Origin of the sequence: Streptomyces sp. NPDC015127, assembly GCF_043080095.1 — a bacterium.
Taxonomy (GTDB): domain Bacteria; phylum Actinomycetota; class Actinomycetes; order Streptomycetales; family Streptomycetaceae; genus Streptomyces.
The window spans coordinates 1-54,883 of sequence record NZ_JBIBVE010000029.1; the positions used below are offsets into that span (position 1 = coordinate 1).

Genomic DNA, 54,883 nt, shown 5'->3' on the forward strand with positions numbered 1-54,883 from the left:
GGTTGATAGGCCGGATATGGAAGCCAGGTAACTGGTGGAGTTGACCGGTACTAATAGGCCGAGGGCTTGTCCTCAGTTGCTCGCGTCCACTGTGTGGTTCCCGGGTTGCGAACAGTCGCACCGGTTGAACCAGTTTCACTTATCAATTGAAGAGTGTGCTTGTTCGCTAAGTGCCGATACCCCGCTTGCGGGGTGGCCCGATAGAGTTTCGGTGGTCATAGCGTTAGGGAAACGCCCGGTTACATTCCGAACCCGGAAGCTAAGCCTTTCAGCGCCGATGGTACTGCAGGGGGGACCCTGTGGGAGAGTAGGTCACCGCCGAACAATCTTTGAAGGACCCTTGGTCCCAGCGTTCACGCTGGGACCAAGGGTCCTTTTTGTTTTGCCGATATGCCGAAGCGCGGCCGATGGCCGGCTGCGCGAGAATGACTGTGGTACCCGAAGACAGGAGTCACGCCGATGTCCACCAACTCTCCCGACGATCGTCCGGAGCGCGAGCCGCGTCGCAGGGACGGTGGTGACAGGGGAGGTTTCCGCGGCGGTCGTGACGACCGGGACCGTGGGCCTCGTCGGGACAACGACCGTGGTGAGCGCGGCGGATACCGCGGCTCTCGTGACGACCGATCCCGTGACGACCGTGGTGGCCGCCCCGCCGGTGGCGGTTTCCGTCGTGACGACCGCCCGACGGGTGGTTTCCGTCGTGACGACCGTCCGACCGGTGGTTTCCGTCGCGACGACCGCGACCGCGAACGCGACCGTGACCGTGGGCCTCGTCGCGATGACGAGCGTGGTGGGTTCCGCGGTCCCCGTGACGACCGTGGTGGCCGTCCCTCCGGTGGTGGCGGTGGCTACGGCCGTCGTGACGACCGCCCCGGCGGTGGCTTCCGCCGTGACGACGAGCGTGGTGGCGGTTTCCGCCGCGATGACCGTCGTGACGACCGGCGGGATGACCGCCGCGATGACCGGCGTGATGACCGTGGTGGGTTCCGTCGTGACGACCGGCCCCGTGACGACCGTGGTGGCCGTCCCACCGGTGGTGGCTTCCGTCGTGACGACCGTCCGACCGGTGGTTTCCGTCGCGACGACCGTGACCGTGACCGTGGGCCTCGTCGCGATGACGAGCGTGGTGGGTTCCGCGGTCCCCGTGACGACCGTGGTGGCCGTCCCTCCGGTGGTGGCGGTGGCTACGGCCGTCGTGACGACCGCCCCGGCGGTGGCTTCCGTCGCGACGACGAGCGTGGTGGCGGTTTCCGCCGCGATGACCGTCGTGACGACCGGCGTGACGACCGTGGTGGGTTCCGTCGTGACGACCGGCCCCGTGACGACCGTGGCGGACGTCCCACCGGTGGTGGCTTCCGTCGTGACGACCGTCCGACCGGTGGTTTCCGTCGCGACGACCGCGACCGCGACCGTGGGCCTCGTCGCGATGACGAGCGTGGTGGGTTCCGCGGTCCCCGCGACGACCGTGGCGGACGTCCCTCCGGTGGTGGTTTCCGCCGCGACGACCGTGACCGCGACCGCCAGGGCGGCGGCTTCCGCGGTCCCCGGCGTGACGACCGGCGGGATGACCGACGCGACGACCGTGGCGGTTACCGCGGCCGCGACGACCGTGGTGGCTACGGGCGGCGTGACGACCGGGACCGTCCGGACCGCGAGCCCATCAAGCGGCTGCCGATCCCCGAGGACGTCACGGGCGACGAGATCGACAAGGACGTGCGTCAGGAGCTCCAGAGCCTCCCGAAGGGGCTGGCCGAGGACGTCGCCAAGAACCTCGTCATGGTCGCGAACCTGATCGACGAGGACCCCGAGCGGGCCTACGCCTACGCCCGCGTGGCGCTGCGGCTCGCCTCCCGTGTGGCCGCCGTGCGCGAGGCCGCCGGCTTCGCCGCGTACGCGACGCAGAAGTACTCCGAGGCGCTGGCCGAGTTCCGGGCGGCGCGGCGGATGACCGGCACCGTGGAGCTGTGGCCCGTCATGGCCGACTGCGAGCGCGGTCTGGGCCGTCCCGAGCGGGCGCTGGCGATGGCCGGTGAGCCCGAGGTGCAGAAGCTGGACAAGGCCGGCCAGGTCGAGATGCGGCTCGTCGCCGCCGGGGCCCGCAGGGACATGGGGCAGCTGGACGCCGCCATCGTGACCCTGCAGAGCCCTGAGCTGGCCTCGAGCTCCGTGCAGCCCTGGACCGCGCGGCTGCGGTACGCGTACGCCGACGCGCTGCTGGCCGCCGGACGCGAGGGCGAGGCGCGCGAGTGGTTCGCCAAGGCGCTGGAGGCCGACAAGGACGGCGCCACCGACGCCTCCGACCGGCTCGCCGAGATCGACGGCGTCGAATTCGTCGACGTCATGGACGACCTCGGCGAGGGCCATGAGGACGAGGACCACGACGAGAACGAGCGTGGGGCCGCCTCGTCCGAGCGGACCGCGGAGCCGGGCGACACCGCCGCGCAGGCCGAGGACGAGGACAAGTCCGCCGAGTAGGCGGTAGCGGTACGGACGCGTGAGGGCGGTACCCCGGTCACCGGGGTACCGCCCTCACGCATGTACGACCTCAGTCGAGCGCCAGGCTCCGCAGCACCAGGCCCGTCGCCGGCTTAGGACCGAACGACGTCGACTTGCGCGGCATCGTGACACCTTCGCGCGCCAGGTCCCGGACGGTCTCCTCGCGTACCGGGTGCATCAATACGGCGGTACCGCCGTCCCGTTCGGCCTGGGTGACCGCCGCCAGGCTGTCGTGGATGTAGGTGATGTGCTCCGGGGTGTCCGGGATCCGCCAGAGGTGGTCGAGCATCGTCGCGTGCAGCACGGTCGCGTCCAGCGTGCGCCATGCCTCCGGGTGTCCGCCGGGGACCGTGCCGGCGAGCAGCTCCGGGGCGGGGCGGTCCGCGAGGTGGAAGCGTCCGTCACCGGCGAGCAGGAAGGCGTTGCCCTCCGCGGCCGCCTCGGCCAGGGCGTCGAGTGCCCGCTCCAGGGACAGGGAGTCGTCGAGGGTGCGGAGGCGGAACGATCCGTCGAGCGCGGACAGGGCGTCGGCTACCGGCAGCCGGCGCAGCAGCCGGTGGATCGCGCGCACCTGCAGCGGATAGCGGGCGGTGTCGATGAGCAGGACCAGGCCGTAGTCCCAGGGGCCGGGCGACGCCATGTGCTCGGTACGCAGCCGCAGGTAGGTCGCCCAGCGGTGATGTCCGTCCGCGATGAGGGCCTGATGGTGGCTCAGGTCGCGGCGGATCTCGGTCAGTTCGCCGGGATCCGTGACCGCCCACAGGCGGTGGCTGAAGCCGTCCTCGGTCGTCGTGGCGAGCACCGGCGGGCGCAGGATGGTGCGCTCGATGACGGCACTGGTCCCGGAGAGCTCGCCGCCGCTGCGGTAGGCGAGGAGCAGCGGTTCCAGGTTGGCCGCGGTGCTGCGCATCAGGGCGGCGCGGTCGGCGACGATCTCCGGCATCACGTCCTCGTGCGGCAGCACGACGCCGTCGGACGGTTCGGACAGGGCCAGCGCCCCGATGACGCCGCGCTGGAGCAGGTCGCCCTTGCGCTGCTCGTACACATACAGGGCGGGCTCGGGGTCGGCGGCCATCACACCCTCGGACAGCCAGCGGGACAGGGTCTCGGCGGCCTGGCGGGAACGATCCTCGGGGGAGGCGGCCTGCGGGAGGATCAGGCGCACGATGTTGTACGGATCCGCCGATTCGAGATGGTGCAGTCCGTCGGGCCTGACGACCACGTCGTACGGCGGCGAGGTCACGGCGGCGAGGCTGCCCACCCGCTCGGGGACGTAGCGCAGTCCGCGGAACGGGATCAGGTGCAGACCGTCACCGGCCGCAGGACCTTCGTTGTTCATCTGGGCATCGTATGTGGGCGGTGGCCATGAGCGATGATCGGGGGAGTGGACCCGAGCGAGGAGCGGATACGGATGAGTCAGCAGGGCACGAGGCGGCCGGGCGGGAGCGCGATCGCGCTGAGCGAGGCGTACGACACGGCCCTGCTCGACCTGGACGGGGTGGTGTATGCGGGCGGGGCGGCGATCGTGCACGCCGTGGAGTCGCTGACGACGGCCGGCGCCGGCGGAATGCATCTCGCGTACGTGACGAACAACGCGCTGCGCACTCCGGACGCCGTGGCCGCGCACCTCACGGAGCTGGGCATCCCGACCGCGGCCGGGGACGTGATCACCTCCGCGCAGGCCGTGGCGCGGCTGATCGCGGAGCAGGTCCCGTCCGGTTCGCCGGTGCTGGTCGTCGGCGGGGAGGGGCTGCGGGTGGCGCTCCGCGAGCGCGGGCTCGAGCCGGTGGAGTCGGCGGAGGACGGTCCGGTCGCCGTGGTGCAGGGGTACGGCGGGCCGGAGCTGCCGTGGGGGCGTTTCGCGGAGGCGTGTTATGCGATCGCTCGGGGCGTGCCGTGGTTCGCGTCCAACACCGACCTGACGATTCCCAGCGCCCGCGGCATCGCGCCCGGCAACGGTGCGGCGGTGGAGGTCGTGCGGATCGCGACCGGCGCCGAGCCGCAGATCGCGGGCAAGCCGCTGCCGCCGATGCACCGGGAGACGATTCTGCGGACGGGTGCAGAACGGCCGCTGGTGGTCGGGGACCGTCTGGACACGGACATCGAGGGCGCCTTCAACGGGGGCGTGGACTCGCTGCTCGTGCTGACGGGGGTGACGGACGCGGCGCAGTTGCTGGCGGCGGTTCCGCAGCACCGGCCGACGTACGTGGACGCCGATCTGCGCGGGATGCTGGCGCCGCAGCCCGAAGTGGCCGAGGTCGACGGGGAGTTCCGCTGCGGCGGCTGGAGCGCGGCGGTGCGCGGTGACGAGTTCGTGCTGGACGGCGAGGGGACGCCGCTGGACGGGCTGCGGGCGCTGTGCGGGGCGGCGTGGACGTACGCGGGCGAGGGCGCGTGCACGCTGGACGCCGCGAAGGTACTGGCCCGGCTGGCGCTGTAGTCGGGTGTAGTGCGGCTGGAGTTGCAGCAGCCGGGCCGGTGCCCCGGCGCGGGCCGACCCGAGGCGGCGATGAGAGGGTAGGCTAACCTAACCTCGTGTTGGTCGAAAGCCCCCCGAAACAGAGCGCGGAGCCGGCCCCCGCACCCGAGAGCCCCAGGCGTCACGCCCTGCGTGCCGTCGGACTGCTGGTGTCGGTCGTCATCCTGCTGCTGGTCTGCGTCGCGAGCATCGCCGTGGGCGCCAAGTCGATCCCGGTCGCCGACGTGTGGAACGGTCTGTTCCACAACACCGGGACGGGGAACGACGTCATTGTTCGGGACGTCCGCGTACCGCGGACGCTGCTCGGCCTGGTCGTCGGGGCCGCGCTCGGCCTGTCCGGTGCGGTCATGCAGGCCCTGACGCGCAACCCGCTCGCGGAGCCGGGCCTGTTGGGCGTCAACGCGGGAGCGGCCGCCGCGGTCGTGTCGGCCATCAGCTTCCTCGGTGTCACCTCGCTCACCGGCTACGTCTGGTTCGCGTTCGCCGGGGCCGCGGTCGTCTCCGCCGCCGTGTACATCCTCGGCGGCAGCCGCAGCGCCACCCCCGTACGGCTCGCGCTCGCCGGCACCGCCGCGACGGCCGCGCTGTACGGCTACATCAACGCCGTGCAGCTGCTCGACTCGGCGGCGCTGGACCGGCTGCGGTTCTGGACCGTCGGCTCGCTGGCGTCGGCCGAGATGGGCACCGTCACGAAGGTCGTGCCGTTCGTCGCCGCGGGCACGCTCCTGGCGCTGCTGATCGCCCGCCCGCTGAACGCCATGGAGATGGGCGACGACACCGCCCGGTCCCTGGGCGCCCATCTGAACCGCACCCGCGTCCTCGCGATGCTCGCGGTCACCCTGCTGTGCGGGGCCGCGACGGCCGCGTGCGGGCCGATCGTCTTCGTCGGGCTGATGATCCCGCACGTCGTGCGTGCCCTCACCGGCCCCGACATGCGCTGGATCCTGCCCTACGCCGCGGTCCTCGCGCCCGTCCTGCTGCTCGGCGCGGACGTCGTCGGCCGGATCGTCACGCGGCCCTCCGAACTGCAGGTCGGCATCCTCACCGCGTTGATCGGCGGGCCCGTCTTCATCCACCTCGTACGCCGCAAGAGGATGGCCCAGCTGTGAACAGCCCGGTGAAAGCGATACGCACCCCCGGAGGTCTCTCCGTCCGGATCGACCCGCGGGCAGCGGTCGTCGTCCTGGCGCTCGCCGCGGCGGCCGCGGCATCGGCCGTCGTCCTCATCGGCAGCGGTGACTTCCCCATGTCGTTCGGCGACGTCGTCGACTCGCTGCTCGGAAACGGCACCGCCGCCCAGGAGTTCATCGTCCAGGAGCTGCGGCTGCCGCGCGTGCTCGTCGCCGTCCTCGTCGGGGCGTTCCTCGCCCTCAGCGGCGCGATCTTCCAGTCGCTGTCCCGTAACCCGCTCGGCAGCCCCGATGTGATCGGTTTCGGCCAGGGGGCGACCGTCGGCGCGCTCACCGTCATCGTGCTCTTCGGCGGCGGCTCGCTCGCCGTGTCCGGCGGCGCGGTCGCCGGCGGGCTGCTCACCGGTGTCCTCGTCTACCTGCTGGCCCGGAAGCGCGGCGTGCAGGGTTTCCGGCTCGTCCTCGTCGGCATCGGCGTCGCGGCCGTGCTCACCGCGGTCATCCACTACCTGATCACCAAGGCGAACCTGGTCGACGCCACCCGCGCCACACTCTGGATGACCGGCTCCCTCGACGGGCGCGACTGGGCCCAGGTCCGGCCGCTGATGATCATGTGCGCCGTTCTGATGCCGTTGGTGCTCGCGTACGGACGGCCGCTGCGGATGCTGGAGATGGGCGACGACGCGGCGTACGCGCTGGGTGTGCCCGTCGAACGCACCCGGATCGTGCTGATGGGCGCCGGTGTGCTGTTCATCGCCGTGGCGACCGCGGCGGCGGGGCCGATCTCCTTCGTGGCCCTCAGCGCTCCCCAGCTCGCCCGCCGCCTGACCCGCTCGCCCGGCCCGAACCTCGCCGCGGCGGCCGTGATGGGCGCGGCCCTGCTGCTCGTCGCGGACTGGGTGGCCACGAACGCCTTCGCCGACCGCCAGTTGCCCGTGGGCGTGGTGACCGGTGTCCTCGGCGGCTGCTACCTGCTGTGGCTGCTCGTCACCGAACGCAGGGCCGGACGGATATGAGCCTTCCCTCCGCCGCACTCTCTCAGAAGTCCCCTCAGAACGCCGGGAGTACGACCACCATGCAGCGACTCACCGCGGAATCGGTCACCCTCGCCTACGACCAGCGGGTCATCGCCGAGAACCTCTCGGTCGAGATCCCCGACCGTTCCTTCACGGTGATCGTCGGCCCGAACGCCTGCGGCAAGTCCACCCTGCTGCGTGCCCTGTCCCGGATGCTCAGGCCCTCCCAGGGCCGGGTGCTGCTCGACGGGCAGGCCATTCACTCGATGCCCGCCAAGAAGGTCGCCAAGACGCTCGGACTGCTGCCGCAGTCGTCGATCGCGCCCGACGGCATCACGGTCGCCGACCTCGTCGGCCGCGGGCGCTACCCGCACCAGGGTCTGCTGCGGCAGTGGTCGGCGACGGACGAGCGGATCGTCCAGGAGTCGATGGCGGCGACGGGGGTCGGGGAGCTGGGCGATTGGTACGTCGACGAGCTGTCGGGCGGTCAGCGGCAGCGGGTGTGGATTGCGATGGCACTGGCGCAGCAGACACCGCTGCTGCTGCTCGACGAGCCGACGACGTTCCTGGACATCCAGCACCAACTGGAGGTGCTGGACCTGTGCGCGGAGCTGCACGAGTCGCAGGGCCGCACGCTGGTCGCCGTGCTCCACGACCTGAACCAGGCGGCCCGCTACGCCACGCACCTGATCGCCCTGCGGGACGGGAAGGTGGTCGCGGAGGGCGCGCCGACGGAGGTGGTCACGGCGGAGCTGGTGGAGGAGGTCTTCCAGGTGAAGAGCCAGGTGATCGAGGATCCGGAGTCGGGGACGCCGCTGGTGGTGCCGGTCGCACGGAGGCGCGCGGCGACGGTGGGATGACGTGAGGCGGGTGTGGGGCGGGCGGGCCGCCGCACGGTGGCCTGGCGGCGGCCACACGGTGGGGCTACAGCAACGAGCGCAGGCGGAGGAGATCGCGGAAGCCGGCTTCCAGCCTGACCCGCCCCGACGCCCACGCCTTCGCGAACCTCAGCTCGCCGTCGACCATCGCCACCAGATCGTCGCCCGTCATCGCGAGGCGGATCTGCGCCTTGTCCCGCGGCGGGCCCGGCAGCGTCTCCATCACCTCGATCCGGCCGCCCTGGAGGCGGCCGACAAAGGTGGTGCCCAGGTCCGTGATGTGGCAGCTGAGGGAGCGGTCCAGCGCCGCCGCGCTGCGTACGTCGCCGTCCGCACTCGCCAGGTTGTCCGAAAGTCTCTCGAGTGCGCCGAGGCACTCCTGCGTCGTGGCCATCGTGATCGACGGTACCGCAGGGCTTCGCGGTAGCGTCATGGGCATGAGCGACTCCATGCCCGGCCCCGACCGGCCCGTACAGGAGCCGGAGCAGGCACCCGACCCGGCCGCGCCCGCACCGCTCGGCGTGCCCCGTATGCCCACCGGCAACGCCGAGGTGGACGCCCTGCTGGAGAGGCTGGCCGATGCCGACCACCTCGCTGCCGACGGACACCTGGAGGTGTACGAGGATGTACACCGGGGACTGCGGGACGCGCTGACCGCGCTCGACGCGCGCCCCCATGACCCGTCGCACAACCACAGGAGCTGAACCCACCGTGGCAGGAGTCGCCCGCCGCCGTCTCGACGCCGAACTGGTACGCCGCAAGCTCGCGCGCTCCCGCGAGCACGCCGGCCAGCTGATCGCCGCCGGGCGGGTCAGCGTCGGCGGCAACACCGCGACCAAGTCCGCCACCCAGGTCGAGACGAGCGCGGCGATCGTCGTCACCGCCGACGACAGCGACCCGGACTACGTCTCCCGAGGCGGGCACAAGCTCGCCGGCGCGCTGGCCGCCTTCGTACCGCTCGGCCTGAAGGTCGAGGGGCGGCGCGCACTGGACGCGGGCGCGTCGACCGGCGGCTTCACCGACGTCCTGCTGCGCGCGGGCGCCGCGCACGTCGTCGCCGTGGACGTCGGCTACGGGCAGCTCGCCTGGTCCCTGCAGAGCGATGAACGCGTCACCGTCAAGGACCGTACCAACGTGCGGGAAATGACGTTGGAGACGATCGACGGAGTGCCGGTGGACCTGGTGGTGGGCGATCTGTCCTTCATTCCGCTCGGCCTCGTGCTGCCGGCCATGGTGCGCTGCACCGCGCCCGACGCGGACCTGGTCCTCATGGTCAAGCCCCAGTTCGAGGTGGGCAGGGAACGCCTCGGCAGCGGCGGTGTGGTGCGCAGCCCGGAACTGCGCGCCGAGGCCGTACGTTCTGTTGCCGAGCGGGCGGGGGAGCTCGGTCTCGGCGTACGGGGGGTCACCGCCAGCCCGCTGCCCGGCCCGTCCGGGAACGTCGAATACTTTCTGTGGCTCCGGGCCGGGGCGCCCGAGCTCGATCCGGCGGACGTCGACCGTGCAGTGGCGGAGGGACCTCGTTGACCACGACAGCAGCGACCACGACAGCAGCCAGAACCCGGGTACGTACCGTCTTCCTGCTCGCTCACACCGGCCGGCCCGCGGCCATCCGCAGCGCCGAACTCGTCGTGCAGGGTCTGCTGCGCAACGGCATCGACGTCCGGGTCCTGGAGGCCGAGGCCGCGGATCTGCCACTGCCCGCGTCCGTCGAGACCGTGCCCGACGCGACGCCCGAGGTACTCGACGGCTGTGAGCTGCTGATCGTCCTCGGCGGCGACGGGACGCTGCTGCGCGGCGCCGAGTTCGCCCGCGCCTCGGGCGTGCCGATGCTCGGCGTCAACCTGGGGCGCGTCGGCTTCCTCGCCGAGGCCGAGCGCGACGACCTCGACAAGGTGGTCGACCGCGTCGTCACCCGCGCCTACGAGGTCGAGGAGCGCATGACCCTCGACGTCGTCGTGCACAGCAACGGCGACATCGTGCACCGGGACTGGGCGCTGAACGAGGCCGCCGTCCAGAAGGTCTCGGCCGAGCGCATGCTCGAGGTCGTCCTGGAGATCGACGGCCGTCCGGTGACCGGCTTCGGCTGCGACGGCATCGTCTGCGCGACCCCGACGGGCTCGACCGCGTACGCCTTCTCGGCCGGCGGACCCGTGGTGTGGCCCGAGGTCGAGGCCCTGCTGATGGTGCCGATCAGCGCGCACGCCCTGTTCGCGAAGCCGCTGGTGACCTCGCCGGACTCGACGCTCGCCGTCGAGGTCCAGCCGCACACCCCGCACGGGGTGCTGTGGTGCGACGGGCGCCGGACAGTGGAGCTGCCCTCGGGCGCCCGTGTCGTGGTCAGGCGGGGGGCCGTTCCGGTACGGCTGGCCCGGCTGCACCACGCCTCGTTCACGGACCGGCTGGTCGCCAAGTTCGCCCTGCCGGTGTCGGGTTGGCGAGGCGCACCGCGCTGAGCGCGCTCCGCCGTTGCCCGGGAGAGTGAATGGGTGGCCGGGGTCCGTCGCGCGGCGGCCCCCGGACCTCGTAAGGTCATGTCCGTGTTGGAGGAGATGCGGATACGGTCGCTCGGAGTCATCGACGACGCGGTCGTCGAGCTGTCGCCCGGGTTCACCGCGGTGACCGGCGAGACGGGCGCGGGCAAGACGATGGTCGTCACCAGCCTCGGGCTGCTGCTCGGCGGGCGCGCCGACCCCGCCCTGGTGCGGATCGGCGCCAAGGCGGCGGTGGTGGAGGGGCGGATCAGAGTGTCCGCCGACGCCCCCGCCGCGCTGCGCGCCGAGGAGGCCGGGGCCGAGCTCGACGAGGGCACGCTGTTGATCAGCCGGACCGTTTCGGCGGAGGGGCGCTCGCGCGCCCACCTGGGCGGGCGGTCAGTGCCCGTCGGCATGCTGTCCGAGCTCGCCGACGAGCTCGTCGCCGTCCACGGCCAGACCGATCAGCAGGGTCTGCTGCGCCCCGCCCGCCAGCGCGAGGCGCTCGACCGCTACGCGGGCGACGCCGTCACCGGCCCGCACGCCAAGTACGCGGCCGCCTACCGCCGGCTGCGCGCCGTCGCGGGCGAGCTGGACGAGCTGACCACGCGGGCCCGCGAACGCGCCCAGGAAGCGGATCTGCTCCGCTTCGGCCTCGACGAGATCGCGGCCGTGGAGCCGCGCCCCGGCGAGGACGTCGAGCTGGCGGCCGAGGCGGAGCGGCTCGGGCACGCCGAGGCCCTCGCCTCCGCCGCCTCCGTCGCGCACGCCGCGCTCGCGGGCAACCCGGAGGACCCGGAGGCCGTGGACGCGACCACGCTGGTCGCCGGTGCGGGACGCGCGCTGGACGCCGTACGGGCCCACGACCCGGCGCTGGCAGCGCTCGCGGACCGGATGGGGGAGATCTCCATCCTGCTCGGCGACGTGGCCGGCGAGCTCGCCGGTTACGCGGACAATCTCGACGCCGACCCGCTGCGGCTGGCGGCGGTCGAGGAGCGGCGGGCCGCCCTGACGCAGCTGACACGCAAGTACGGCGAGGACATCGCGGCCGTGCTGGCCTGGGCCGAGCAGAGTGCGGCCCGGCTCACCGAGCTGGACGGCGACGACGACAGGATCGGCGAGCTGATGGCGGAGCGCGACGCGCTGCGTCGTGAACTGTCAGACCTGGCCCAGACGTTGACGGACGCCCGCACGGAGGCCGCGGCCCGGTTCGCCGAGGCCGTCACCGAGGAGCTCGCCTCGCTCGCCATGCCGCACGCCCGGGTCTCGTTCGCCATCCGGCAGACGGACGATCCGGAGGGCGTGGAGGTCGGCGGCCGACCGGTGGCGTACGGGCCGTACGGGGTGGACGAGGTCGAGCTGCTGCTCGCACCGCACCCGGGGGCGCCCCCGCGGCCCATCGCCAAGGGCGCGTCCGGTGGTGAGCTCTCGCGGGTGATGCTCGCCGTCGAGGTCGTCTTCGCGGGCACCGACCCCGTGCCGACGTACCTCTTCGACGAGGTCGACGCGGGCGTCGGCGGCAAGGCGGCGGTCGAGATCGGGCGTCGGCTCGCGAAGCTGGCCAAGTCGGCGCAGGTGGTCGTGGTCACGCACCTGCCGCAGGTGGCGGCGTTCGCGGACCGGCAGCTGCTCGTCGAGAAGACCAACGACGGCTCGGTGACCCGCTCCGGTGTCACTGTCCTGGAGGGCGAGGACCGGGTGCGCGAGCTGTCCCGGATGCTGGCCGGCCAGGAGGACTCGCAGACGGCGAGGGCGCACGCGGAGGAGCTGCTGGCGGCGGCCCGAGCGGACGCCTGATGGCGCTCCGGCGTCGGTGTCGATCATAGGGGCCGCATGCGCGCAGGCCAGGACACCAGGATCCCCGCCAGGACCGTCGCCCTCGTCACCGCTCTCGGCGCCACGCGGGCTGTCGCCGCGGCATTGAGGCGGCGGCGTGCGGGCGCGGGCTCCACGCGCTGGGAGCGCACCAACTACGCCGGACGCACCGTCGACCTGTTCGCCGGACCGGCAGTCGCCGTCGGGTCGATGCTCGGCGCCCTGCCCGCCCTGCCCGCCCTGCCCGCCCGTACGCGGGGCGCGGCGGCGGTCGCCGTCGGCGCGGCCGCGCTGTGCGGGGCCTACGACGACATGGCCGGCGCCGGGGACCCGCGGCGGGGCTTCCGGGCGCACCTGGGCGCCCTGCGCCACGGCGATGTCACCAGCGGGGCCGTCAAACTGTTCGGGATCGGCGCGGCCGGGCTCGTCGCCGGGGCGATGCTCAAGGAACGGCCGCTCGACAAGCTACTCGCCGGGGTGGTGATCGCCGGCTCCGCGCACGTCGTCAACCTCGTCGACGTGGGGCCGGGCCGGGCCGCCGTCGCCGTGATGGGGCTCGGCGCCCCCGGACTGCTGCGCCGAGGAGCAGCCGGCGCGCTCGCCGCCGCGCCGGTCGGCGCCGCGGCCGCCGTCGTCACCGACGACCTCGGCGAGCGCACCATGCTCGGCGACACCGGAGCACACGCGCTCGGCGCGGCACTCGGCACGGCCGTCGTGGCGGGCAACGGCCGCGCCGGACTCGCCCTGCACGCGGCGGCCCTCGTCGCGGCGACGATACGGGGAGCCGATGTCAGCAGGATGTCGGCCGGTTCACCTATGTGAGTGATCCCGGCACGGAGGACCCCGTTCCGACACAGGCACGACATCAGGACGGTGCCGGAACGTCCGTACGGACTGGCATCCTTGGCGGGTGACACAGCTGCGTACGGTCCAGGTACTGGGCGGCGGCAGTGCGGGCAGCAGCGCGCACGTCAGGTCGCTGGCCGCGGGGCTGGTGGCGCGGGGCGTGCGGGTGACGGTGTGCGCCCCCGCCGAACTCGACCATGAATACGACTACTTGGGCGTCGGCGCGCATTTCGTGCCCGTGCCGCGCCGGAGCGATCCGCTCTCCGTCGGCGCGCTGCGGGCGGCGTGCGCCGACGCGGACGTGGTGCACGCGCACGGGCTGCACGCCGCCGTACGCGTCTCCCTCGCGCTGAGCGGGCAGCGCGTGCCGCTCGTCGTCACCTGGCACACGCGGGGGCACGGTGAGGGTGCGCGGGGCCGGGTGCTGCGGCTCGTCGAGCGAAGGGCCGTGCGGACGGCCGCCGTTGTGTTCGCCACCTGCTCCGAGCTCGTCGACCGGGCCCGCGAGCGCGGCGCCCGCGACGCCCGTCTCGCGCCGCTCGCGACTCCCCGCGCCTGCGCGCCGCTCGGCCGGCCGGACAAGAAGCGCGCCGAACTGGGGGCCGTCGAGCGGCCGTTGCTGGTCGCCGTGGGCAGCCTCGACGAACACCGCGGCTACGGGGTCCTGTTGGACGCCGCCCGCCGGTGGCGGGCCCTGGACCCGGCGCCGCTCCTCCTCATCGCGGGAGAGGGTCCCCAGCGGGCCCCGCTCCAGCAGCGCATCGAGGACGAGGACCTGCCTGTGCGGCTGCTCGGCCGGCGCGACGACGTGGCCGAAGTCCTCGCGGCCGCGGACGTCGCGGTCCTGCCCAGCCGCTGGGAGGCGCGGTCGGTGCTGGCGCAGGAGGCACTGCGGCTGGGCGTCCCCCTGGTCGCGACGGCGGTCGGCGGCATGCCCGAACTGGTGGGCGACGCGGCGGTGCTGGTCCCGTACGGGGACGCGGGAGCGCTGGCATCGGCGGTCTCTCACCTGCTGTCGGACCCGGCCCGCCGCGAGGAGCTGGCGCGGGCGGGGCGGGCGCAGGCGGGAATGTGGCCGTCGGAGGACGACACGATCGCGCAGACGCTGAGTGTGTACGACGAGGTGACGGGCGGGGGGTGAGGTCTCCGCTGCGCCCGGCTCTTCCCCCACCCCGCCCCTTCCCGAACCGGGGCTCCGCCCCGGGCCCCGTACCGCGCTCCGCGCGGTGTCCCTCACCCTCCGCCCCCTACGGCCTGACGGCCGTGGGTGGGTCCTCCTGGGAGGCCAGGGGGAGTGCCCCTGGACGGCCTGGAAATGCCGCTGCGCGGCAACTAGGCCGGCACGATCAGGGATCTGGGCCAGGCCCGGCAGCGCGTCGAGCAATCTCAGCCCCGCCGGCGTTTGAGGTGCGGGGTTCGGGGCGGAGCCCCGACGGGGGCGTTGCGCGCGGCTCCGGGCCAGGTCCGACGAGCGGCATCGCGTAGGCCGGGGCGGGGCGGCAGCCCCGGTCAGGGCGCGTGGCGGCGGGCGCGGAGGGCCAGGCTCAGGGAGAGGACCGTCTCCGGGTCGTCCAGGTCCGTGCCCAGCAGCTCACCGATCCGCGCCAGCCTGTTGTACAGCGTCTGCCGGTTGAGATGCAGTTCGCGCGCCGTCTCCGCCTTGCGGCCCGCGTGCGCCAGGTACGTCTCCAGCGTCGGGAGCAGCGGCGGGCGTGACGCCGCGTCGTGCGCCCGCAGCGGGCCGATCGCGCGGTCCACGAACGCCGCCAGGTCCGGATGCTCCCGCAGGCGCCACAGCAGCAGGTCGATGTCCAGGCGACGGGCGTCGTACCAGGGACGGTCGCTCAGACCCCGCGCCGCCGTCGCGGTCTCCGCCGCGTGCCGCAGCCCCGCGCCCGCCGTGGCCCAGCCGCCCGCCACGCCCACCACGACGACCGGCGGATGCGCCGCCTTGCCGAGCCCCGCTCGTTCGACGCCCGTGCGCAGCGCGTCGGCGACCCGGCCCGCGACCGGGACCCGTTCGGATTCCGCCCGGAGGCCGACGAGGAGCGGGACGCGGCCCTCCACGGGGCGTACGCCGAGCAGGACCGGCACCCCGAGGGAGGCGAGCGCGTCGGACACGGCCCGGGCGAGCACGGCCCAGTTCCCCGTCGGCGTCAGCTCGGCGGCGAGCCGCATCACCACCGGCAGCAGCGGTCCCGACCCCGGCTTGAAGCCCAGCACGCGGGCCTGCGCCGGGGCGTCCTCGGGGGCGATGCGCCCCTCGGCGAGGTCGGTCAGGAAGTCGCCGCGGCCACGGGCCGCGAGTTCCTCCTCCTGGCGGGCCTGCATGAGGACGACGGCGAGCGACGCCGCCGCGCGTTCCGCGGCGATGCGGTGCACGGGCAGCAGCGGGGACGACACCGCCAGCAGCACCAGCCGGGCGCGCACCGCGCCCGTGCCGCGGGCGCCGCCCGGCACGTCGACCAGGACGGCGTTCGTCGGCGGCCCGTCCGTGCGGCCGCCGCGCAGCCCTTCCCAGACCTGGAGCGGGTCGGGGACGGCCGTCTCGCCGCCCGGGGTGTCCGCCGCGTACAGCAACTGCCCGTCGGGCGTCTCCAGGAAGACCGGGTCGCCGGTGAAGGAGGCGAGGATGCCGAGCACCTGGGGGACCCCGCCGCCGCCCAGCAGCGCCTCGGTGCAGCGCCGGTTCACCTCTTCGGCCTGGCGCAGCAGCGCGTAGTGGTGGTTGACGATCTCGGTGTGGATCTCCTCCGTCACCGTCACGAACGGCACCTCGCGGTGCAGCTGCACCAGCGGCAGCCCGGCCGCGCGGGCCGTCTCGACGATCGTGGCGGGCAGGCGCGTGAACCGCGGTCCCAGTTCGACGACCAGCGCGGCGATCCCGCGTTCGGCGAGCCGGTGCACGAAGGCGCGCTGCTCGGCCGGCCTGGTGCCGAGGCCCAGACCGGTCGTGAGCAGCAGTTCGCCGCCCTTGAGGAGAGAGGCGATGTTGGGCACCTCACCGGCGTGCACCCAGCGGACCGTGCGATCGAGCCGGTCCGCACCGGCCAGGACCTCCGGCAGCCCACTGCGGAGTCCCGGCAGCTCCAGCGCCCGCTGCACGGTGATGCCGCCCTGCGTTTCCATGGCTGCGGACGCTACAGGGACGCCACAACCAGGGACAACACGGATCAGCCTCCGTACGCTCCCGAAGCCGTCAGCCGCAGGGCGGTGTCGATCAGCGGAACGTGACTGAACGCCTGCGGGAAGTTGCCCACCTGCCGCTGGAGCCGCGGGTCCCACTCCTCGGCGAGCAGCCCGAGGTCGTTGCGCAGGTCCAGCAGCTTCTCGAACAGCTTGCGCGCCTCGTCGACCCGGCCGATCATCGCCAGGTCGTCGGCCATCCAGAACGAGCACGCGAGGAACGCGCCCTCGTCGCCCGGCAGGCCGTCCACGCCCTCGTCCGCGCCCTCGGTCGGGTAGCGCAGGATGAAGCCGTCCGACGTCGACAGCTCGCGCTGGATCGCCTCGATCGTGCCGATGACGCGCTTGTCGTCGGGCGGCAGGAAGCCCATCTGCGGGATCAGCAGCAGGGACGCGTCCAGTTCCTGCGAGCCGTAGGACTGGGTGAACGTGTTGCGCTCCTTGTCGTAGCCCTTCTCGCAGACGTCCCGGTGGATCTCCTCGCGCAGTTCGCGCCAGCGGTCCAGCGGTCCGTCGGCGTCGCCGGACTCGATGAGCTTGATGGTGCGGTCGACGGCGACCCAGGCCATCACCTTGGAGTGCACGAAGTGCCGGCGCGGGCCGCGGACCTCCCAGATGCCCTCGTCGGGCTGGTCCCAGTGCTTCTCCAGGTACTGGATCAGCTTGAGCTGGAGCAGCGAGGCGTAGTCGTTGCGCGCCAGGCCGGTCATGTGCGCGAGGTGCAGGGCCTCGGTGACCTCGCCGTAGACGTCCAGCTGGAGCTGGTGCGCGGCGCCGTTGCCGACCCGGACCGGGCTGGAGTTCTCGTAGCCGGGCAGCCAGTCCAACTCGGCCTCGCCCAGCTCCCGTTCGCCCGCGATGCCGTACATGATCTGCAGGTTCTCGGGGTCGCCGGCGACCGCGCGCAGCAGCCACTCGCGCCAGGCGCGGGCCTCCTCGCGGTAGCCGGTGCGCAGCAGCGACGACAGGGTGATCGCCGCGTCGCGCAGCCAGGTGTAGCGGTAGTCCCAGTTCCGCACGCCGCCGATGTCCTCGGGGAGCGAGGTCGTCGGCGCGGCGACGATCCCGCCGGTCGGGGCGTACGTCAGCGCCTTCAGCGTGATCAGGGAGCGGACGACGGCCTCGCGGTAGGGGCCGTGGTACGTGCAGTGGTCGACCCATTCGCGCCAGAAGTCGGCGGTCGTCGTCAGCGCGCCCTCGGGGTCCGGGAGCGCCGGCTGCTCCTTGTGCGAGGGCTGCCAGCTGATCGTGAAGGCGATCCGGTCACCGGGGGCGACCGTGAAGTCGGAGTACGTGGTCAGGTCCTTGCCGTACGTGTCGACCTCGGTGTCCAGCCAGACGGAGTCCGGGCCGGCCACGGCGACCGTACGGGTGTCGACCTTGTGCACCCACGGCGTCACACGCCCGTAGCTGAACCGCATGCGCAGCTCGGAGCGCATCGGCACCCGGCCGCTGACGCCCTCCACGATCCGGATCAGCTGGGGCGCGCCGTCACGGGGCGGCATGAAATCGGTCACCCGGACCGTGCCGCGCGGCGTGTCGAACTCGGACTCGAGGATCAGCGAGTCGCCGCGGTAACGGCGGCGGTCGGCGGCCGGCGGTGCGTCGTTCACGCTGTACGCCGGTCCGAGCCGCCAGAATCCGTGTTCCTCGGTGCCGAGGATCCCGGCGAAGATGGCATGCGAGTCGAAGCGGGGCAGGCACAGCCAGTCGACTGTTCCGTCCCGGCAGACCAGTGCTGCGGTCTGCATGTCTCCGATGAGTGCGTAATCCTCGATGCGCCCGGCCACGTGCATCTCCAGTCGAACGGCCACGTCCGCCCCGTGGGGCGCTTACTGCGGTCAGGGGTCGTTGGCGAGCCGCGGGTACCCCACACACCACAGTGGCACCGTCGCCACCCGCATGGTGTGGGGGGCGCCGGATTTTCCGGGTGACGGGGCTCGGTGGTACGGGTCGACCGGCCCGGCTCGGCAGCGAGTGTCCGTGCAGGATACGACGCACGCAAGTGATGCGTGCAGGTGTCCGGACAACGTGACTGCGCCGAACGGGCGAGCGGCAGGTGAGGTGCGGTGAACGGTCCGCGCCGGTATCGGGCGCGTCGCCGCGTACGGCCGGAAGCGGCCGTGCCCTGTCGCTGATACCCTGGTACCCCGTGGACCGGTGGCCGTCCCGATACGAGATGGCCCCGAAACCGCAGCGACGGCACCCCCGAATCCGGGTCGGACGCCGGTACGCACCCCACCACGCGACCACGGGAGCCCCCTCTTGGCGATGCCGGCACGAGCCACGACATCCGCGACGACCAAGCACATCTTCGTCACCGGGGGTGTCGCCTCCTCCCTCGGCAAGGGCCTCACGGCCTCCAGCCTGGGCGCGCTGCTCAAGGCGCGGGGCCTGCGGGTCACCATGCAGAAGCTCGACCCGTACCTGAACGTCGACCCGGGCACCATGAACCCGTTCCAGCACGGTGAGGTGTTCGTCACCAACGACGGCGCCGAGACCGACCTGGACATCGGCCACTACGAGCGCTTCCTCGACGTCGACCTCGACGGCTCGGCGAACGTCACCACCGGCCAGGTGTACTCGCAGGTCATCGCCAAGGAGCGGCGCGGCGAGTACCTCGGTGACACCGTGCAGGTCATCCCGCACATCACCAACGAGATCAAGTCGCGTATCCGCCGCATGGCCACCGACGACGTCGACGTGGTGATCACCGAGGTCGGCGGCACGGTCGGCGACATCGAGTCGCTGCCGTTCCTGGAGACCGTCCGCCAGGTCCGCCACGAGGTCGGCCGGGACAACGTCTTCGTGGTGCACATCTCGCTGCTGCCCTACATCGGCCCGTCCGGTGAGCTCAAGACCAAGCCGACGCAGCACTCGGTCGCCGCGCTGCGCAACATCGGCATCCAGCCGGACGCGATCGTGCTGCGCGCCGACCGTGACGTGCCGACCGCGATCAAGCGCAAGATCTCGCTGATGTGCGACGTCGACGAGGCCGCGGTCGTCGCCGCCATCGACGCCAAGTCGATCTACGACATCCCGAAGGTGCTGCACACCGAGGGCCTGGACGCGTACGTCGTGCGCAAGCTGGACCTGCCCTTCCGCGACGTCGACTGGACCACGTGGGACGACCTGCTGGACCGCGTCCACAACCCCGACCACGAGGTCACCGTCGCGCTGGTCGGCAAGTACATCGACCTGCCCGACGCGTACCTTTCCGTGACCGAGGCGATGCGCGCCGGCGGCTTCGCGAACAAGGCCCGCGTCAAGGTCAAGTGGGTCACCTCCGACGACTGCAAGACGCAGGCGGGCGCGCAGAAGCAGCTCGGCGACGTGGACGCGATCGTCATCCCCGGCGGCTTCGGCGAGCGGGGTGTCGACGGCAAGGTCGGCGCCATCCGCTGGGCCCGCGAGCACAAGGTCCCGCTGCTGGGCCTGTGCCTGGGCCTGCAGTGCATCGTGATCGAGGCCGCGCGCAACCTGGCCGAGATCCCGGACGCCAACTCCACCGAGTTCGACGCCGCCACCGCGCACCCGGTGATCTCCACCATGGAGGAGCAGCTGGCGTACGTGGAGGGCGCGGGCGACCTGGGCGGCACCATGCGGCTCGGCCTGTACCCGGCGAAGCTCGCCGACGGCTCGATCGTGCGCGAGGTCTACGCGGACCAGCCGTACGTCGAGGAGCGCCACCGCCACCGCTACGAGGTGAACAACGCCTACCGCGCGGAGCTGGAGAAGAAGGCGGGCATCCTCTTCTCGGGCACGTCCCCCGACAACAAGCTCGTCGAGTACGTCGAGTACCCGCGCGAGGTGCACCCCTACCTGGTCGCCACCCAGGCACACCCGGAGCTGCGCTCGCGCCCGACCCGTCCGCACCCGCTGTTCGCCGGTCTGGTGAAGGCAGCCGTCGAACGACAGCGGGGTGCGCAGCAGCAGGCCGCGCGCACGTCGGGCGAGTGAACCGCAGGCGTTACGGTTGACCGGGGTACGGACCTTGCGGGGTCCGTGCCCCGGTTTCCGTTTGTGCGTGGTGGAAGGACGCTTTCGATGACCATCAAGGACACGCCCGAGGAGTGGCGGGTCACCGCGACCGAGACGCCGTTCCGGGGCAACAAGACGAGCGTCCGCACCGACGACGTGGTCATGCCGGACGGCTCGGTCGTCAAGCGGGACTACCAGGTCCACCCGGGATCGGTCGCCGTCCTCGCTCTCGACGAGGAGGGGCGGGTGCTGGTGCTGCGCCAGTACCGGCACCCCGTACGCCACAAGCTGTGGGAGATCCCGGCCGGCCTGCTGGACGTGCCCGGCGAGAACCCGCTGCACGCGGCGCAGCGGGAGCTGTACGAGGAGGCGCACGTCAAGGCCGAGGACTGGCGGGTGCTGACCGACGTCTACACCACTCCCGGCGGCTGCGACGAGGCCGTGCGGATCTTCCTGGCGCGCGACCTGTCGGCGGCGGACGGCGAGCGCTTCGAGGTCGCCGAGGAGGAGGCGGACATGGAGCTGGCCCGGGTGCCGCTGGAGGAGCTGGTCTCCGGGGTGCTCGCCGGGGACCTGCACAACACCTGCCTGGTCGTCGGTGTCCTGTCGGCGGTGGCGGCGCGCGCGGGCGAGGGCTTCGACGCGCTGCGCGAGGCCGAGGCCCCGTGGCCGGCCCGCCCGTTCGAGGCGTGACGCGGCTTCCCTTTCCGCGGTCACGGTTGGCTGACAGACAGTCAAGCCCATCAGTATGAAGATCCGTTGATCCGATCGAGCGATCGCGACGTCGTCCCCGGCCCGCTCCGCACGGTGCGTCGCAGAGCGTGAACTACGCTCGAACCGCCCGTGCGGAGCCCCGACGGGCTCGGCTCGTAGCTCGGACGGACTGGAGCGTGACCCGTGACGGATCAGGCGCTGGACAGGGGCGGCTCCGACCGGGCGGATGCCGTCCGCCCCGGCTCCGGTGACCGGTTCTTCGGCCGGCAGCGGGAACTGAAGTCACTGCACGCCGACATCGAACGCGCCGGACTCGACACCCTCGCCGGCCGCAAGGCCGCCCGAGCCCGCGTCCTCCTCATCGCCGGACGGCCCGGTTCCGGGCGCACCGCACTCGCCGAGGAGCTCGCCCGCCGGCTCGCCGACCGCTACCCCGACGGGATCCTGCGGGTCCGGCTGGCCGAGTCCGGCGGCCGGCCCGTACCGCTCGAGGAAGCCGCCCGGCGCCTGCTCGCGGACCTCGGCGTCGCCTCGCCCCCCGGGGCCGGTGACGAGGAACTGACCGAGATGGTCCGCGAGGCCCTCGCCGTACGCAGGGCGCTGCTGCTCGTCGACGAGGCCCATGACGCCGAGCACCTCGACCTGTTGCTGCCCGACAATCCCGACTGCCTGGTGGTCGCCGTCTCCGACGGCCCCCTCACCGGCATCCCCGGCGTACGCCCCTGCACCCTCGGCGGCATGGACGCGAAGTCCGCCATCGAACTGCTCACCGCCTTCACCGGCGAGGTACGCATCACCGTCGACCCGCAGGCCGCCGAGACGGTCGCGGAGGAGTGCGGCGGCCAGCCCGCCGCACTGATCCTCGTCGGCGGCTGGCTGGCCGCCCGGCCCGGGGCGTCGGTCGCCGACGCCGCCAAGCAGCTGCGTGCCCTGCCCGACGACGGCGAGCAGCCGCGCGGCGTACGGCCGCTGGCCCGCGCCTTCAAGCTGGTCTACGAGTCCCTGCCGCAGCCCGCCGCGCGGATACTGCGCCTGCTCGCCCTGGCTCCTGCCGGTTTCGCCGACGCCCACACCGCATCCGCCCTGGCCGGCTGTTCCGTGGCCGCCGCCCGGACCACCCTCGACGGTTTCGCCGAGCTCGGCCTGCTGCACCCGGCCGGGGACGGCTTCGAGGTGCCCGGCTGCCTCGCGCCCCTGCTGCGCGCGCTGTGCGAGGTGAGCGACCGGCCGGCCGAGGTGCAGCTCGCCAGGGCCCGCATGCTGGAGCGGACCGTACGGCGCCTCCAGGCGTGCCGCGCGATCACCGAGCCCGAGGGGTCCCCGGCCCGCAGGAAGCTCGCGGGCCTTCCCCGGGCGCTGCGTTTCACCTCCGTGCGCGAGGCGGGCGCGTGGCTGCGGGGGAACCGGCCCGCGCTGCTGGCCTCCGCGCGGCTCGCGGTCGACGACGGAGAGCTGGACACCCTGGCCCGCCGACTGGTCGCGTCCCTGGTCAGAGCACTCGCCGCGCACCAGGGAACGGAGGCAGCGGCGCCCGACCTGTACGGGCTCCACCAGCTCGTGCTGGACGTCGCCGAGCGGCGCGGCCTGCACCGGGAGCAGGCCGCGGCGCTGCTGAACCTCGGCGACCTGGACGCCAGGACCGGCCGCACCGAGGACGCACTCGCCCGCTACCGGGCCGCGCTGGAGGCCGGCCGCGCCGCGAACGACGCGTATGCGACCGGCCGCGCGATGGAATCCGTCGGCGGCGCCTACCAGGAGCTGGGGGACTGGCAGCGTGCGGCCGACTGGTACGGCCGGGCGCTCGCGCAGCGCCAGGCGCGCGGTGAGCAGGCCGACGAGGCCCGCCTGTACGGACGCCTCGGCACCGCGCACACCTACGCGGGCCGCTACGGAGAAGCGCTGCGCAGCTGGCGGGCGGCGGCCGCCGGATACCGCAGGCTCGGCGACGTCCCGGCCCAGGCACGGGCGCTCAGCGAGGCGGCCCGGGTGCAGGGGTACGCGGGTCGGCCGGAGGAGTCGCTGCACACCTGCCGCGAGGCCGTGGAACGGGCGCGGCGGGCCGGGGACGTACGCCTGCAGGCCGCGCTGCAGCTGAGGTTGGCCGACACACTCGACCGCCTGGGCGATCCGGCCGCGGCCCAGCTGCACCGCCTCGCTTCGGAAAGACTGCTTGGAACCGAGGGTTCCACCTACGAAATCCGTAGTGGGTTCGAAGAAGATTAATGCTTTGCAAGGCTAGACAGCGAGAAATCCTTCATTAGACTGGCTGCACCACGTCATCTCGTGGTGTGTCCCGGTGCGCCCTGTGCGGCTGGGTATCTATGGCATTGACCGAAACATCCCCTGAGCCAAGGACCGTGATCGACGTGAAGGTCGGTATCCCCCGCGAGGTCAAGAACAACGAGTTCCGGGTGGCCATCACCCCTGCCGGCGTGCACGAGCTCGTGCGCAACGGCCACCAGGTGTTCGTCGAGCAGAACGCCGGTGTCGGCTCCTCGATCACGGACGACGAGTACGTCGCCGCCGGTGCGCAGATCCTGCCCACCGCCGACGAGGTCTGGGCGACCGCCGATCTGCTGCTGAAGGTCAAGGAGCCCATCGCGGAGGAGTACCACCGCCTCCGCAAGGACCAGACCCTCTTCACGTACCTGCACCTGGCCGCCTCCAAGGAGTGCACGGACGCGCTGCTGGAGTCCGGCACCACCGCCATCGCCTACGAGACGGTGGAGACCGCGAACCGCGCCCTGCCGCTGCTCGCCCCGATGTCCGAGGTCGCGGGCCGGCTGGCCCCGCAGGTCGGCGCCTACCACCTGATGCGCTCGGTCGGCGGCCGTGGTGTGCTCCCCGGCGGTGTCCCCGGCACCCACGCCGGTGAGTGCGTCGTCATCGGCGGCGGCGTCTCCGGCTGGAACGCCACCCAGATCGCCGTCGGCATGGGCTTCCACGTGACCCTGCTCGATCGGGACATCAACAAGCTCCGCGAGGCCGACAAGATCTTCGGCACCAAGGTGAAGACGATCGTCTCCAACGCCTACGAGCTGGAGAAGGCCGTCATCGAGGCCGACCTCGTCATCGGCGCCGTCCTCATCCCGGGCGCCAAGGCCCCGAAGCTGGTCACCAACGAGCTCGTCGCCAAGATGAAGCCCGGAAGTGTCCTTGTCGACATTGCAATCGACCAGGGCGGCTGCTTCGAGGACTCGCGTCCGACCACCCACGCCGAGCCGACGTTCGCCGTCCACAACTCGGTCTTCTACTGCGTCGCCAACATGCCCGGCGCGGTGCCCAACACCTCCACGTACGCGCTGACCAACGCCACGCTTCCGTACATCGTGTCACTGGCCAACAACGGCTGGGTCGAGGCGCTCCGCCGCGACGCCGCCCTCGCCAAGGGTCTCAACACCCATGACGGCAAGGTGGTTTACAAGGAGGTCGCCGAGGCGCACGGCCTCGAGAGCATCGAGCTGAGCGAGCTGCTCGGCTGACGAGTCAACCGACGTCGTCAACATCACGCGCCCGGCCGGACCTTGCCCGCAAGGTCCGGCCGGACGCGTGTCCGGGACCGGATCGCGACGCTCGCTCAACTCGCCTCGAACGTAACCCTTTAACCGTTTCGCCCACCCCTGAAACCAGCGCTCGGGAGCATGCGGAAAGGGCTCTGCGCCCTTGACAGCGGGGTGTTCGATTGCCGACACATCGGGCCGGGTCCGGCGGATTGTGTTGCTGCGGACCGGTGACACGCCATAGAGTCGCCAACCGTCGGCATGGTGCCACGCTGACCTATCGATAAGTTTCCTGGTCACGTCCAAGGAGGTAAGACGACTTGTGAATGAGTCGACATTTACTCCCGGGGGTGGTCAACCAGGAACGGCTGCGGCGGGCCCGGGCCCGTCGTCCGGTCTCGAGGCTGTCGGCTCCGTCGCTGTCCGCCCCTTCGCGACGCACGCGACGCACCAGCACACGACGCACATGACGACACCCCACACGATGAAGATGATGGACGGCCAACACGTGAACGCCATGGCCGGCAACGAGAGTGGCCGAGAGTCCACCCACTTCGCCGCCTACGAGGAAGTCCCCGAAGGGCACTTCTACGACCCCGACGCCGAGTACGAGCCCGATCCCGAATACGCGGCCACCCTCGCGCCCGACGCTGCCCGCCAGCGCCGCGAGCGGATCGGCCCCACCGGGCGCCCCCTGCCGTACTTCCCGATCCCGGGCCCGCTGACCGATCACGGTCCCGCGAAGATCATCGCGATGTGCAACCAGAAGGGCGGCGTCGGCAAGACCACGTCGACCATCAACCTGGGCGCGGCACTCGCGGAGTACGGACGGCGGGTGCTCCTCGTCGACTTCGACCCGCAGGGCGCGCTGTCCGTGGGGCTCGGGGTCAACCCCATGGAACTGGACCTGACGGTCTACAACCTCCTCATGGAGCGCGGCATGTCCGCGGACGAGGTGCTGCTCAAGACGGCCGTGCCCAACATGGACCTGCTGCCGAGCAACATCGATCTCTCCGCCGCGGAAGTGCAGTTGGTGAGCGAGGTCGCACGCGAGTCGACGCTGCAGCGTGCGCTGAAGCCGCTGATGTCCGACTACGACTACATCGTGATCGACTGTCAGCCCTCGCTCGGCCTGCTGACCGTCAACGCGCTGACGGCGGCTCACAAGGTGATCGTCCCGCTCGAGTGCGAGTTCTTCGCGCTGCGCGGTGTCGCGCTGCTGACCGAGACCATCGAGAAGGTCCAGGAGCGGCTCAACCCCGAGCTGGAGCTCGACGGCATCCTCGCCACGATGTACGACTCCCGCACCGTGCACAGCCGCGAGGTGCTGGCGCGGGTCGTCGAGGCCTTCGACGACCACGTCTACCACACGGTGATCGGCCGGACCGTGCGCTTCCCGGAGACCACGGTCGCCGGTGAGCCGATCACCACCTACGCGTCCAACTCCGTCGGCGCCGCCGCCTACCGCCAGCTCGCCAGGGAGGTGCTCGCCCGGTGTCACGCCGAGTGAGTCTGCCCGGGGCCGACGAGCTGTTCCGTACGACCGGGGGCACGGCGCTGCAGGCGTCGACCCCGCGCAGGCAGACGAACGGTGAGCCGCGGGTGCCGGCGCCGGCGGGGGAGAGCGACCCGGCGGCGGACGGCACGCCGGCGTCCCGTTCGCAGGAGCACTCTGCCGCGGCCGAGACCGATGCTCCGGGGGAGGAACGCAGCCGGGGCGCCCAGGCCGCGGAGGCGGCGCCCGCCGCGAAGGGGCGCCGGGCGCCGGCGGCCGACCCGGAGGCCGCGGGCGCCACGCGCAGACGCGGGCGCGGCGCCAACCGCAGGCCCAGCGGCCGTGAACGGCACGACGAGAAGATCACGGTCTACGTGTCCGCCGAGGAACTGATGGACCTGGAGCACGCGCGGCTGGTGCTGCGCGGCGAGCACGGCCTCGCCGTCGACCGCGGGCGCATCGTCCGCGAGGCGGTGGCGGTGGTGCTGGCGGACCTGGAGCAGCGCGGCGACGCGAGCATCCTGGTGCGGCGCCTGCGCGGTCGCTGACGCGGTAGCCTGCGGGCCTGCCCGCCTGCGCCGCTGCCTGTTCCTGGACCACGATGCCCCCGACCGACGAAACGTCCCGCCCGTCCCGCCGCCGCGCGCTGGGCCGGGGCCCGGGCACGGGACCGGCGGCGGGTACGGCGGTTTCCCCCACCCCGCCCCTTCCCGAAAGGGGGGGCATGCCCCCGGCCCCCGCTGCGAGCGACGGACCGGGCGAGGCCCCGGGCCCGGCGGCGCGTGCGCTGCACGGCGATGCGGGGGAGGCCGAGGCGCCGGAGGCGGTTGTTTCCCCCACCCCGCCCCTTCCCGAAACCGGGGGCACGCCCCCGGGCTCCGCGGCGCGTGCGCTGCGCGGCGATGCGGGGGAGGCCGCGGCCTCCGAGGCGGACACGCCGCGCGAGGTGGCGCCGGGTCTGCGCGCGGGCGAGCTCGCGCCGCGCGAGGCGACGGCGGTTGTTTCCCCGGCCCCGCCCCTTCCCGAAACGGGGGAGTCCGCGGTGGCGGGGGCGGCTCCCGCCCCGGCCGGAGCGGATGGCGCCGGCGTCAGCGCGTCCCCCGCGCGTGCGCCGCGCGGCACCGGTGAGCCCGGAGGCCACGACGGGGGCGCGGCGCCGGGCTCGCGCGACGGTGCCGGTGAGGACACCGCCTCCGGCGGTGACGGGCGGTTCACCGTGCGGCTCGCCAACTTCGAAGGGCCCTTCGACCTTCTCCTCCAGCTCATTGCCAAGCACAAGCTCGACGTCACCGAGGTCGCCCTCTCCAAGGTCACCGACGAGTTCATGTCGCACATCCGCGCCATGGGCGCCGACTGGGATCTCGATCAGACCACCGAGTTCCTCGTCGTCGCCGCCACGCTCCTCGATCTCAAGGCCGCCCGGCTGCTGCCCGCCGCCGAGGTGGAGGACGAGGCAGACCTCGCGCTGCTCGAAGCGCGGGACCTGCTCTTCGCGCGGCTGCTCCAGTACCGCGCGTACAAGCAGATCGCCGAGATCTTCGACCGCAGGCTCGACGACGAGGCCCGGCGCTTCCCGCGGACCGTCGGGCTCGAACCGCAGCACGCCGAGCTGCTGCCCGACGTCGTCATCAGCATCGGCGCCGAGGGCTTCGCGAAGCTCGCCGTCAAGGCCATGCAGCCGAAGCCCAGGCCGCAGGTGTACGTGGACCACATCCACGCGCCCCTCGTCAGCGTCCGCGAGCAGGCCGAGCTGGTCATCGGCATGCTGCGGGAGCGCGGCAGGGCCACCTTCCGCGAGCTGACCGAGGGCGTCGACGACACCCTGACCGTCGTCGCGCGCTTCCTGGCCCTGCTGGAGCTGTACCGCGAGAAGGCCCTCGTCCTCGACCAGGAGGAGGCGCTCGGGGAACTGACCGTCACCTGGGCGGCCGGGGACCAGGCCGCGGCGGTGACTGTCACGGACGAGTTCGACCAGGTTGTGGAGGAGAAGCAGTGAGCGAGCTCAAGCCCGCGCTGGAGGCCGTCCTCATGGTCGTGGACGAGCCCGCCACCGAGGAGCACCTCGCCAAGGTGCTGGAGCAGCCCCGCAGGGCCGTGGCCGACGCCCTGCGGGAGCTCGCGGACGAGTACACCGTGCAGGGGCGCGGATTCGAGCTGCGGCTCGTCGCGGGCGGCTGGCGGTTCTACAGCCGCCCCGAGCACGCCGCGGCCGTCGAGCGCTTCGTCCTCGACGGCCAGCACGCCCGGCTCACGCAGGCCGCCCTGGAGACGCTCGCGGTCGTCGCGTACCGCCAGCCGGTCAGCCGTTCACGCGTCTCCGCGGTGCGCGGAGTGAACTGCGACGGCGTCATGCGCACCCTCCTCCAGCGGGGTCTGGTCGAGGAGGCGGGCACGGAACCCGAAACAGGTGCGATCCTGTACAGGACGACGAACTACTTCCTGGAGCGGATGGGCCTGCGCGGCCTGGACGAGCTCCCGGAGCTCGCGCCCTTCCTCCCCGAGGCGGACGCGATCGAGGCGGAGACGCAGGAAGGGCTCCCGTCGTTCGATCCGGATGCACCGGATCGTGAGGACGCAGACGACAAGACGGAAATTTGATGCGAAGCAGCAGCGGCAGGAACAGCAGCGGAAACAACGGCGGGAGCCGTGGTGGCAACAGCGGCAGCCGCGGCAGCAGCGGTGGCGGCGGACGCGGCAACTACCGGGGTGCCGGCAACAACCGCGACGACAAGCAGGGCAGGCCCCGCAAGCCCCGTCCCGAGGAGCGCCGCTACGACGTGGGCACGCCCTCCGACGGCCCGAAGAAGGGCCGCGGCGGCGCGGCACGCGGCGGTGCCAAGGGCGGCCCGAAGCAGTCCCCCCAGCGTGGCGGCGGCCGCACCGCGCCCGCCCGCTCGCGCGAGTACGAGGCCCGTGCCGAGCAGCGCAACCGCGAGCGGTACGAGAACAGGCCGGAGATCAAGACCCCCAAGACCTTCGGGGACCAGGAGGGCGAGCGGCTCCAGAAGGTGCTCGCGCGCGCCGGCATGGGCTCCCGCCGGGCCTGCGAGGAGCTGATCGACGCGGGCCGTGTCGAGGTCAACGGCGAGATCGTGCTGGAGCAGGGCGTTCGCGTCGATCCCGAGAAGGACGAGATCAAGGTCGACGGCCTGACCGTCGCGACCCAGTCGTACCTCTTCTTCGCGCTGAACAAGCCCGCCGGCGTCGTCTCCACCATGGAGGACCCGGACGGCCGCCAGTGCCTCGGCGACTACGTGACCAACCGCGAGACGCGGCTGTTCCACGTCGGCCGGCTCGACACGGAGACCGAAGGCATCATCCTGCTCACCAACCACGGCGAGCTGGCCCACCGCCTCACCCACCCCAAGTACGGCGTGAAGAAGACGTACCTGGCGGCCATCCAGGGCCCCCTGCCCCGTGAGGTCGGCAAGCGCCTCAAGGAGGGCATCCAGCTCGAGGACGGCTACGCCCGGGCGGACCACTTCCGGGTGGTCGAGCAGACCGGCAAGAACTACCTCGTCGAGGTGGTCCTGCACGAGGGCCGCAAGCACATCGTGCGCCGCATGCTGGCCGAGGCCGGATTCCCGGTCGAGAAGCTCGTACGCACGGCGTTCGGGCCGATCACGCTCGGCGACCAGAAGTCGGGCTGGCTGCGCCGGCTGACCAACACCGAGGTCGGCATGCTGATGAAGGAAGTCGGCCTGTAGTAGCGCAAACCGACGCAGGAGCCCGCGACCGTTCTCGGTCGCGGGCTCTTTCCGTCTTGTGGCCGCCGCCCGCCGCCGTTTATAGTCAATCTGACTATTAAGGGGGCGGGCATGAGTCTCGCGGACATCGTCGAACCGTTGCAGCAGCCGCTGTTCACCGTGATCGGCACTCCGGTGAGCTGGATCGAGTTCCTCGGGTTCGGCAGCGGCGCGCTCTGCGTCTGGCTCGTCGCCCGCCAGCACATCGCCAACTGGCCCATCGGCATCGCCAACAACCTCCTGTTCATCCTGCTGTTCTCCCAAGCGGGCCTGTACGCCGACGCCGGCCTGCAGGTCGTCTTCATCACCCTCGCCGTGTACGGCTGGTGGACCTGGACCCACGGGGGTGGACCAGGTTCCGGCACGCTGCCCGTGCGGCGCACCACCCGCACCGAGTGGACGTGGCTGCTCGCGGCGGGGGTGACGGGGACCCTCGCGCTGACCCTCCTGCTCGACCGCGCCACCGACTCCACCGTCCCCTTCTGGGACGCGCTGACCACCGCCCTGTCCCTGATGGCGACCTACGGCCAGTGCCGCAAGCGCCTGGAGTCGTGGTGGCTGTGGATCGCGGCCGACGTCGTGTACATCCCGCTGTACGCCTACAAGGAGCTGTACCTGACCTCCCTGCTGTACGTCGGCTTCCTGACGCTCTGCGTCATCGGCCTGCGCAACTGGTCGCGTGACGCGGTCACAGAGCGGGAGCGGGCCGCGGAGGCGGTCGCATGAGCCGCTTCGGACACGGGCTGGTCCTCGGAAAGTTCTATCCGCCGCACACCGGTCACCACCATCTCGTCCGCACCGCGGCCGGACGCTGCGACCGGCTCACCGTGCTCGTGTGCGCCTCCTCCGTGGAGAGCGTCCCGCTCGCGGACCGCGTCGCCTGGATGCGCGAGGTCCACCCGGACGTGCGCGTCGTCGGGGCCGTGGACGACATCCCGGTGGACGTGACCGATCCCGCCGTCTGGGACGCCCACATGGCCGTCTTCCGCACGGCCGTCCCCGAACCCGTGGACGCCGTCTTCACCTCGGAGGCGTACGGCGACGAACTCGGCCGGCGCTTCGGCGCCGCGTCCGTGTGCGTCGACCCGGACCGCGTCCGCCACCCAGTCTCCGGCACGGCCGTGCGCAAGGACCCGGTCGGCTGCTGGGACTTCCTTCAGGCGCCCGTGCGCGCCGCTCTCGCCCGCCGCGTGGTCGTCGTCGGCGCCGAGTCGACCGGCACCACCACCATGGCCGAGGCGCTCACCGAGCACTACCGGGGGCGCGGCGGCGTATGGGCGCGGACCCGGTACGTCCCCGAGTACGGGCGGGAGTTCAGCGAGCGCAAACTCGCCGCGCTGCGTGCCGCGCGGCCGGGCGCCGACTGGTCGGAGGTCGCCTTCGCCTCCGAGGAGTTCCCGCTGATCGCCCGCCGCCAGGCCGAGCTGGAGGAGGAGGCCGCGCGCTCCGGCTCCCCGGTCGTCTTCTGCGACACCGACGCCTTCGCGACGACGATCTGGCACGAGCGGTACACGGGCCTGCCCTATCCCGCCGACCCGGAGCCCCGGACCCAGCACCTGTGGCTCCTCACCGACCACGAGGGCGTCGCCTTCGAGGACGACGGCCTGCGCGACGGCGAGCACCTGCGACCCTGGATGACCGGCCGCTTCCGTGATGAGCTGGCCCGCACCGACCGCCGTACGGTCGAGCTCACCGGACCGCACGAGCAGCGGCTCCAACGGGCCGTCGCGGCCGTCGACACGCTGATCGGCGAGGGCTGGGACCTCGCCGACCCTCTGCCGGAGCGGCGCTGATGCAGGGCTACGACCCGGGCGCCTTCCCGCCCTTCGCCGTCACCGTCGACCTCGCCGTCTTCACCGTCCGCGAGGGCGAGCTGCACGTCCTGCTCGTCGAACGGGGGCAGGAGCCCTACCGCGGCGCCTGGGCGCTGCCCGGGGGCTTCCTCCTACCCCACGAGTCCGCCGAGACCGCTGCCCGCCGCGAACTGGCCGAGGAGACCGGCCTGTCCGAGCGCAGCGCGGCCGGCCTGCACCTGGAACAGCTGCGCACCTACAGCGAACCGGACCGCGACCCGCGGATGCGCGTCGTCTCCGTCGCGTTCACCGCGCTCGTCCCGGACCTGCCCGAACCACGCGGCGGCGGCGACGCCGCCCGCGCCCGCTGGGCGCCCCTCCGCCGGGCCGCCCCCCTCGCCTTCGACCACGACCGCATCCTCGCCGACGCCCACGACCGGATCGGCGCCAAGCTCGAGTACACCTGCCTGGCCACCGCCTTCTGCCCGCCGCGGTTCACGCTCGGCGAACTGCAGCAGGTGTACGAGACGGTCTGGGGCGTCGAGCTCGACCGGCCCAACTTCCGGCGCAAGGTCCTCGCCACCCCCGGCTTCGTCGAGCCCGCCGAGGGCGGCCCGCGCCGCACCGGCGGCCGGGGGAAGCCGGCCGCCCTCTACCGGGCCGGCTCCGCCTCCGCACTGCGCCCACCACTCCTGCGACCGGAAGGACGCCGGCCATGACCACCGCCAAGCAGGCCGCCACGGGCTCCCTCGTCGGCCTCGCCCTCGGGGACGCCCTGGGCTTCCCCACCGAGTTCAACGACGTTCCCTCGATCCTGGCCAAGTGCGGTCCGTGGCGGGAGATGGAACTGCCCGAGCCCGCCTTCGTCACCGACGACACCCAGATGACGCTCGCGCTCGGCCGGGCCCTGCGCACCGCCATGGAGCGCGGGCCGCTCGTCGGATCCCGGCTCCAGCGTCCGCTGCGCGAGGAGTTCGTCGACTGGTACCGCTCGCCGGAGAACAACCGTGCCCCCGGCCGCACCTGCCTGGTCGCCTGCCGGAAGCTGGACGGCGACCGCCCCTGGCAGGCGGCGAGCCAGATCGGCTCCAAGGGCTGTGGCGCCAACATGCGCGTCGCCCCGATCGGTCTCGCACCCGGCCTCGCCGAGGACCAGCGCGCGGGCGCCGCGCAGCTGCAGTCCGGGCTCACGCACGGGCACCCCACGGCACTCGCGGCGAGCGACCTGACGGCACGCGCGGTCCACCTGCTGGCGCAGGGCGCTGAGCCGACCGGCCTGGTCGGACAGCTGCGCTCGTACGCCTACGAGAACCGGAGCCGGTACCACGAGCGCTGGCTCGGCAACCTGTGGACCTACTCCCACGACCCGACGCCCGAGGCCTTCATCGCCCGCGGCTGGGACGAGTGCCTGCAGGTCCTGGAACGGCTGGCGACCGTGCTGCGCTCGCCCGAGCCGGAGCTGGACCCGTGCCTGGCCACGGGCGACGGCTGGATCGCGGAGGAGGCGCTGGCGACGTCGCTGCTGTGCTTCCTGATGTTCCCCGAGGAGCCCCTGACGGCCCTGCGCCGCGCGGCCTGCACCAAGGGCGACTCGGACTCACTGGCCTGCCTGGCGGGCGCGTTCGCGGGGGCGCACCTGGGGGCGGACGCGTGGCCGGAGGAGTGGGCGGCGCGGATCGAGTACGGGGATGAGCTGCTGGCGCTGGGGGCGCTCTGGGACGCTTGATCCATGACCGATCAGCTCAACCTGACCGACCTCGCCACGGCCGTGCCGCCGCAGCCCGGCCACCTCGTCTTCGCCACGGTCTCCGGGGCGCACCTGTACGGATTCCCGTCCCGGGACTCGGACGTGGATCTGCGAGGTGCGCATCTGCTGCCCATCGCCGATCTCGTCGGACTGCACGAGCCGGACGAGACGACCACGCGGATGTGGGAGCGCGACGGCGTCGAGATGGACCTGGTCACGCACGACCTGCGCAAGTTCGTCCGGCTGATGCTGCGGCGCAACGGCTATGTGCTGGAGCAGCTGCTGTCGCCGCTCGTCGTCGCCACGACCGAGGCGCACGCGGAGCTCGTGTCGCTGGCACCGGGCGTACTGACACGTCACCACGCGCATCACTACCGCGGCTTCGCGCGGACGCAGTGGCGGCTGTTCGAGAGGACCGGCGAACTCAAGCCGCTGCTGTACACGTTCCGCGCGCTGCTGACCGGCATTCACGTGATGCGCAGCGGCGAGGTCGAGGCCCATCTGCCCACACTGCTCGGCCACGTGCCCGCGCCGGGGTACGTGCCGGAGCTGATAGCCGCGAAGTCCGAGGCCGAGCACGGCTCGGCCGTCGGCCTCGACGAGGCACGGGTCCGGAGGGACGTCGAGGCGCTCCACGCGGCGCTGGACGCATCGCATGACAGGACGGAGCTCCCGGACGAGCCGTCCGCGTTCGCAGCCCTGAGCCGGCTCGTGACCAGGACGCGCATGGAGAACGACCCCGACATCACCATGGAGGTCCTTCGGCGGGTGCGCCGCGGCACCGAGGGCGCACCGCTCACGGGCGCCTTGGCCGCCCAACGGGCCGAAGAGACGTACTGACGCGCCGCCTCACCCCGCCGATGCCTTCCGCACCCGCACCAGGAAGTCCTCCACCCGGGCGCGGTCCGGTTCCGGTGGAAGCGGGGTGGTGGGGGCCGCCGCGTCGGCCTCCTCGGACAGGCGGGTCATCCACGACTCGACCCGTTCCCACGGCACCTCGCCCCGCCTGACCTCCAGGAGCCGGTCGCGCTCGGCGCCGACGTCGATCACCAGCTCGCCCGTGCGCAGCAGGTCGCGGCAGCTGGTGAGCAGGCGGAGGAGGTGCATGGCGTGCTTCCAGCGGGGCGTGCCGTACTGCCGTGCGTCCGCCTCCAGCTTTCTGCGCTGCCCGTCCGCGTACCGCACGAACGTCTCGTGCGCCCGGCGGGACAGGAACGCTCCGCGAAGGGAGAGCAGTTCGCGGCCCGTGTCGTCGGCGTGCTCGACGAGCGGGGAGTGCAGGCACTCCAGGATGTTCGGGTTGGCGCGCAGGGCCAGTTCGAGGAACCTCTCCAGCTCCCACGAGAACTGCTCCTCAGCCGGACCCTCGACGTGCGTCGGCGGCTTGGCGAAGCGCCAGTACAGCGCCGTCGGGGCGAGGAAGACCCCGCGGCGGTCGGTGTCGCTGGACTCCGTTGCCAGACCGAACGCCCGCGACCCCATGACACAGGAGTAGATCGTGTGGTCGCGGACGAGCGTCTCGGGAGTCATGCGCGAGAGGCTACGACAGGCCGGTCAGGCCAGCCGGATCGAGTCCCCGGAGACGGTGATCTCCTTCGCCGGCAGCGGACTGGTCGCCGGCCCCGCGGCCACCGAGGCGTCCTCGATGCGGAACTTGCTGCCGTGGCAGGCGCAGTTGATGAGACCGTCGCCGACCGAGCTGACCGTGCACCGCTGGTGCGTGCAGATCGCGGAGAACGCCTTGAACTGCCCGGCGGTCGGCTGCGTCACCACGACCTCCTGCTCCTTGAAGATCGTGCCGCCACCGACCGGGACGTCCGCCGTCTTTGCCAGTTCCTCGCCGGCGGGGGCCTGGGTGGCGGGCGCGTCGCCTCCGTCCCCGCCCCCGCCCCCGTCCCCGTCCCCGCAGCCCGTCACCAGTGCGACGGCCCCCGCCGCTCCCGCCGCCAGGACCGACCTTCGGCGCGTGTCCATGCCACTCTCCTTCGGTTCGGGACGCTCCTCGCCCCGGCCACCGGGGCACCAGCATCCTCGCGCTCCCGGCACCGCTGGTGAAGCACCCGCGCGGGCATGTCCGTCCCCCGGCCCAGCCACGGGGCGCGCCGCGCGGTCAGACCCAGGGCGTCAGATCGAGGGCGTGACCGTCCTCGTCGCGCCGTACGGCGAGCACCGTTGTCACGGCCGCCCGCTCGACCGGGCCGTACACATGGGGGAAGAGCATGTCCCGCGAGCCCTCCCAGCGGACCTCGGCGGTGAGCAGCGACTCGTCGATGACGAGCACCAGCAGGTCCGTCACTTCGCGGTACGGGCCGTCCGCGACGGCGAGCGCGGCGGACTCGTCCGCCGAGCAGTGCACGAAGCCCTCGGACGCGAGGGAGGCCGGCGCGTACGGGCCGGCGACGTCGGCGGTCCACTCGTCCACCGGCACGACATGAAAGAGCATGCGCCAGTTGTAGCGCAGGCCCGGGGGGCGGGCGTCTCGGGGAGCGGTCGTCGCGGCCGGGCCCGGGCGCGCTGACTAGGCTGACCGCAGCAGGCTCGAGAAGCCGCAGGCACCACGCTCCGCGTCACCCAGGCAAGAACACCGCAAGGACATGGCCCAGTGAGAACCGCGCTCGTCATCGGAACCGGACTGATCGGCACGTCCGCCGCGCTCGCCCTCGCGGGACGCGGCGTCCAGGTGCACCTCGTCGACCACGACGCGGCCCAGGCCCGTACGGCCGCCGCGCTCGGCGCGGGCACCGACGAGCCGCCCGAGGGGCCTGTGGACCTCGCCGTCGTCGCGGTGCCGCCCGCGCATGTCGCCACCGCGCTGGCCGAGGCGATGCGCGCCGGCCTCGCCCGCGGCTACCTCGACGTCGCCAGCGTCAAGGGCGGACCCCGCCGCGAGCTGGAGGCCATGGGCGTGGACCTGTCGGCGTACATCGGCACGCACCCGATGTCCGGCAAGGAGCGCTCCGGGCCCCTGGCGGCCACCGCCGACCTCTTCGAGGGCCGCCCCTGGGTGCTGACACCCACCCGTGACACCCACACCGAGGTCCTGAACCTCGCGCTGGAACTGGTCGCGCTGTGCCGGGCCGTCCCCGTCGTGATGGACGCCGACGCCCACGACCGCGCCGTCGCCCTTGTCTCGCACACCCCGCAGCTGGTCTCCTCCATGGTCGCGGCGCGCCTGGAGGACGCCGACGACACCGCCGTACGGCTGTGCGGCCAGGGCATCCGCGACGTGACCCGGATCGCGGCGTCCGACCCCCGGATGTGGGTGGACATCCTGTCCGCGAACCCCGGGCCGGTGGCCGACGTGCTGGCCGGCGTGGCCGCGGACCTGGAGGAGACGGTCCAGTCGCTGCGGGCGCTGCAGGCCGCGGACGAGTCCAAGCGGCGCACCGGTGCACAGGGCATCGAGGACGTGCTGCGCCGCGGCAACGCCGGCCGCGCCCGCGTCCCCGGCAAGCACGGCGCGGCACCGGCGGCGTACGAGATCGTCGCGGTCCTCATCAGCGACCAGCCCGGCGAGCTCGCCCGCATCTTCGCGGACGCCGGCCGGGTGGGCGTGAACATCGAGGACGTGCGCATCGAGCACGCGACCGGCCAGCAGGCGGGCGTCGTCCAGCTCATGGTGGAACCGGCCGCGGCACCGGTGCTCAGCGCCTCCCTGCGCGAGCGCGGCTGGGCGCTGCGGCAGTAGCCCGGTGCGTGGCCGCGGGCGGGCCCGGAGCCCGCGGCCACGGGTGGGTAAAGAGGCGGCCCGGCACTCGGTAACCTTGTGGCGGGGCCTTCGGCGGTCCCGCCGCCCTCTCCCGCGAACCCGAAAGGTGTCCGACACCGTGGAATCCGTGATCGTCGCCATCGATGGCCCCTCCGGCACGGGCAAGTCGAGCACCTCCAAGGCCGTCGCCGCAGCGCTGGGTCTGAGCTACCTCGACACCGGCGCCCAGTACCGGGCGATCACCTGGTGGATGGTCAGCAACGGTATCGACGTCGCCGACCCGGTCGCCGTCGCGAGCGCCGCCGGCAAGCCGGTCATCGAGTCCGGCACCGACCCGGCCGCCCCGACCATCACCGTCGACGGTCTGGACGCCGCCGCCCCCATCCGTACGCAGGAGGTCACCGCCAAGGTCAGCGCCGTCAGCGCCGTGCCCGAGGTGCGCACCCGGATCACCGAGCTCCAGCGGTCCATCGCCGCCGCCGCCGAGAAGGGCATCGTCGTCGAGGGACGCGACATCGGCACCACCGTCCTCCCCGACGCCGACCTGAAGATCTTCCTGACCGCCTCGCCCGAGGCGCGGGCCGCCCGCCGCAGCGGGGAGATCAAGGGCTCCGACGTCGCCGCCACCCGCGAGGCGCTCATCAAGCGCGACGCCGCCGACTCCAGCCGCACGACGTCCCCGCTCGCCAAGGCGGACGACGCGGTCGAGGTCGACACCACCGACCTCACGCTCCAGCAGGTCATCGAGTGCGTCGTGACCCTTGTTGAGGAGCGGCGCGGCGGAGATGCAGCGCAGGTCGAGGGGCACTCGGCCGGAGCGGAGTCGAGGCGGAGCGCGACCGAGGGTGCGGAGAAGCGGGCCGCCAAGTGACCGTCCCCTCGGAGAAGGGCGCGGCCGTCGGGCGAGGCATCGGCATCGGCCTGATGTACGGGCTGTGGAAGCCGCGTGTCCTGGGCGCCTGGCGGGTCCCCGCCGCAGGCCCGGTCATCCTCGCGGTGAACCATTCGCACAACATCGACGGGCCGATGCTCATGGGCACCGCCCCCCGGCCCGTGCACTTCCTGATCAAGAAAGAGGCGTTCATCGGCCCCCTGGACCCGTTCCTGACCGGGATCGGGCAGGTCAAGGTGGACCGTACGAGCGCCGACCGCACCGCCATCGCGAGCGCCCTCGGCGTCCTGGAGAACGGCGGCGTCCTCGGCATCTTTCCCGAGGGCACGCGGGGCGAGGGAGACTTCGCCTCGCTGCGCGCGGGGCTGGCGTACTTCGCCGTCCGCAGCGGCGCGCCCATCGTGCCCGTCGCCGTGCTGGGAAGCACGGAGCGCCGCGGACGGTTGATTCGGGCGCTGCCCCCGCTGCGCAGCAAGGTCGACATCGTCTTCGGTGACGCCTTCGAGGCCGGGGACAGCAGTGGCCGGCGCACACGCAAGGCGCTGGACGACGCCACCGTACGCATCCAGGAGCGGCTGACCGCCCACCTGGAAAACGCCAAGCGCCTGACCGGGCGCTGGGCGAGACTTGAGTAATGGGCAGCGGAGCACAGCCGCCCAGTGACGAACGAGGAACGGACTTCATGAACGACCAGCACGACCACGGAGCGCTCGGCGACGCCGAGTACGCGGAGTTCATGGAGCTCGCCGCGGAAGAGGGCTTCGACGTCGAGGACGTCGAGGGCGCGATCGAGGAGGCCGGCCACGGCCCGCTTCCCGTCCTCGCCGTCATCGGCCGCCCGAATGTCGGCAAGTCGACCCTGGTGAACCGCATCATCGGCCGCCGGGAGGCGGTCGTCGAGGACAAGCCCGGCGTCACCCGGGACCGGGTCACGTACGAGGCCGAGTGGGCGGGCCGCCGCTTCAAGGTCGTCGACACCGGCGGCTGGGAGCAGGACGTGCTCGGCATCGACGCGTCCGTCGCCGCCCAGGCCGAGTACGCCATCGAGGCCGCCGACGCGGTCGTCTTCGTCGTCGACGCCACGGTCGGCGCCACCGACACCGACGAGGCCGTCGTCAAGCTGCTGCGCCGCGCGGGCAAGCCCGTCGTGCTGTGCGCCAACAAGGTCGACGGACCGAGCGGCGAGGCCGACGCCACCGCCCTGTGGTCGCTCGGTCTCGGCGAGCCGCACCCCGTCTCCGCGCTGCACGGCCGCGGCACGGGCGACATGCTCGACGCCGTCCTGGAGGCCCTGCCCGACGCCCCGGCACAGACCTTCGGCAACGCCGTCGGCGGCCCCCGCCGCATCGCCCTCATCGGCCGCCCGAACGTGGGCAAGTCCTCCCTGCTGAACAAGGTCGCGCGCGAGGAGCGCGTCGTCGTCAACGAGATGGCGGGCACCACCCGCGACCCCGTCGACGAGCTGATCGAACTCGGCGGCGTCACCTGGAAGTTCGTCGACACGGCCGGCATCCGCCGCCGCGTCCACCTCCAGGAGGGCGCGGACTACTACGCCTCCCTGCGCACCGCCGCCGCCGTGGAGAAGGCGGAGGTCGCGGTCGTCCTGATCGACGCGAGTGAGTCGATCAGCGTCCAGGACCAGCGCATCATCACCATGGCCGTCGAGGCGGGCCGGGCGATGGTCATCGCGTACAACAAGTGGGACACCCTCGACGAGGAGCGGCGCTACTACCTGGAGCGGGAGATCGAGACCGAGCTCGGCCAGATTGCCTGGGCGCCGCGGGTCAACGTCTCCGCCCTCACCGGCCGCCACATGGAGAAGCTGGTTCCGGCGATCGAGACCGCGCTCGCGGGCTGGGAGACCCGTGTCCCCACGGGCCGGCTGAACGCCTTCCTCGGCGAGCTCGTCGCCGCCCACCCGCACCCGATCCGCGGTGGCAAGCAGCCCCGCATCCTGTTCGGTACGCAGGCGGGCACCAAGCCGCCCCGGTTCGTCCTCTTCGCCTCCGGGTTCCTGGAGCACGGCTACCGGCGCTTCGTCGAGCGCCGCCTCCGCGAGGAGTTCGGCTTCGAGGGCACGCCGATCCACATCTCGGTGCGGGTGCGCGAGAAGCGCGGCCGCAAGAAGTGACGCGGACGTGAGAAGGGGGCCGACGCTTCGGGCGTCGGCCCCCTTCTTCATGTCGCGGGCGGCGTCACACCGCCCGGCGCGGCGCCGGCGGCAGTGCGGCGGGCTGCGGAGCGCTGTGCCGGCCGACCTGGTGGTACGGCTGCCAATGGCCCTGGTGCGCGGACGTGTTCAGATGACCCGTGTGGCCGCCGTAGCCGCCGTGCCCGCTGAAGCCGCCCCGGCTGCTGTGCAGTCCCGTCGCCCCGAAGGCCCGGAATCCGAGATCCTCCTCGCCGCTGCGGTCACCCGGCAGCGTCTTGAACGCCCGCAGGTACTCCGAGTACAGCGCGTCGTAGATCGGGGTGGCCGAAGGGCCCGCCGATCCGTCACGCGCCGGGCGCATCGCGGGAATCTGGCTCTGGTACGGCTGGCGAGAGGGGTCGTATGAGTGCACGTACCTGCAACGACGCGGGAGAGCTGCGGATGCGGGCTGGGGCGAGCTGCATTCTTCCGGGGGACGAAAGCCCTTGCGGCTCCGTGCGGGCACACGGACGCGCGCCGGGTGCGGGAAGGCGCTCGGCGTACGTCCGCGTGCCGCCGCGGCCCCGGGCTCGGCGGCCGGCGGCGGGCGGTGTGCCGACCGGGGATCGGCAGGGGAACGGTCAGGTGCCGGCGAGCGGCATCGCGGCGCCCACCAGGCGGCCGCCCACAGCCGCCTTCTCCAGGGCGTCGCGCAGCAGGTCCTCGCGCGGCTGCTGGCCGATGGAGCCGACCGGGGCCGCGAACACCAGCACCGTGTGCGTCCTGTTCGCCGCCGTACGCCAGCCCTCGGTGACCTGGAGCGGCTGATGGGCCTGCCACCAGGCGACCTGACCGCCGCCACCCGTGCCGGGCTGGAGCACGGCGTGCAGCTGCCCCATGGCCACCAGCACCGACCAGCCGGGCAGCTGCCCCGGCACCTGGTTCACGTCGGTGACCGGCTGGAAGCCCTGCTCGAGGAGGAGCGGGAGGAACTCGTCTCCGGCGGTGCCCGAGGTGCCGGGGCGGGCGATGGGCGCGGTCGGCTCGACCACGAGGGCGGGGTGCAGCTCCCCGTTGATCAGGATCAGACCGCTGGTCACGCCGAGCACCGCCTGATCGGGCGCCGCGCCCGGAATCCGAGGCTCCTCGCCGGTGATGGACCGGACGGCGCCCTGGAGCTGGTCCTCCGCGACCTGGACGACCTGCGAGGGGATGCAGGTGGCGTGGGCGAAGGCGAGAACGGCGGTCTCCTCGCCGACGAACAGCACGGTGCTGGTGCGTTCCTGCTCGGAGTCGCCCGGAGTGCGGCAGGAGGTGCAGTCGTAGCTGCCCGGTGCGTTGTGGCCGGCGAGCAGCCGGTCGGCTTCTTCGTCGCCGATCTCGGCGCGTACGTCCTCGCTGACGTCGAGCATGCGCGGCACGGGAGGCTCCTCGGACTTGATCATGTGCGCCGGGCGGGTCCCGGCTCATAACGGGTCAACGGGTGATATGCGGCAGGGGTCACGCGTGAAGGCGCACCGAATCGCGGCCGCGGAGGGTGTGCGGCGGCGTGGCGGGGCGATGCGCGGGCCGCACCGCAGGCCAGGGGCGGGTCGGGCCGGGCAGGAACGTCAACGCTCGTCCGCCGGACCCGCGCCCGGCCCGGCCGCCCGAGGCGCCGGGCTGTGACGGCACGCTGTACGGCGGCACCGAGGTCTACCGCTGCTTCAGGCATGCCGAAGGCGCCCGTACGGCCGCCGTCGTCTCCTGCAACCAGGCCGCGTCCGCCGCGTACGCCCGCCTGCTGGTCGGCGGACTGGAGAAGGAGGGCTACCGCGTGGTGCCGGAGCAGGTCGAATTCGCGCTGCCCAACTTCCGTGCCGTCGCGGCCGACGTCGGCCGCAGCCGCGCCGACGTCGTCTTCGACGCCCTGGACGCCCGCGGCAACGCCCAGCTGTGCAGGGCGATGGACGACATCGGCGTGCACGTCACCGCCAAGGTCACCAACGTCCAGAACTGGTCCTCGTCCGTGGCCCGCGACTACAAGGAGGCGCCCGGATGCCGCAACTCCCTGTGGGTGACCGGTTCGAGCCGCAACTACGAGGACACCGGCCACCCGGCCGTACGGGGGTTCCGCGATGTGATGCGACGGACCGTCAAGAGGGGCGGCGCGCTGTCCCAGTGGCAGCTGGAGGGCTGGGCCGCGGCGATGTGGTTCGCCGACGCCGCGCGCTCCTGCGCCGCCGACCTGACGAGGGCGTGCGTCGAGCGGTTCGTGCAGCGGCCCGAGCCCTACACGGCCCGCGGTCTGCTGCTGCCCGTCTCGTTCGAGCGTCTGGCAGAACCGCCCACGGCCCGCCGCGCCTGTCTGTCCGTCGCGCGCCGGCAGGACGGCCGGGGATGGGTGACGCAGGGCGGGGAGATGACCCGCAACTGCTTCACGGTGCCCCAGATCCCGTACCGGCCATGACCCGCCAGTACAGTTCAGCCGGGGCACTCCCACAGACCGGGGGAGTGTGGCACATCGGGGGGACGCGGCGCGGCATGCGTATTTCTTTTCTGCTCCACAACGCCTATGGCATCGGGGGAACGATTCGGACGACGTTCAACCTCGCCCGGACGCTGGCCGAACGGCACGACGTCGAGATCGTCTCCGTCTTCCGCCACCGCGAAGAGCCCAGGATGGGCGCGCCGGCGGGCGTGACGCTGAAGCACCTTGTCGACCTGCGCGGGAAGAGCCCCGCGTACGACGGTGACGACCCGCTCGCGGCGCAACCCGCGAAGGTCTTCCCGCGCGGGGACGGCCGCCACAGGCAGTACAGCCGCCTCACCGACCTCCGCATCGGGGCCCATCTGGCCTCGCTTGAGGCCGATGTCGTCGTCGGCACGCGAGCCGGTCTCAACGTGCACATCGCCCGTCAGGCGCCGCGCGGCATCATACGGATCGGCCAGGAGCATCTGACGCTGGCCAGCCACAGCCACCGGCTGCGCCGCGAGATCGGCCACCGCTACGCGGCCCTCGACGCTGTCACCACGGTCACGGAGGCCGACGCCCGCGCCTACCGTGAGCAGCTCGCTCTGCCCGGCGTCCGTATCGAAGCGGTGCCCAACAGCGTGCCGGCACCGAAGGTCGCGCCCTCCGACTCCGTCGCCAAATGGGTCGTGGCGGCCGGCCGGCTCACCCGCGTCAAGCGCTACGACGTGCTCGTCGAGGCCTTCGCCCAGGTGGTCGCGGCCCGCCCGGACTGGCGCCTGCGGATATACGGCGGCGGTGACGCGACCGGGAACGAGACGAACGCCCTGCGTGCCCTGATAGAACGGCGCGGCCTGCAGGACCACGTCTTCCTGATGGGCACGGCGAACTCGCTGGAGTCCGAGTGGGTCAAGGGCTCGATAGGTGCTGTCACCTCCGCCCTGGAGTCCTTCGGCATGACCATTGTGGAAGCCATGCGCTGCGGCCTCCCGGTCGTCTCGACCGACTGCCCCAACGGACCGCGCGAGATCATCGAGCACGGCGTCGACGGCCTGCTCGTGCCGGTCGGTGACGTGGACGCGATCGCCGGCGCGCTGCTCACGCTGATCGAGGACGACGAACTGCGCCGCCGCACGGGGCAGGCGGCGCTCGCCGCCTCCGCACGGTTCGATCCGGCCCGAATAGGCGAGCGCCACGAGGCGCTGTTCGCCGAACTCGTCGCGCGCGGCCCGCAGCCCAGGGAGAGCGGCGCGCTGCGCGAGGCCCTGCACCGCGGCGGGAGCGCGCTCTACGACGGCGCCTACTCGCTGCGGCACGCCGCCGCGGGCGCGATCCGCCGGGCGCGCCAGAGCGCGTAGCGCGTCGCAGTTGCTGGGTGCTCACGCCTCGGGCGCCAGGCATGCCGGCGCCGGGGGGCGGTCCTGCGGGTGGGGGCGCTGTTCCCGGCCCGGCACCGTGCTGGGTGAGGGCCGCATGAGTCGGCACGGGTGGCTGTGACCGGGCCGTAGGCGTCGCCGCGTCCCTCGCGGCCGCTGTGCGGGGCAGCATCGCCACGCCTTGAGGCGGTGGCAGCGGCCACCACGCTCGCTCGGCGCCGGCGGCCCCGTGGGCGCCGCCGGCGACGACTCCACCGCAGCGAGCCCGAGACACCCCCTAGGACAGAACCTGTCCGCAACCGCTGGCAGACTCGGGCCCATGTTGGAGACCTCGGCACGACTGCTGCGCCTGCTGTCCCTGCTTCAGGCCCATCGCGAATGGTCCGGCGCCGATCTCGCCGAGCGGCTCGGTGTCACGCCGCGCACCGTGCGGCGTGACGTGGACCGGCTGCGCGAGCTCGGCTACCCCGTGAACGCCAGCCCCGGCACCGGCGGCGGCTATCAGCTCGGCGCGGGCGCCGAGCTGCCGCCGCTCCTGCTCGACGACGACGAGGCGGTGGCCGTCGCCGTCGGCCTGCGGACGGCGGCCGGCCATGGCATCGAGGGGATCGGCGAGACCTCCGTACGCGCCCTTGCCAAGCTGGAGCAGGTGCTCCCGGGACGGCTGCGCCGCCGGGTGAGCGCGCTCAACGCCTTCACCGTGCCGATGCTGCGGGCGCCCCAGGCCCAGCTCGACCCGTCCGTGCTGACCGAGCTCGCCAACGCCTGTCGGGACAGCGAGCGGCTGCGGTTCGAGTACCTCGACCACGCCGGCTCCGCCACCCGCCGCACGGTCGAGCCGCACCGGCTGGTGTGCACCGAGCGGCGCTGGTACCTCGTGGCCTGGGACGTCGACCGGAACGACTGGCGCACGTTCCGCGCGGACCGGATCACACCGAAGCCCCCGCACGGCCCCCGCTTCGCCCCGCGCACGCCCCCGGCCGACGACCTGGCCGCCTACGTCTCCCAGGGCGTCTCCACCCGGGCGTATGCGGCCCAGGCGGTCATCAGGCTCCACACCTCGGCCGAGCAGGCGGCCCGGACCATCGGCCCGTCCGACGGGGTGCTGGAGGCCGTCGACGCCTCGCACTGCCTGCTGCGCACCGGCGCCGCCAGTCTCGATGTGCTGGTGATCCACGTGATGCTGATGGGCGTGGACTTCGAGGTGGTCGAGCCGCCGGAGCTGACCGAGCGCGTCAGGGAGGTACGAGACCGTCTCTCGCGCGCTCTGGCGTTCGGGGCCGATTACGGCACGGGAACGGGTGATGGGGATTCTGTGAGGGAACGGTGAATACCCTCTGCTGTGTCAATTCGGCCCGGCGACCGCTCCGGTAATTCCGGCCAGGAATTTCGGCGTGATCTCCAATGTCTCGCCGAATTATGGACGACCGCGTGCGGAGTGCCCGTTCGGGTGAACACGTTCGCGTGAGAGCAGGGCCGAACGGATGTCGAGATCCTGTGACAGAAGCGTGACCGGTGAGGGACTCGGGGCTGCTGGGGTGATCGGTTTCCCGCCTTCCGTCACCGTCCGCTGCCGCCTACGGTGGAGTGCATGGGACCCATACCGACACCTCACGAGCAGCCCGACGACGCGCCCGATTCCTATGTCGGCCTCGGCGCGCAGGCGGCCGAGCAGCGCGCGCGTGAGCGTGGCTGGACGACTGTCAGAGCCCTTCCGCCCGGCGCCATCATCACGATGGAGTACCTGGTGGGCCGGCTCAACTTCGAGGTGCGCGACGGCGTGGTCATCCGCTGCTGGAAGGGCTGAAGCGGCGCCGGGCCACAAGGACCCGCACGGCGAAGGCCCCGGCACACACGTGCCGGGGCCTTCGCCGTGTCCGTTCCGCTCGCTCAGCCGCCCGTGACCGGACGCGAGTGCGGCGGGCGCCTGCTGCCCGACGGGGTGACCGGCGAGCGCTCGGAGCGCACCGCATGCGGGCGCTGCGGGTGCGTCGCCTTCGGATGCGCCGTGGTCGGGTGGGATGTCGTCCTCATGCCGCCCGGCGGGCCGGGCCGGGCACCGCCGACCATGGCCACCGGCTCCCGCGACGGGTCGTCCGCTGTCGGCGCGGGTACCTGGGGCGGGAACACCGTCTGCCTCGGGCCGCCCGCCGCGACGGGCAGGGAGGGCGACAGCGTCCGGCGCGCGCGCCACTGGTCCCGCAGCGCCAGGATGAACCGCTCGGCGCGGGCGATGACCGGCTCGCACCAGGGGAGTCCCAGCAGGATCAGCAGTCCGGCGGCCCAGCCGAGCAGGACGTCGCTCAGCCAGTGCGTACCGAGGTAGACGGTGGTCAGTCCCACGCCGAGGGAGACCACGGCCGACAGGGCCGACAGGTACCGGCGGGCTCGGGGCGTGGTGGCGAGATACGCCAGGATGCCCCAGGTCACCACGGCATTGGCGGTATGTCCGGAAGGAAATATATCGCCGCCGGCGAAGAGCTCGGCGGAGCCGATCTGCGTCGCGTAGTGGGGGCCGAGCCGGCCGAGTCCGATCTTGACCGCGCCCACGGTGACGTTCAGCAGCAGCAGAGCCGCGCCGAGCGCCAGCAGGGGCCTGAGGGTGTGCTGACGCCAGGAGCGCCAGCCCAGCCACGCCGCGACCATGACGGCCGTCGGGCCGCGCTGGCCGAGTACGACGAAGTAATCGAGAAACGCGTGCTGTTCGGGCCACTGCTCGTAAGGACGGAAGAGCATCAGCTTCCAGTCCAGGGCCACGAGCCCGGTCGACGCCAGTACGGCGACGACGATGGCCGCGTAGAACGCGGACGTCCCGCCGAAGAGCGCGAGACGTGTGCGGCTCATCCGCGGGATCTCTATCTTCGGCGGTTCCGGCTCCCGGTCCAGCCGGGCAAAGATGTCGGTACGCACGCAATCGACGTTACAGCGAGTGAGTGCCCGGTCAGGTCCATCCACTCCTTTCGTGATGCCTATGTGATGTGGAGTTTGTCTCAGATCCAGTTCAATTCACGGCCCGTCAGGAAAAACCGGTGACCGTGTTCCCTATTTATCGGACGGTCTTCCCGGAGCGATTCACGGCGTGCGCCGAAAATGGTTCACCCGGGCAGTGCGCGGAATTTCCGTGCCGTTCAGAACGGCTCGTCACCAGGCCTTCACCACGGCCGGAGTGGCGTACGCCACACCGGCCGCGGGGGGTGGTGAGAGATCGACCACGCGCACCGCGCGGGAACTCGCGTACGCTGGCGCTCACTCGCCCGTCGATGCCGGGCCGCCCTGCGGGACCTGCCAGCAGTACCGTCCCCGGCCGGTCCACCGAGCGCGAGGCTTCACTGGGAGGTTCGTACATGTCCGTGACGACCACGGCCGGGGCACGCCTGCGCGCCGCCGGCGGCGGTGCCAACCGCTGGGTCGTCCTGGTAGTCCTCTGCATTAGCCTGCTGCTGGTCGCCCTCGACGCGACCGTCCTGCACGTCGCGGTTCCCGCGGTCACGGAGGACCTGCGTCCGAGCGGTGTCGAGCTGCTGTGGATCGTGGACGCCTATCCCCTCGTCTGTGCCGCGCTGCTGATCCTGTTCGGCACGCTGGGCGACCGGGTCGGACGCAGACGGCTGCTGCTCATCGGCTACGGCCTCTTCGGGCTCGCCTCCGCCGTCGCCGCCTTCGCGCCCGGCCCCGAGGTGCTGATCGCCGCCCGGGCCCTGCTGGGTGTCGGCGGAGCGATGATCATGCCGGCGACGCTCTCGATCCTGCGCGCCGTCTTCCCCGACCGGCGCGAGCGGGCCACGGCCATCGGCATCTGGACCGCGGTCGCCGCCGTGGGCGCGGCCACCGGCCCGGTGCTCGGCGGCTTCCTCGTCGAGAACTTCTGGTGGGGCTCGGTCTTCCTCGTCAACATCCCGCTGATGGCCCTCATCCTGCCCGTCGGCCGCTGGCTCCTGCCCGAGTCCCGCGGCGGGCACGACGGTCCCTGGGACGTCCTCGGCGCGCTGATGGCCGCCACCGGCGTGCTCGGGGTGGTCCTCGGGGTCAAGCGGCTGGGCGCCGGCGACGGACTGCTCGAGATCAGGGCCGTGGGGCCGCTGCTCGCCGGCGCCGTGCTGCTCGTGTTCTTCGTGCGGCGGCAGAAGCGGCGCGAGCACCCGCTCATCGACATGCGCATGTTCGCGCGGGCCGCCTTCTCGACGTCCGTCGGCTGCATCGTCCTCGCGATGCTCGCGCTGGTCGGACTGGAGCTGATCGCGGTCCAGTACCTCCAGCTGGTCCTCGGCCTCAGCCCGCTGGAGACCGGCCTGCGACTGCTTCCGCTGACCTTCGCGGCGATGGCCGCCGGCGCCACCGGCTCGTACACCCTGCGCCGCGTCGGGCCGCGCCGGATGGTCGGCTGGGGTTTCGTCCTGACCGCCGCCGCCGTGCTGCTGCTGGTGCTGATGGGACAGCACGACCGGCCGCTGCTGCTCACCGCGGGCTTCGTGCTGCTCGGCTTCGGCCTGCAGACCACGCTCTTCGCCGCGTACGAGTCGATGCTCAGCGAGGCGCCGCCCGAGCAGGCCGGGGGAGCGGCTGCCATCGGCGAGACCTCCTACCAGCTCGGCGCCGGCATGGGCATCGCGCTGCTCGGCAGCGTGATGAACGCGGCGTACGGGCCCTCCGTCGCCTCCCTCACCGGGGTGCCCGCCTCCGCGGCGTCCGCGGCCGCGCACTCGCTGGGCGAGGCGTACCAGGAGGCCGAGCGCATCGGCGGCCCTGTCGGTGACCTGCTGCGCACCACCGCGCGCCACTCCTTCGTCAACGGTCTGCACGTCACGCTGCTGGTCAGCGCGGGTCTGCTGCTCATCGGCGCGGTCGCCGCGCTGCGGCTGCCGAGGGTGATGGAGTGCGCGGCGGAGCCGGGCCGCGAAGCCGATGTGCCGGCGGCGCGCCGGCCGGAGGCGCCCACCGTGCGCCCCGCGACGGCACCTCCCGCCCCTGTCCCGGCCGGCCGCAGCTCCAAGGGCCCGGCCTGACCCAGGCCCTTCTCACGGGCGTGGCCGGTGGTGCGGATTCCGTCGCCTTGTGCGCACCTGCACGCCGCGGGGCCGGCGGGTCTGGACGCGCGGGACACTGGGCCGTAACGTCGCTCCCGTCGTAACTAGCGCTGCTAGTTTTCGAGAGTCCGTCACCAGTGTTCCGCAGCGCCGAGCTGCGGGAGAGCCGCCGGAGGCCACCTCATGTCCGCACCCTCGAAGCTCCCGCCCTTCGACCCGGCCGACCCGCTCGGCATCGACGATCTGCTCGACGCCGAGGACCTCGCCATCCGCGACACCGTCCGCTCCTGGGCGGCCGACCGCGTCCTGCCGCACATCGCCGACTGGTACGAGCGCGGCGAGCTCCCCGGCATCCGCGAGCTGGCCCGCGAGCTCGGCTCCCTCGGCGCGCTCGGCATGTCCCTCGACGGCTACGGGTGCGCGGGCGCGACGGCGGTCCAGTACGGACTGGCCTGCCTGGAACTGGAGGCCGCCGACTCCGGCATCCGCTCCCTCGTCTCCGTGCAGGGGTCCCTGGCCATGTACGCGATCCACCGCTACGGCTCCGAGGAGCAGAAGCAGCGCTGGCTGCCGGGCATGGCCGCGGGCGAGATCATCGGCTGCTTCGGCCTGACCGAGCCCGACCACGGCTCCGACCCGGCCGGCATGCGCACCTACGCCAAGCGCGACGGCTCCGACTGGGTGCTCACCGGCCGCAAGATGTGGATCACCAACGGCTCCGTCGCCGGCGTCGCGGTCGTGTGGGCGCAGACGGACGACGGCATCCGCGGCTTTGTCGTGCCCACCGACAGCCCCGGCTTCTCCGCGCCCGAGATCACGCACAAGTGGTCGCTGCGCGCGAGCGTCACCAGCGAACTCGTCATGGACGACGTGCGCCTGCCGGCCGACGCGGTGCTGCCGGAGGTCACCGGCCTGCGCGGACCGCTCAGCTGCCTGAGCCACGCCCGCTACGGGATCGTGTGGGGTGCGATGGGCGCCGCGCGCTCCAGCTTCGAGGCGGCGGTGGCGTACGCCAAGACGCGCGAACAGTTCGGCCGGCCGATCGGCGGCTTCCAGCTCACCCAGGCCAAGCTCGCCGACATGGCCGTCGAGCTGCACAAGGGCATCCTGCTCGCCCACCACCTCGGCAGGCGGATGGACGCCGGGAGGCTCCGGCCGGAGCAGGTCAGTTTCGGAAAGCTCAACAATGTGCGCGAGGCGATCGAGATCTGCCGCACCTCACGCACCATCCTGGGCGCGAACGGGATCTCCCTGGAGTACCCCGTGATGCGGCACGCGACCAACCTCGAGTCGGTGCTCACCTACGAGGGCACCGTCGAGATGCATCAGCTCGTGCTGGGCAAGGCGCTCACCGGCCTCGACGCGTTCCGGTAGACCGCACACCGGTGACGGACCGGCCGGCGAGCTCCCCCCGCTGCCGCTGGTCCCCCTTGGCCCAGCTGCTCAGCTCTGGTTGAAGAAACCGTCCTGCGAACGGCCGGAGGGATCCCCGCTGACGATCTGCGTGTCGGCGGGGGTCAGCAGGAAGACCCGCGTCGCCACGCGCTCGATCGACCCGCGCAGGCCGAAGGCGAGGCCCGCGGCGAAGTCCACCACGCGCTTGGCGTCGGCGGGCTCCATCGCCGTGAGGTTCACGATGACGGGAACGCCGTCGCGGAACAGCTCACCGATGCCCCGGGCGTCCCGGAAGCCGTCCGGGGAGACCGTGGCGATCCGTCGGCCCTCCTGCTGCGCGGATTCGGAGGCCACGCGCACCCGCGGGTCGGTGACCCATGCGTCACCTGTCTCCGCGCCCTCGGCGTACTCGTCGTCGTAGTAACGCCCGTCGTTGTCCTCGACGAGTCCCAGCCAGGCGCTCGCCTTGCGTACCGAACCCATGGACGCCTCCTTCCGCTGCTGCAGTGGTCTCACTGCGGTCTCTGTCGTGTCCGCACCCCTATGGTCGTCCATCATGCGGATCGCGCGCCAAGCGGATAGCCGCCGCGCAGGGGATTCGTGACGGTACTGGTGCAGAAGATGTGGCGATTCGTCAAGGTTCCTGCTGCGCAGGGGGCATGAAGGGATCAAAATATAAAAGTCGGGCCGGACGGGTGATGTTGGGGACGTACGGGTGAACGGCCCCGTCGGTACGATGCCCCCGATCTGTCGAACGACTCCCGGGGGACCCTCTTGTTCGGAATAGTCCGGCCGTGCTCGCACCGGCTCGGAGACGCGCTGAAGACCGAGTGGATGGCGCACCTGTGCGGGCTCTGCCTGGCACTTCGCGCCGACCACGGCCAGTTCGCCCGCATCGTGACGAACTACGACGGCCTGATCGTCTCGGTCCTGACGGAGGCTCAGACCGAACGCACCCCCGCGCAGCGCCGCACCGCCGGGCCCTGCCCGCTGCGCGCCATGCGCACCGCGCCCGTCGCCCGGGGCGAGGGTGCAAAGCTCGCCGCCGCCGTCTCGCTCGTGCTCGCCTCGGCGAAGGTGCGCGACCACGTCGCGGACGGGGACGGTGTGTTGGCCCGCAGGCCGGTGGGCGCCGCCGCCCGGCGCGTCGCCACCGGCTGGGACCGGGCGGGCGCACGCTCGGGTGCCGCCCTCGGCTTCGACACGGCGGTCCTCGTCGACGCCGTCGACCGGCAGACCGGCATCGAGGCACTGGCCGGCCTCGGCACCTCCCTCCTCGCCGTCACCGAGCCGACCGAGACGGCGACCGCCGCCGCGTTCGCGCACACCGCGGTGCTCGCCGGCCGACCCGAGAACATGGCCCCGCTCGCCGAGGCCGGACGGCTCTTCGGACGGCTCGCGCATCTGCTGGACGCCGTCGAGGACAAGGAATCTGACGCCGCGTCGGGTGCGTGGAACCCGCTCACCGCGACCGGCACCTCCCTCGCCGAGGCCCGCCGCCTCGCCGACGACGCGGTGCACGGGATCAGGCTGGCGCTGAAGGACACCCGCTTCGTGGACGACCGGCTGGTGCACGTGCTGCTCGCGCACGAGCTGCGCACCGCGGTGAACCGCACCTTCGGCACGACCACCTGCGCGCACCAGGGGCACGGCGGCCAGCAGCCGCCGCAGGGCAACCCGTACGGCTCCGGCGGCGCCTCGCCGGGCCCGTACGGCTCCGGCCCCTACGGCTCGGGCCCGTACGGCGGGAACCCCTATGGCGGCGGGGCGCCGGGCGGGCCGGGTGGACCCGGCGGTCTGCCGCCGCAGTTCGGCGGCCAGCCGACGGCGCCCAAGCGCCGGGGCTTCTGGGCCGGCTGCGCCGTCTTCACCGGGCTCTTCTGCACCTGCCAGATCTGCTGCGCCAAGGAGTACGAGGGGCCCTGGTCCCGGAAGAAGCGCGAGGGCTGCTGCCGGGACTGTGACTGCTGCGACTGCTGTGACGGCTGCGGCTGCGACTGCTGAACGGGGGTTGCAGGGCCGGGCGGGCGGGCCGTTCCTCCCGCCCGGCGCGCGTCACCCGGCCCCGGTCCGCACCCGGGGCCGGCCGGCCCGGTGTGGAAAGGCCGGCCGTATGAGCACGGACGAGCGCAACCGGCACGACGAGCAGCGCGAGCGCGACTGGTGCAGCCGGCACCGACACCGCGTCGCCCTGATCTCCGGGCCGCACGGTCCGTTGTCCTCACGGGCGCCCTCCCCCTGCCTTCGGCGGGAGGTGCCCCCAGGCACTCCGACTACCCGGAGGGTCGAATTCCGGCCGTCCCGGGGACATGGACGGAGGACGGGGACGACGTGGTGCTCACCGCCACCGCCGAGGACGGTCTCACCGTCGACGGACAGCCGTTCACCGGCACCGTCCGGCTCGCCGCCGACCACACGCCCGTCCCCGAGCCCCGGGTCGCGCACGGCGCCCGGCGCCTGGTCGTCATGCGCCGCGAAGGGCTGTGGGCCGTACGCGACTTCGACCCGGACGCGCCGGCCCGCACCGCGTTCCGGGGGCATCGAGGTCACCGCGTATGCCCCGCGCTGGGTGCTGCCCGGGCGCTTTTGGCCGTACGAGGAGCACACCAGCGTCCGGGTCGAGAACGCGGACGGTCGCATGCACGGTCTCGGCATCGGTGGCGAGATCCTCTTCGAACACGGCGGCACCGACTACGCCCTCAAGGCGGCGATCGAGGCGGACGGTTCGCTGTGGCCGTCTTCGCCGACGCGACGAGCGGCGACAGCAGCTACCGCTTCCGCTTCCTCCGGCCCGCGGCCCCGGCGCCGGACCTCACCGTCGACGTGGACTTCCACCGCGCCCTGCTGCCCCCGTGCGCCTTCTCGGACCACTTCGTCTGCCCCTTCCCCGCCGCCGGGCAACACGCTTCCCCTCGCGATCGAGGCCGGGTGCGGAACCTCTCGGGCGGCTGACCCGTCCTAAGGGACGACCCGAGCACAGCAGAGCAGGACCAGCCCCGGCGGCACACCGCCTCCGGGGCCGTCCGCCGTGCATGTGCACGGCGGCCGAATCACGCCGTTGTGCCGTTGGTTGACGCCGCGAATACTCCCGAAGCAGCGCTTGTCAGGAGCACGGTCTGTCCGGCTTTCGGACGGGCCGCCGCGCTTCATGACTGCGCCTCACCGGGCCCCGACCCCACGAAAGGGCCCCCTTTCCCCTCGGGAGGAACGACAAGTGAGGATCAAGCGCACCACCCCCCGCACCGCCACCGGCAGACGCACCCGCCTGCTCGCCGTGTCGACCGGCCTGATCGCGGCCGCGGCACTGGCCGTCCCCACCGCCACCGCCAGCGCCGACCAGGCCCAGACCTACAGCGCGAACCAGCTCTCCGCCGCGAGCGACGCCGTACTCGAAGCGGACGTGGCCGGCACCGCCTGGCACATCGACAAAGCGACGAACACCCTTGTCGTCACCGCCGACAGCACCGTCTCCCAGGCCGAGATCGCCAGGATCAAGCGCGAAGCCGGGAGCAACGCCGGTGCCCTGCGCATCGAGCGCACACCCGGCACCTTCTCCAAGCTCATCTCGGGCGGCGACGCCATCTACGCCTCCAGCTGGCGCTGCTCCCTCGGCTTCAACGTCCGCAGCGGCAGCGGCACCTACTACCTGCTGACAGCCGGCCACTGCACCGACGGCGCGGGCACCTGGTACACCAACTCCTCGCGGACCACCACCATCGGCCCCACGGCCGGATCCAGCTTCCCCGGCAACGACTACGGCATCGTCCGCTACTCCAACACCTCGCTGTCCCACCCCGGCACCGTCGGCAGCCAGGACATCACCAGCGCCGCCGACGCCTACGTCGGCATGCCGGTCACCCGCCGCGGCTCCACGACGGGCACCCACAGCGGCAGCGTCACGGGCCTCAACGCCACCGTCAACTACGGCGGCGGCGACATCGTCTACGGCATGATCCGCACCAACGTCTGCGCCGAACCGGGCGACAGCGGCGGCCCGCTCTACTCCGGCACCCGGGCCGTCGGCCTGACCTCCGGCGGCAGCGGCAACTGCTCCTCCGGCGGCACGACGTTCTTCCAGCCGGTGAGGGAGGCGCTGAGCGCCTACGGAGTCAGCGTCTACTGACGCATCCTGCCTGTGCCAGGCGTACGAGCCCCCGCCCGGACGACCGGGCGGGGGCTCGTCCTTGCGGTCGGGCGCCTGCGGTCACGTCATGCCGCGGGCGGCGTCGTGTCCAGGATGCGGTGGAGGAGCCGGGCGCCTGCACGGGCCGTGCGGTCGTCGACGTCCAGAGCGGGGTTGAGTTCGGCGACGTCGCACACCGCGAGCCTGCCGCTCGCCGCCACCATGGCGCACACGCGCTCGGCCGTCCGGCGCGGCGCCGAAGGAGCAGGACCGGGAGGCGGCTTCCTCCCTGAGCTAGACCCCTGTCGCCCGTGGCTCGTCGGCGGGCGCACCCGGTGCGCCTGGCGACGAGCCGTGTACGGAGGGAGGTGTCAGGCGGGGTCGTTCTCCCGCATGGGGATGCGGACGCCCTTGTCGGCGGCGACGGTGTCGGCGATGTCGTAGCCCGCGTCGACGTGCCGGATGACGCCCATGCCCGGGTCGTT

The 54,883-nt window shown here is 72.5% G+C and carries 49 protein-coding genes, 1 rRNA gene and 2 pseudogenes; 40 read left to right on the forward strand and 12 right to left on the reverse strand.

Translation table 11 applies throughout. The features are described from left to right. The first annotated feature begins 207 nt into the window (after positions 1-207). From rrf to ACF08N_RS34540, 3 genes are all read left to right on the forward strand, one after another. Positions 208-324 (forward strand): 5S ribosomal RNA (gene rrf / locus ACF08N_RS34530). Positions 325-544: 220 nt separating this feature from the next. Then, positions 545-1,792 carry a hypothetical protein gene (locus tag ACF08N_RS34535; RefSeq protein WP_392328689.1) on the forward strand — a complete coding sequence of 416 codons (1,248 nt, stop codon included), beginning with the start codon at positions 545-547 and terminating at the stop codon, positions 1,790-1,792. After that, positions 1,714-2,475, forward strand: a complete 762-nt coding sequence (locus ACF08N_RS34540) for a hypothetical protein (protein ID WP_392328690.1) — start codon at positions 1,714-1,716, stop codon at positions 2,473-2,475. Before ACF08N_RS34535 ends, ACF08N_RS34540 begins: the two co-directional genes overlap by 79 nt. A gap of 70 nt (positions 2,476-2,545) precedes the next feature. On the opposite strand, the gene ACF08N_RS34545 is transcribed toward ACF08N_RS34540, so the two are convergent. Then, positions 2,546-3,835: a DUF1015 family protein gene (locus ACF08N_RS34545; RefSeq protein ID WP_392328691.1), complete on the reverse strand. Its 1,290-nt coding sequence runs from the start codon at positions 3,833-3,835 to the stop codon at positions 2,546-2,548. A gap of 72 nt (positions 3,836-3,907) precedes the next feature. Between ACF08N_RS34545 and ACF08N_RS34550 the strand changes: the two genes are divergently transcribed. The 4 genes from ACF08N_RS34550 (at position 3,908) to ACF08N_RS34565 (ending at position 7,981) form a co-directional block, all read left to right on the forward strand. Further along, positions 3,908-4,936: an HAD hydrolase-like protein gene (locus tag ACF08N_RS34550; RefSeq protein WP_392328692.1), complete on the forward strand. Its 1,029-nt coding sequence runs from the start codon at positions 3,908-3,910 to the stop codon at positions 4,934-4,936. 95 nt (positions 4,937-5,031) lie between these two features. Further along, positions 5,032-6,084 carry a FecCD family ABC transporter permease gene (locus ACF08N_RS34555; protein WP_392328693.1) on the forward strand — a complete coding sequence of 351 codons (1,053 nt, stop codon included), beginning with the start codon at positions 5,032-5,034 and terminating at the stop codon, positions 6,082-6,084. Further along, positions 6,081-7,121 carry a FecCD family ABC transporter permease gene (locus ACF08N_RS34560; protein WP_392328694.1) on the forward strand — a complete coding sequence of 347 codons (1,041 nt, stop codon included), beginning with the start codon at positions 6,081-6,083 and terminating at the stop codon, positions 7,119-7,121. Before ACF08N_RS34555 ends, ACF08N_RS34560 begins: the two co-directional genes overlap by 4 nt. A gap of 59 nt (positions 7,122-7,180) precedes the next feature. Beyond that, positions 7,181-7,981, forward strand: a complete 801-nt coding sequence (locus ACF08N_RS34565; RefSeq protein ID WP_392328695.1) for an ABC transporter ATP-binding protein — start codon at positions 7,181-7,183, stop codon at positions 7,979-7,981. A 64-nt stretch (positions 7,982-8,045) separates the two neighbouring features. Here ACF08N_RS34565 and ACF08N_RS34570 read toward each other — a convergent pair whose 3' ends face one another. After that, on the reverse strand, positions 8,046-8,393 hold the full coding sequence (locus tag ACF08N_RS34570; RefSeq protein WP_392328696.1) for an SCP2 sterol-binding domain-containing protein: 348 nt from the start codon (positions 8,391-8,393) through the stop codon (positions 8,046-8,048). Between the two features lie 43 nt (positions 8,394-8,436). On the opposite strand from ACF08N_RS34570, the gene ACF08N_RS34575 reads away from it, so the two are divergent. The 6 genes from ACF08N_RS34575 (at position 8,437) to ACF08N_RS34600 (ending at position 14,275) form a co-directional block, all read left to right on the forward strand. Beyond that, positions 8,437-8,703 carry a hypothetical protein gene (locus ACF08N_RS34575; protein WP_392328697.1) on the forward strand — a complete coding sequence of 89 codons (267 nt, stop codon included), beginning with the start codon at positions 8,437-8,439 and terminating at the stop codon, positions 8,701-8,703. A gap of 7 nt (positions 8,704-8,710) precedes the next feature. Next, on the forward strand, positions 8,711-9,526 hold the full coding sequence (locus ACF08N_RS34580) for a TlyA family RNA methyltransferase (RefSeq protein WP_392328698.1): 816 nt from the start codon (positions 8,711-8,713) through the stop codon (positions 9,524-9,526). Next, positions 9,523-10,455 (forward strand): NAD kinase, encoded by a 933-nt coding sequence (locus tag ACF08N_RS34585; RefSeq protein WP_392328699.1) that lies wholly within the window; start codon positions 9,523-9,525, stop codon positions 10,453-10,455. Before ACF08N_RS34580 ends, ACF08N_RS34585 begins: the two co-directional genes overlap by 4 nt. A 78-nt stretch (positions 10,456-10,533) precedes the next feature. Next, positions 10,534-12,270: a DNA repair protein RecN gene (recN, locus tag ACF08N_RS34590; RefSeq protein ID WP_392328700.1), complete on the forward strand. Its 1,737-nt coding sequence runs from the start codon at positions 10,534-10,536 to the stop codon at positions 12,268-12,270. 36 nt (positions 12,271-12,306) lie between these two features. Beyond that, positions 12,307-13,110, forward strand: a complete 804-nt coding sequence (locus ACF08N_RS34595; RefSeq protein WP_392328701.1) for a hypothetical protein — start codon at positions 12,307-12,309, stop codon at positions 13,108-13,110. 88 nt (positions 13,111-13,198) lie between these two features. Beyond that, a complete protein-coding gene (locus ACF08N_RS34600) occupies positions 13,199-14,275 on the forward strand; it encodes a glycosyltransferase family 4 protein (RefSeq protein ID WP_392328702.1) in 1,077 nt (358 codons plus the stop codon). 368 nt (positions 14,276-14,643) lie between these two features. Here ACF08N_RS34600 and ACF08N_RS34605 read toward each other — a convergent pair whose 3' ends face one another. Next, complete coding sequence (locus ACF08N_RS34605; protein ID WP_392328703.1) at positions 14,644-16,263, reverse strand: PucR family transcriptional regulator; 1,620 nt, start codon at positions 16,261-16,263, stop codon at positions 14,644-14,646. A 44-nt stretch (positions 16,264-16,307) separates the two neighbouring features. Then, positions 16,308-18,110, reverse strand: coding sequence for a glycoside hydrolase family 15 protein (locus ACF08N_RS34610; protein WP_392328736.1), 1,803 nt, complete (start codon positions 18,108-18,110; stop codon positions 16,308-16,310). 481 nt (positions 18,111-18,591) lie between these two features. Here ACF08N_RS34610 and ACF08N_RS34615 point away from each other — a divergent pair, with 481 nt between their 5' ends. The 14 genes from ACF08N_RS34615 to ACF08N_RS34680 all read left to right on the forward strand — a co-directional run bounded on the left by ACF08N_RS34615 (position 18,592) and on the right by ACF08N_RS34680 (position 34,136). Next, positions 18,592-20,280, forward strand: coding sequence for a CTP synthase (locus tag ACF08N_RS34615; RefSeq protein WP_392328704.1), 1,689 nt, complete (start codon positions 18,592-18,594; stop codon positions 20,278-20,280). Positions 20,281-20,367: 87 nt separating this feature from the next. Then, on the forward strand, positions 20,368-20,994 hold the full coding sequence (locus ACF08N_RS34620) for an NUDIX domain-containing protein (protein WP_392328705.1): 627 nt from the start codon (positions 20,368-20,370) through the stop codon (positions 20,992-20,994). Positions 20,995-21,198: 204 nt separating this feature from the next. Beyond that, a complete protein-coding gene (locus tag ACF08N_RS34625) occupies positions 21,199-23,238 on the forward strand; it encodes a tetratricopeptide repeat protein (protein WP_392328706.1) in 2,040 nt (679 codons plus the stop codon). A gap of 143 nt (positions 23,239-23,381) precedes the next feature. Next, positions 23,382-24,497 carry an alanine dehydrogenase gene (ald, locus tag ACF08N_RS34630; RefSeq protein WP_392328707.1) on the forward strand — a complete coding sequence of 372 codons (1,116 nt, stop codon included), beginning with the start codon at positions 23,382-23,384 and terminating at the stop codon, positions 24,495-24,497. A gap of 340 nt (positions 24,498-24,837) precedes the next feature. Then, complete coding sequence (locus ACF08N_RS34635; RefSeq protein WP_392328708.1) at positions 24,838-26,025, forward strand: ParA family protein; 1,188 nt, start codon at positions 24,838-24,840, stop codon at positions 26,023-26,025. Continuing rightward, positions 26,010-26,558: a hypothetical protein gene (locus ACF08N_RS34640; protein ID WP_392328709.1), complete on the forward strand. Its 549-nt coding sequence runs from the start codon at positions 26,010-26,012 to the stop codon at positions 26,556-26,558. The genes ACF08N_RS34635 and ACF08N_RS34640 overlap by 16 nt, the downstream gene beginning before the upstream one ends. Positions 26,559-26,734: 176 nt before the next feature. Then, on the forward strand, positions 26,735-28,006 hold the full coding sequence (locus tag ACF08N_RS34645) for a segregation/condensation protein A (RefSeq protein ID WP_392328710.1): 1,272 nt from the start codon (positions 26,735-26,737) through the stop codon (positions 28,004-28,006). Then, positions 28,003-28,608, forward strand: a complete 606-nt coding sequence (gene scpB, locus ACF08N_RS34650; protein ID WP_392328711.1) for an SMC-Scp complex subunit ScpB — start codon at positions 28,003-28,005, stop codon at positions 28,606-28,608. Before ACF08N_RS34645 ends, scpB begins: the two co-directional genes overlap by 4 nt. Continuing rightward, positions 28,608-29,717, forward strand: a complete 1,110-nt coding sequence (locus ACF08N_RS34655; RefSeq protein WP_392328712.1) for a pseudouridine synthase — start codon at positions 28,608-28,610, stop codon at positions 29,715-29,717. Before scpB ends, ACF08N_RS34655 begins: the two co-directional genes overlap by 1 nt. Positions 29,718-29,828: 111 nt before the next feature. Then, positions 29,829-30,482: a nicotinamide riboside transporter PnuC gene (gene pnuC / locus ACF08N_RS34660; protein ID WP_392328713.1), complete on the forward strand. Its 654-nt coding sequence runs from the start codon at positions 29,829-29,831 to the stop codon at positions 30,480-30,482. Beyond that, positions 30,479-31,549 (forward strand): AAA family ATPase, encoded by a 1,071-nt coding sequence (locus ACF08N_RS34665; RefSeq protein WP_392328714.1) that lies wholly within the window; start codon positions 30,479-30,481, stop codon positions 31,547-31,549. The genes pnuC and ACF08N_RS34665 overlap by 4 nt, the downstream gene beginning before the upstream one ends. Beyond that, positions 31,549-32,268: an NUDIX domain-containing protein gene (locus ACF08N_RS34670; RefSeq protein WP_392328715.1), complete on the forward strand. Its 720-nt coding sequence runs from the start codon at positions 31,549-31,551 to the stop codon at positions 32,266-32,268. The genes ACF08N_RS34665 and ACF08N_RS34670 overlap by 1 nt, the downstream gene beginning before the upstream one ends. After that, entirely contained in the window at positions 32,265-33,275 is a 1,011-nt protein-coding gene (locus ACF08N_RS34675; protein WP_392328716.1) for an ADP-ribosylglycohydrolase family protein, read from the forward strand. Before ACF08N_RS34670 ends, ACF08N_RS34675 begins: the two co-directional genes overlap by 4 nt. Before the next feature lie 3 nt (positions 33,276-33,278). Next, positions 33,279-34,136, forward strand: a complete 858-nt coding sequence (locus tag ACF08N_RS34680) for a DNA polymerase beta superfamily protein (RefSeq protein WP_392328717.1) — start codon at positions 33,279-33,281, stop codon at positions 34,134-34,136. A gap of 9 nt (positions 34,137-34,145) precedes the next feature. Here ACF08N_RS34680 and ACF08N_RS34685 read toward each other — a convergent pair whose 3' ends face one another. The 3 genes from ACF08N_RS34685 to ACF08N_RS34695 form a co-directional block, all read right to left on the reverse strand. Next, on the reverse strand, positions 34,146-34,826 hold the full coding sequence (locus tag ACF08N_RS34685; protein ID WP_392328718.1) for a DNA polymerase beta superfamily protein: 681 nt from the start codon (positions 34,824-34,826) through the stop codon (positions 34,146-34,148). Positions 34,827-34,850: 24 nt separating this feature from the next. Next, positions 34,851-35,270: a Rieske (2Fe-2S) protein gene (locus ACF08N_RS34690; RefSeq protein ID WP_392328719.1), complete on the reverse strand. Its 420-nt coding sequence runs from the start codon at positions 35,268-35,270 to the stop codon at positions 34,851-34,853. A gap of 136 nt (positions 35,271-35,406) precedes the next feature. Beyond that, a complete protein-coding gene (locus ACF08N_RS34695) occupies positions 35,407-35,739 on the reverse strand; it encodes a DUF952 domain-containing protein (protein WP_392328720.1) in 333 nt (110 codons plus the stop codon). A gap of 159 nt (positions 35,740-35,898) precedes the next feature. Between ACF08N_RS34695 and ACF08N_RS34700 the strand changes: the two genes are divergently transcribed. The 4 genes from ACF08N_RS34700 to der all read left to right on the forward strand — a co-directional run bounded on the left by ACF08N_RS34700 (position 35,899) and on the right by der (position 40,028). Continuing rightward, the gene (locus ACF08N_RS34700) at positions 35,899-36,984 is read left to right on the forward strand and encodes a prephenate dehydrogenase (protein WP_392328721.1); all 1,086 of its coding nucleotides are present in this window, start codon (positions 35,899-35,901) and stop codon (positions 36,982-36,984) included. Between the two features lie 127 nt (positions 36,985-37,111). Next, positions 37,112-37,876 carry a (d)CMP kinase gene (cmk, locus tag ACF08N_RS34705; RefSeq protein ID WP_392328722.1) on the forward strand — a complete coding sequence of 255 codons (765 nt, stop codon included), beginning with the start codon at positions 37,112-37,114 and terminating at the stop codon, positions 37,874-37,876. Between the two features lie 53 nt (positions 37,877-37,929). After that, positions 37,930-38,532, forward strand: a complete 603-nt coding sequence (locus ACF08N_RS34710; protein ID WP_392328737.1) for a lysophospholipid acyltransferase family protein — start codon at positions 37,930-37,932, stop codon at positions 38,530-38,532. 47 nt (positions 38,533-38,579) lie between these two features. Further along, positions 38,580-40,028, forward strand: coding sequence for a ribosome biogenesis GTPase Der (der, locus tag ACF08N_RS34715; protein ID WP_392328723.1), 1,449 nt, complete (start codon positions 38,580-38,582; stop codon positions 40,026-40,028). 64 nt (positions 40,029-40,092) lie between these two features. Here der and ACF08N_RS34720 read toward each other — a convergent pair whose 3' ends face one another. Both ACF08N_RS34720 and ACF08N_RS34725 read right to left on the reverse strand, forming a co-directional pair. After that, positions 40,093-40,410, reverse strand: a complete 318-nt coding sequence (locus tag ACF08N_RS34720) for a hypothetical protein (RefSeq protein WP_392328724.1) — start codon at positions 40,408-40,410, stop codon at positions 40,093-40,095. Between the two features lie 259 nt (positions 40,411-40,669). Further along, positions 40,670-41,449, reverse strand: coding sequence for a hypothetical protein (locus ACF08N_RS34725; protein ID WP_392328725.1), 780 nt, complete (start codon positions 41,447-41,449; stop codon positions 40,670-40,672). A gap of 236 nt (positions 41,450-41,685) precedes the next feature. Here ACF08N_RS34725 and ACF08N_RS34730 point away from each other — a divergent pair. The 4 genes and pseudogenes from ACF08N_RS34730 to ACF08N_RS34745 form a co-directional block, all read left to right on the forward strand. Further along, a pseudogene (locus ACF08N_RS34730) lies at positions 41,686-42,477 on the forward strand (ABC transporter substrate-binding protein); the annotation flags it as partial. A 74-nt stretch (positions 42,478-42,551) separates the two neighbouring features. Then, positions 42,552-43,838 (forward strand): glycosyltransferase family 4 protein, encoded by a 1,287-nt coding sequence (locus ACF08N_RS34735; RefSeq protein ID WP_392328726.1) that lies wholly within the window; start codon positions 42,552-42,554, stop codon positions 43,836-43,838. Between the two features lie 337 nt (positions 43,839-44,175). Next, positions 44,176-45,186, forward strand: a complete 1,011-nt coding sequence (locus ACF08N_RS34740) for a helix-turn-helix transcriptional regulator (RefSeq protein ID WP_392328727.1) — start codon at positions 44,176-44,178, stop codon at positions 45,184-45,186. A 261-nt stretch (positions 45,187-45,447) separates the two neighbouring features. Next, positions 45,448-45,663, forward strand: a complete 216-nt coding sequence (locus ACF08N_RS34745) for an I78 family peptidase inhibitor (protein ID WP_392328728.1) — start codon at positions 45,448-45,450, stop codon at positions 45,661-45,663. A gap of 83 nt (positions 45,664-45,746) precedes the next feature. Here ACF08N_RS34745 and ACF08N_RS34750 read toward each other — a convergent pair whose 3' ends face one another. After that, a complete protein-coding gene (locus tag ACF08N_RS34750; RefSeq protein ID WP_392328729.1) occupies positions 45,747-46,766 on the reverse strand; it encodes a phosphatase PAP2 family protein in 1,020 nt (339 codons plus the stop codon). 434 nt (positions 46,767-47,200) lie between these two features. Between ACF08N_RS34750 and ACF08N_RS34755 the strand changes: the two genes are divergently transcribed. After that, the gene (locus ACF08N_RS34755) at positions 47,201-48,859 is read left to right on the forward strand and encodes an MFS transporter (protein ID WP_392328730.1); all 1,659 of its coding nucleotides are present in this window, start codon (positions 47,201-47,203) and stop codon (positions 48,857-48,859) included. A 204-nt stretch (positions 48,860-49,063) separates the two neighbouring features. After that, positions 49,064-50,254: an acyl-CoA dehydrogenase family protein gene (locus ACF08N_RS34760; protein ID WP_392328731.1), complete on the forward strand. Its 1,191-nt coding sequence runs from the start codon at positions 49,064-49,066 to the stop codon at positions 50,252-50,254. A 69-nt stretch (positions 50,255-50,323) separates the two neighbouring features. Here ACF08N_RS34760 and ACF08N_RS34765 read toward each other — a convergent pair whose 3' ends face one another. After that, positions 50,324-50,758, reverse strand: a complete 435-nt coding sequence (locus ACF08N_RS34765) for a cell division protein SepF (protein ID WP_392328732.1) — start codon at positions 50,756-50,758, stop codon at positions 50,324-50,326. Positions 50,759-51,049: 291 nt separating this feature from the next. Between ACF08N_RS34765 and ACF08N_RS34770 the strand changes: the two genes are divergently transcribed. From ACF08N_RS34770 to ACF08N_RS34780, 3 genes and pseudogenes are all read left to right on the forward strand, one after another. Beyond that, positions 51,050-52,279, forward strand: a complete 1,230-nt coding sequence (locus ACF08N_RS34770) for a DUF5685 family protein (protein WP_392328733.1) — start codon at positions 51,050-51,052, stop codon at positions 52,277-52,279. A 109-nt stretch (positions 52,280-52,388) separates the two neighbouring features. Continuing rightward, positions 52,389-53,237 (forward strand): annotated as a pseudogene (locus tag ACF08N_RS34775) (DUF1684 domain-containing protein). 252 nt (positions 53,238-53,489) lie between these two features. Further along, entirely contained in the window at positions 53,490-54,398 is a 909-nt protein-coding gene (locus ACF08N_RS34780; protein WP_392328734.1) for a S1 family peptidase, read from the forward strand. Positions 54,399-54,484: 86 nt separating this feature from the next. Here the strand turns inward: ACF08N_RS34780 and ACF08N_RS34785 are convergent, their stop codons facing one another. Continuing rightward, positions 54,485-54,730, reverse strand: coding sequence for an arginase family protein (locus ACF08N_RS34785; protein ID WP_392328735.1), 246 nt, complete (start codon positions 54,728-54,730; stop codon positions 54,485-54,487). Positions 54,731-54,883 lie beyond the last annotated feature (153 nt).

Bases quoted from the DNA above. Each gene is read 5' to 3' on its own strand.
- ACF08N_RS34545 (WP_392328691.1), bottom strand. From the start codon at position 3,835: ATGAACAACGAAGGTCCTGCGGCCGGTGACGGTCTGCACCTGATCCCG.
- ACF08N_RS34550 (WP_392328692.1), top strand. From the start codon at position 3,908: ATGAGTCAGCAGGGCACGAGGCGGCCGGGCGGGAGCGCGATCGCGCTG.
- ACF08N_RS34565 (WP_392328695.1), top strand. From the start codon at position 7,181: ATGCAGCGACTCACCGCGGAATCGGTCACCCTCGCCTACGACCAGCGG.
- ACF08N_RS34570 (WP_392328696.1), bottom strand. From the start codon at position 8,393: ATGGCCACGACGCAGGAGTGCCTCGGCGCACTCGAGAGACTTTCGGAC.
- ACF08N_RS34575 (WP_392328697.1), top strand. From the start codon at position 8,437: ATGAGCGACTCCATGCCCGGCCCCGACCGGCCCGTACAGGAGCCGGAG.
- recN (WP_392328700.1), top strand. From the start codon at position 10,534: ATGTCCGTGTTGGAGGAGATGCGGATACGGTCGCTCGGAGTCATCGAC.
- ACF08N_RS34595 (WP_392328701.1), top strand. From the start codon at position 12,307: ATGCGCGCAGGCCAGGACACCAGGATCCCCGCCAGGACCGTCGCCCTC.
- ACF08N_RS34605 (WP_392328703.1), bottom strand. From the start codon at position 16,263: ATGGAAACGCAGGGCGGCATCACCGTGCAGCGGGCGCTGGAGCTGCCG.
- ACF08N_RS34615 (WP_392328704.1), top strand. From the start codon at position 18,592: ATGCCGGCACGAGCCACGACATCCGCGACGACCAAGCACATCTTCGTC.
- ACF08N_RS34620 (WP_392328705.1), top strand. From the start codon at position 20,368: ATGACCATCAAGGACACGCCCGAGGAGTGGCGGGTCACCGCGACCGAG.
- ACF08N_RS34645 (WP_392328710.1), top strand. From the start codon at position 26,735: ATGCCCCCGGCCCCCGCTGCGAGCGACGGACCGGGCGAGGCCCCGGGC.
- ACF08N_RS34655 (WP_392328712.1), top strand. From the start codon at position 28,608: ATGCGAAGCAGCAGCGGCAGGAACAGCAGCGGAAACAACGGCGGGAGC.
- pnuC (WP_392328713.1), top strand. From the start codon at position 29,829: ATGAGTCTCGCGGACATCGTCGAACCGTTGCAGCAGCCGCTGTTCACC.
- ACF08N_RS34665 (WP_392328714.1), top strand. From the start codon at position 30,479: ATGAGCCGCTTCGGACACGGGCTGGTCCTCGGAAAGTTCTATCCGCCG.
- ACF08N_RS34670 (WP_392328715.1), top strand. From the start codon at position 31,549: ATGCAGGGCTACGACCCGGGCGCCTTCCCGCCCTTCGCCGTCACCGTC.
- ACF08N_RS34675 (WP_392328716.1), top strand. From the start codon at position 32,265: ATGACCACCGCCAAGCAGGCCGCCACGGGCTCCCTCGTCGGCCTCGCC.
- ACF08N_RS34680 (WP_392328717.1), top strand. From the start codon at position 33,279: ATGACCGATCAGCTCAACCTGACCGACCTCGCCACGGCCGTGCCGCCG.
- ACF08N_RS34685 (WP_392328718.1), bottom strand. From the start codon at position 34,826: ATGACTCCCGAGACGCTCGTCCGCGACCACACGATCTACTCCTGTGTC.
- ACF08N_RS34690 (WP_392328719.1), bottom strand. From the start codon at position 35,270: ATGGACACGCGCCGAAGGTCGGTCCTGGCGGCGGGAGCGGCGGGGGCC.
- ACF08N_RS34695 (WP_392328720.1), bottom strand. From the start codon at position 35,739: ATGCTCTTTCATGTCGTGCCGGTGGACGAGTGGACCGCCGACGTCGCC.
- ACF08N_RS34710 (WP_392328737.1), top strand. From the start codon at position 37,930: ATGTACGGGCTGTGGAAGCCGCGTGTCCTGGGCGCCTGGCGGGTCCCC.
- der (WP_392328723.1), top strand. From the start codon at position 38,580: ATGAACGACCAGCACGACCACGGAGCGCTCGGCGACGCCGAGTACGCG.
- ACF08N_RS34720 (WP_392328724.1), bottom strand. From the start codon at position 40,410: ATGCGCCCGGCGCGTGACGGATCGGCGGGCCCTTCGGCCACCCCGATC.
- ACF08N_RS34735 (WP_392328726.1), top strand. From the start codon at position 42,552: ATGCGTATTTCTTTTCTGCTCCACAACGCCTATGGCATCGGGGGAACG.
- ACF08N_RS34740 (WP_392328727.1), top strand. From the start codon at position 44,176: ATGTTGGAGACCTCGGCACGACTGCTGCGCCTGCTGTCCCTGCTTCAG.
- ACF08N_RS34745 (WP_392328728.1), top strand. From the start codon at position 45,448: ATGGGACCCATACCGACACCTCACGAGCAGCCCGACGACGCGCCCGAT.
- ACF08N_RS34755 (WP_392328730.1), top strand. From the start codon at position 47,201: ATGTCCGTGACGACCACGGCCGGGGCACGCCTGCGCGCCGCCGGCGGC.
- ACF08N_RS34760 (WP_392328731.1), top strand. From the start codon at position 49,064: ATGTCCGCACCCTCGAAGCTCCCGCCCTTCGACCCGGCCGACCCGCTC.
- ACF08N_RS34765 (WP_392328732.1), bottom strand. From the start codon at position 50,758: ATGGGTTCGGTACGCAAGGCGAGCGCCTGGCTGGGACTCGTCGAGGAC.